The organism is Spirulina sp. CS-785/01 (assembly GCF_028330525.1).
Lineage (GTDB): Bacteria > Cyanobacteriota > Cyanobacteriia > Cyanobacteriales > Spirulinaceae > JAQMSD01.
Genome location: NZ_JAQMSD010000089.1, coordinates 1 through 57,671 on the forward strand (window position 1 = coordinate 1; position 57,671 = coordinate 57,671).

The 57,671-nt window shown below is 46.0% G+C and carries 55 protein-coding genes and 1 tRNA gene (1 of these 56 running past the window's edge); 25 read left to right on the forward strand and 31 right to left on the reverse strand.

The window, feature by feature from the left end; genetic code table 11:
* Window positions 1-359 precede the first annotated feature (359 nt).
* From dnaG to PN462_RS04820, 4 genes are all read right to left on the reverse strand, one after another.
* The gene (gene dnaG / locus PN462_RS04805) at window positions 360-2,246 is read right to left on the reverse strand and encodes a DNA primase (protein ID WP_272126876.1); all 1,887 of its coding nucleotides are present in this window, start codon (window positions 2,244-2,246) and stop codon (window positions 360-362) included.
* Between the two features lie 142 nt (window positions 2,247-2,388).
* Complete coding sequence (locus PN462_RS04810) at window positions 2,389-3,330, reverse strand: putative 2-dehydropantoate 2-reductase (protein ID WP_272126877.1); 942 nt, start codon at window positions 3,328-3,330, stop codon at window positions 2,389-2,391.
* Window positions 3,330-3,506 carry a hypothetical protein gene (locus PN462_RS04815; RefSeq protein WP_272126878.1) on the reverse strand — a complete coding sequence of 59 codons (177 nt, stop codon included), beginning with the start codon at window positions 3,504-3,506 and terminating at the stop codon, window positions 3,330-3,332. The genes PN462_RS04810 and PN462_RS04815 overlap by 1 nt, the downstream gene beginning before the upstream one ends.
* Window positions 3,507-3,593: 87 nt before the next feature.
* A complete protein-coding gene (locus PN462_RS04820) occupies window positions 3,594-3,764 on the reverse strand; it encodes a metallothionein (protein ID WP_272126879.1) in 171 nt (56 codons plus the stop codon).
* A 289-nt stretch (window positions 3,765-4,053) separates the two neighbouring features.
* On the opposite strand from PN462_RS04820, the gene PN462_RS04825 reads away from it, so the two are divergent.
* On the forward strand, window positions 4,054-4,320 hold the full coding sequence (locus tag PN462_RS04825) for an ArsR/SmtB family transcription factor (RefSeq protein WP_443029063.1): 267 nt from the start codon (window positions 4,054-4,056) through the stop codon (window positions 4,318-4,320).
* A 77-nt stretch (window positions 4,321-4,397) separates the two neighbouring features.
* Here the strand turns inward: PN462_RS04825 and petJ are convergent, their stop codons facing one another.
* On the reverse strand, window positions 4,398-4,736 hold the full coding sequence (gene petJ, locus PN462_RS04830) for a cytochrome c6 PetJ (protein WP_272126881.1): 339 nt from the start codon (window positions 4,734-4,736) through the stop codon (window positions 4,398-4,400).
* Between the two features lie 145 nt (window positions 4,737-4,881).
* On the opposite strand from petJ, the gene PN462_RS04835 reads away from it, so the two are divergent.
* From PN462_RS04835 to PN462_RS04850, 4 genes are all read left to right on the forward strand, one after another.
* On the forward strand, window positions 4,882-5,874 hold the full coding sequence (locus PN462_RS04835; RefSeq protein WP_443029064.1) for an ABC transporter ATP-binding protein: 993 nt from the start codon (window positions 4,882-4,884) through the stop codon (window positions 5,872-5,874).
* Window positions 5,861-6,484 (forward strand): ribosome maturation factor RimM, encoded by a 624-nt coding sequence (gene rimM, locus PN462_RS04840; RefSeq protein ID WP_272126883.1) that lies wholly within the window; start codon window positions 5,861-5,863, stop codon window positions 6,482-6,484. The genes PN462_RS04835 and rimM overlap by 14 nt, the downstream gene beginning before the upstream one ends.
* A gap of 118 nt (window positions 6,485-6,602) precedes the next feature.
* On the forward strand, window positions 6,603-6,833 hold the full coding sequence (locus PN462_RS04845; RefSeq protein ID WP_272126884.1) for a hypothetical protein: 231 nt from the start codon (window positions 6,603-6,605) through the stop codon (window positions 6,831-6,833).
* Between the two features lie 562 nt (window positions 6,834-7,395).
* A complete protein-coding gene (locus PN462_RS04850) occupies window positions 7,396-7,920 on the forward strand; it encodes a helix-turn-helix transcriptional regulator (protein ID WP_272126885.1) in 525 nt (174 codons plus the stop codon).
* Between the two features lie 20 nt (window positions 7,921-7,940).
* On the opposite strand, the gene PN462_RS04855 is transcribed toward PN462_RS04850, so the two are convergent.
* Window positions 7,941-8,552: a Uma2 family endonuclease gene (locus tag PN462_RS04855; protein WP_272126886.1), complete on the reverse strand. Its 612-nt coding sequence runs from the start codon at window positions 8,550-8,552 to the stop codon at window positions 7,941-7,943.
* Between the two features lie 307 nt (window positions 8,553-8,859).
* The gene (locus PN462_RS04860) at window positions 8,860-9,852 is read right to left on the reverse strand and encodes a GntR family transcriptional regulator (RefSeq protein ID WP_272126887.1); all 993 of its coding nucleotides are present in this window, start codon (window positions 9,850-9,852) and stop codon (window positions 8,860-8,862) included.
* A gap of 118 nt (window positions 9,853-9,970) precedes the next feature.
* Here PN462_RS04860 and PN462_RS04865 point away from each other — a divergent pair, with 118 nt between their 5' ends.
* Together PN462_RS04865 and PN462_RS04870 are read left to right on the forward strand one after the other, a co-directional pair.
* Window positions 9,971-10,711, forward strand: a complete 741-nt coding sequence (locus PN462_RS04865; protein WP_272126888.1) for a dienelactone hydrolase family protein — start codon at window positions 9,971-9,973, stop codon at window positions 10,709-10,711.
* Window positions 10,712-10,838: 127 nt separating this feature from the next.
* Window positions 10,839-11,822, forward strand: coding sequence for a S1 RNA-binding domain-containing protein (locus PN462_RS04870; protein WP_272126889.1), 984 nt, complete (start codon window positions 10,839-10,841; stop codon window positions 11,820-11,822).
* A 158-nt stretch (window positions 11,823-11,980) separates the two neighbouring features.
* On the opposite strand, the gene PN462_RS04875 is transcribed toward PN462_RS04870, so the two are convergent.
* From PN462_RS04875 to tyrS, 3 genes are all read right to left on the reverse strand, one after another.
* Window positions 11,981-12,535: a hypothetical protein gene (locus PN462_RS04875; protein WP_272126890.1), complete on the reverse strand. Its 555-nt coding sequence runs from the start codon at window positions 12,533-12,535 to the stop codon at window positions 11,981-11,983.
* Window positions 12,536-12,596: 61 nt separating this feature from the next.
* Window positions 12,597-13,298 carry an orotidine-5'-phosphate decarboxylase gene (gene pyrF, locus PN462_RS04880; protein WP_272126891.1) on the reverse strand — a complete coding sequence of 234 codons (702 nt, stop codon included), beginning with the start codon at window positions 13,296-13,298 and terminating at the stop codon, window positions 12,597-12,599.
* A 184-nt stretch (window positions 13,299-13,482) separates the two neighbouring features.
* Window positions 13,483-14,706, reverse strand: coding sequence for a tyrosine--tRNA ligase (tyrS, locus tag PN462_RS04885; RefSeq protein ID WP_272126892.1), 1,224 nt, complete (start codon window positions 14,704-14,706; stop codon window positions 13,483-13,485).
* A 275-nt stretch (window positions 14,707-14,981) separates the two neighbouring features.
* Between tyrS and PN462_RS04890 the strand changes: the two genes are divergently transcribed.
* The gene (locus PN462_RS04890; protein WP_272126893.1) at window positions 14,982-16,913 is read left to right on the forward strand and encodes a transglycosylase domain-containing protein; all 1,932 of its coding nucleotides are present in this window, start codon (window positions 14,982-14,984) and stop codon (window positions 16,911-16,913) included.
* Window positions 16,914-17,003: 90 nt separating this feature from the next.
* Here PN462_RS04890 and PN462_RS04895 read toward each other — a convergent pair whose 3' ends face one another.
* Window positions 17,004-17,321, reverse strand: a complete 318-nt coding sequence (locus PN462_RS04895; RefSeq protein WP_272126894.1) for a DUF1825 family protein — start codon at window positions 17,319-17,321, stop codon at window positions 17,004-17,006.
* Window positions 17,322-17,542: 221 nt separating this feature from the next.
* Here PN462_RS04895 and PN462_RS04900 point away from each other — a divergent pair, with 221 nt between their 5' ends.
* The 4 genes from PN462_RS04900 to PN462_RS04915 all read left to right on the forward strand — a co-directional run bounded on the left by PN462_RS04900 (window position 17,543) and on the right by PN462_RS04915 (window position 22,062).
* Window positions 17,543-17,938, forward strand: a complete 396-nt coding sequence (locus tag PN462_RS04900) for an NINE protein (protein WP_272126895.1) — start codon at window positions 17,543-17,545, stop codon at window positions 17,936-17,938.
* 409 nt (window positions 17,939-18,347) lie between these two features.
* Window positions 18,348-18,827, forward strand: coding sequence for a ComEA family DNA-binding protein (locus PN462_RS04905; RefSeq protein ID WP_272126896.1), 480 nt, complete (start codon window positions 18,348-18,350; stop codon window positions 18,825-18,827).
* Window positions 18,828-19,070: 243 nt separating this feature from the next.
* Window positions 19,071-21,461, forward strand: a complete 2,391-nt coding sequence (locus tag PN462_RS04910) for a heavy metal translocating P-type ATPase (RefSeq protein WP_272126897.1) — start codon at window positions 19,071-19,073, stop codon at window positions 21,459-21,461.
* A gap of 124 nt (window positions 21,462-21,585) precedes the next feature.
* Window positions 21,586-22,062 carry an FHA domain-containing protein gene (locus tag PN462_RS04915; protein WP_272126898.1) on the forward strand — a complete coding sequence of 159 codons (477 nt, stop codon included), beginning with the start codon at window positions 21,586-21,588 and terminating at the stop codon, window positions 22,060-22,062.
* Between the two features lie 127 nt (window positions 22,063-22,189).
* Here PN462_RS04915 and PN462_RS04920 read toward each other — a convergent pair whose 3' ends face one another.
* On the reverse strand, window positions 22,190-22,468 hold the full coding sequence (locus tag PN462_RS04920; protein WP_272126899.1) for a hypothetical protein: 279 nt from the start codon (window positions 22,466-22,468) through the stop codon (window positions 22,190-22,192).
* Window positions 22,469-22,754: 286 nt separating this feature from the next.
* Between PN462_RS04920 and tmk the strand changes: the two genes are divergently transcribed.
* The 4 genes from tmk to PN462_RS04940 all read left to right on the forward strand — a co-directional run bounded on the left by tmk (window position 22,755) and on the right by PN462_RS04940 (window position 26,612).
* The gene (gene tmk / locus PN462_RS04925) at window positions 22,755-23,381 is read left to right on the forward strand and encodes a dTMP kinase (protein ID WP_272126900.1); all 627 of its coding nucleotides are present in this window, start codon (window positions 22,755-22,757) and stop codon (window positions 23,379-23,381) included.
* A 25-nt stretch (window positions 23,382-23,406) separates the two neighbouring features.
* Complete coding sequence (gene holB / locus PN462_RS04930) at window positions 23,407-24,381, forward strand: DNA polymerase III subunit delta' (RefSeq protein WP_272126901.1); 975 nt, start codon at window positions 23,407-23,409, stop codon at window positions 24,379-24,381.
* Window positions 24,382-24,429: 48 nt separating this feature from the next.
* Window positions 24,430-25,308 (forward strand): metallophosphoesterase, encoded by an 879-nt coding sequence (locus PN462_RS04935; RefSeq protein WP_272126902.1) that lies wholly within the window; start codon window positions 24,430-24,432, stop codon window positions 25,306-25,308.
* 194 nt (window positions 25,309-25,502) lie between these two features.
* Window positions 25,503-26,612 (forward strand): histidinol-phosphate transaminase, encoded by a 1,110-nt coding sequence (locus tag PN462_RS04940; RefSeq protein WP_272126903.1) that lies wholly within the window; start codon window positions 25,503-25,505, stop codon window positions 26,610-26,612.
* 183 nt (window positions 26,613-26,795) lie between these two features.
* On the opposite strand, the gene PN462_RS04945 is transcribed toward PN462_RS04940, so the two are convergent.
* Both PN462_RS04945 and PN462_RS04950 read right to left on the reverse strand, forming a co-directional pair.
* Window positions 26,796-27,251: a hypothetical protein gene (locus PN462_RS04945; protein ID WP_272126904.1), complete on the reverse strand. Its 456-nt coding sequence runs from the start codon at window positions 27,249-27,251 to the stop codon at window positions 26,796-26,798.
* Window positions 27,252-27,293: 42 nt separating this feature from the next.
* Window positions 27,294-27,941 carry a GNAT family N-acetyltransferase gene (locus tag PN462_RS04950; RefSeq protein WP_272126905.1) on the reverse strand — a complete coding sequence of 216 codons (648 nt, stop codon included), beginning with the start codon at window positions 27,939-27,941 and terminating at the stop codon, window positions 27,294-27,296.
* A gap of 407 nt (window positions 27,942-28,348) precedes the next feature.
* Between PN462_RS04950 and PN462_RS04955 the strand changes: the two genes are divergently transcribed.
* Entirely contained in the window at window positions 28,349-31,888 is a 3,540-nt protein-coding gene (locus PN462_RS04955; RefSeq protein WP_443029061.1) for a response regulator, read from the forward strand.
* Between the two features lie 161 nt (window positions 31,889-32,049).
* On the opposite strand, the gene PN462_RS04960 is transcribed toward PN462_RS04955, so the two are convergent.
* The 4 genes from PN462_RS04960 to PN462_RS04975 all read right to left on the reverse strand — a co-directional run bounded on the left by PN462_RS04960 (window position 32,050) and on the right by PN462_RS04975 (window position 33,886).
* Window positions 32,050-32,712, reverse strand: a complete 663-nt coding sequence (locus PN462_RS04960; RefSeq protein ID WP_272126907.1) for a Na(+)/H(+) antiporter subunit B — start codon at window positions 32,710-32,712, stop codon at window positions 32,050-32,052.
* Window positions 32,712-33,278: a DUF4040 domain-containing protein gene (locus PN462_RS04965; RefSeq protein ID WP_272126908.1), complete on the reverse strand. Its 567-nt coding sequence runs from the start codon at window positions 33,276-33,278 to the stop codon at window positions 32,712-32,714. The genes PN462_RS04960 and PN462_RS04965 overlap by 1 nt, the downstream gene beginning before the upstream one ends.
* Window positions 33,271-33,555: a monovalent cation/H(+) antiporter subunit G gene (locus PN462_RS04970; RefSeq protein WP_272126909.1), complete on the reverse strand. Its 285-nt coding sequence runs from the start codon at window positions 33,553-33,555 to the stop codon at window positions 33,271-33,273. The genes PN462_RS04965 and PN462_RS04970 overlap by 8 nt, the downstream gene beginning before the upstream one ends.
* Window positions 33,556-33,634: 79 nt before the next feature.
* Window positions 33,635-33,886: a hypothetical protein gene (locus tag PN462_RS04975; protein WP_272126910.1), complete on the reverse strand. Its 252-nt coding sequence runs from the start codon at window positions 33,884-33,886 to the stop codon at window positions 33,635-33,637.
* Between the two features lie 84 nt (window positions 33,887-33,970).
* Between PN462_RS04975 and PN462_RS04980 the strand changes: the two genes are divergently transcribed.
* Window positions 33,971-34,129 carry a hypothetical protein gene (locus tag PN462_RS04980; protein ID WP_272126911.1) on the forward strand — a complete coding sequence of 53 codons (159 nt, stop codon included), beginning with the start codon at window positions 33,971-33,973 and terminating at the stop codon, window positions 34,127-34,129.
* Window positions 34,130-34,323: 194 nt separating this feature from the next.
* Here PN462_RS04980 and PN462_RS04985 read toward each other — a convergent pair whose 3' ends face one another.
* The 6 genes from PN462_RS04985 to PN462_RS05010 form a co-directional block, all read right to left on the reverse strand.
* Entirely contained in the window at window positions 34,324-34,713 is a 390-nt protein-coding gene (locus PN462_RS04985) for a cation:proton antiporter (RefSeq protein WP_443029062.1), read from the reverse strand.
* The gene (locus tag PN462_RS04990; RefSeq protein WP_272126913.1) at window positions 34,680-36,149 is read right to left on the reverse strand and encodes a cation:proton antiporter; all 1,470 of its coding nucleotides are present in this window, start codon (window positions 36,147-36,149) and stop codon (window positions 34,680-34,682) included. Before PN462_RS04990 ends, PN462_RS04985 begins: the two co-directional genes overlap by 34 nt.
* The gene (locus PN462_RS04995; protein WP_272126914.1) at window positions 36,146-36,481 is read right to left on the reverse strand and encodes a cation:proton antiporter subunit C; all 336 of its coding nucleotides are present in this window, start codon (window positions 36,479-36,481) and stop codon (window positions 36,146-36,148) included. The genes PN462_RS04990 and PN462_RS04995 overlap by 4 nt, the downstream gene beginning before the upstream one ends.
* A 597-nt stretch (window positions 36,482-37,078) precedes the next feature.
* The gene (locus PN462_RS05000; protein WP_272126915.1) at window positions 37,079-38,614 is read right to left on the reverse strand and encodes a helicase C-terminal domain-containing protein; all 1,536 of its coding nucleotides are present in this window, start codon (window positions 38,612-38,614) and stop codon (window positions 37,079-37,081) included.
* Window positions 38,615-38,872: 258 nt separating this feature from the next.
* On the reverse strand, window positions 38,873-39,709 hold the full coding sequence (locus PN462_RS05005) for a Uma2 family endonuclease (RefSeq protein ID WP_272126916.1): 837 nt from the start codon (window positions 39,707-39,709) through the stop codon (window positions 38,873-38,875).
* 131 nt (window positions 39,710-39,840) lie between these two features.
* Window positions 39,841-43,092, reverse strand: a complete 3,252-nt coding sequence (locus PN462_RS05010) for a PAS domain-containing sensor histidine kinase (protein WP_272126917.1) — start codon at window positions 43,090-43,092, stop codon at window positions 39,841-39,843.
* Window positions 43,093-43,505: 413 nt separating this feature from the next.
* On the opposite strand from PN462_RS05010, the gene PN462_RS05015 reads away from it, so the two are divergent.
* On the forward strand, window positions 43,506-43,952 hold the full coding sequence (locus PN462_RS05015) for a universal stress protein (protein WP_272126918.1): 447 nt from the start codon (window positions 43,506-43,508) through the stop codon (window positions 43,950-43,952).
* A 147-nt stretch (window positions 43,953-44,099) separates the two neighbouring features.
* On the opposite strand, the gene PN462_RS05020 is transcribed toward PN462_RS05015, so the two are convergent.
* Window positions 44,100-44,669, reverse strand: a complete 570-nt coding sequence (locus tag PN462_RS05020) for a DUF4126 domain-containing protein (protein WP_272126919.1) — start codon at window positions 44,667-44,669, stop codon at window positions 44,100-44,102.
* A 250-nt stretch (window positions 44,670-44,919) separates the two neighbouring features.
* Here PN462_RS05020 and PN462_RS05025 point away from each other — a divergent pair, with 250 nt between their 5' ends.
* Window positions 44,920-46,239, forward strand: coding sequence for a Glu/Leu/Phe/Val family dehydrogenase (locus PN462_RS05025; RefSeq protein ID WP_272126920.1), 1,320 nt, complete (start codon window positions 44,920-44,922; stop codon window positions 46,237-46,239).
* 138 nt (window positions 46,240-46,377) lie between these two features.
* On the opposite strand, the gene PN462_RS05030 is transcribed toward PN462_RS05025, so the two are convergent.
* On the reverse strand, window positions 46,378-47,490 hold the full coding sequence (locus PN462_RS05030; protein ID WP_272126921.1) for a mechanosensitive ion channel family protein: 1,113 nt from the start codon (window positions 47,488-47,490) through the stop codon (window positions 46,378-46,380).
* Between the two features lie 4 nt (window positions 47,491-47,494).
* Window positions 47,495-48,661, reverse strand: coding sequence for a mechanosensitive ion channel family protein (locus PN462_RS05035; protein ID WP_272126922.1), 1,167 nt, complete (start codon window positions 48,659-48,661; stop codon window positions 47,495-47,497).
* Between the two features lie 466 nt (window positions 48,662-49,127).
* Here PN462_RS05035 and PN462_RS05040 point away from each other — a divergent pair, with 466 nt between their 5' ends.
* The 3 genes from PN462_RS05040 to PN462_RS05050 all read left to right on the forward strand — a co-directional run bounded on the left by PN462_RS05040 (window position 49,128) and on the right by PN462_RS05050 (window position 50,945).
* Window positions 49,128-49,784, forward strand: coding sequence for a glutathione S-transferase family protein (locus PN462_RS05040; RefSeq protein ID WP_272126923.1), 657 nt, complete (start codon window positions 49,128-49,130; stop codon window positions 49,782-49,784).
* 116 nt (window positions 49,785-49,900) lie between these two features.
* Window positions 49,901-50,701: a hydroxyethylthiazole kinase gene (thiM, locus tag PN462_RS05045; RefSeq protein WP_272126924.1), complete on the forward strand. Its 801-nt coding sequence runs from the start codon at window positions 49,901-49,903 to the stop codon at window positions 50,699-50,701.
* A gap of 171 nt (window positions 50,702-50,872) precedes the next feature.
* Window positions 50,873-50,945, forward strand: a tRNA-Thr gene (locus PN462_RS05050).
* Window positions 50,946-51,299: 354 nt separating this feature from the next.
* Here PN462_RS05050 and PN462_RS05055 read toward each other — a convergent pair.
* The 4 genes from PN462_RS05055 to PN462_RS05070 form a co-directional block, all read right to left on the reverse strand.
* Window positions 51,300-51,710 (reverse strand): type II toxin-antitoxin system VapC family toxin, encoded by a 411-nt coding sequence (locus PN462_RS05055; RefSeq protein WP_272126925.1) that lies wholly within the window; start codon window positions 51,708-51,710, stop codon window positions 51,300-51,302.
* An 11-nt stretch (window positions 51,711-51,721) separates the two neighbouring features.
* The gene (locus tag PN462_RS05060) at window positions 51,722-51,967 is read right to left on the reverse strand and encodes a hypothetical protein (protein ID WP_272126926.1); all 246 of its coding nucleotides are present in this window, start codon (window positions 51,965-51,967) and stop codon (window positions 51,722-51,724) included.
* A gap of 14 nt (window positions 51,968-51,981) precedes the next feature.
* Complete coding sequence (locus PN462_RS05065) at window positions 51,982-54,663, reverse strand: DEAD/DEAH box helicase (RefSeq protein WP_272126927.1); 2,682 nt, start codon at window positions 54,661-54,663, stop codon at window positions 51,982-51,984.
* 300 nt (window positions 54,664-54,963) lie between these two features.
* Complete coding sequence (locus tag PN462_RS05070; RefSeq protein ID WP_272126928.1) at window positions 54,964-56,052, reverse strand: transposase; 1,089 nt, start codon at window positions 56,050-56,052, stop codon at window positions 54,964-54,966.
* Between the two features lie 277 nt (window positions 56,053-56,329).
* On the opposite strand from PN462_RS05070, the gene PN462_RS05075 reads away from it, so the two are divergent.
* Window positions 56,330-57,109: a photosystem II S4 domain protein gene (locus tag PN462_RS05075; protein ID WP_272126929.1), complete on the forward strand. Its 780-nt coding sequence runs from the start codon at window positions 56,330-56,332 to the stop codon at window positions 57,107-57,109.
* A gap of 116 nt (window positions 57,110-57,225) precedes the next feature.
* A protein-coding gene (locus PN462_RS05080) for a pentapeptide repeat-containing protein (RefSeq protein WP_272126930.1) crosses the window boundary here: on the forward strand, window positions 57,226-57,671 show its 5' portion. The gene runs 328 nt beyond the window's last position; only the first 446 of its 774 coding nucleotides appear in the window; its start codon is at window positions 57,226-57,228; the stop codon falls past the right edge of the window.

A 57,671-nucleotide genomic window follows, 5' to 3' on the forward strand; every position in this document is an offset into this window, starting at 1 on the left:
ATCATTGTAGGGTGGGCAATGCCAGCCCTGTCAAGGTGAGAAATTGTAGAACGAGACACCGTTGTTTCAGACACTTGTGAGAGACATTTTCTCCCCCTCTCCCAAGGTTGGGAGAGGGGGTTGGGGGGTGAGGGCGACTCCAAACCGCCATATCTCGTTACCCACCTTGACAGGGCTGGGTGGGCATTGCCCACCTACCCCTGTCAAGCTAACTAACCCAATATTTCTCTGTAGGTTGGGTGTAATGAAATGAAACCCAACATTTTCCACCTAACATTTTCTACCTAGGGTGTTGGGTTACGCTACACTTCACCCAACCTACAGAAACACCTGAACGCTGAATGCTTCCATAAAGATAATTAATAATCAATGATATCAACTAAGGTAAATTGCCGTTCTTGATCCAATAATTGGATTTTTTGGGCGGCATTTTGGAACTCTTGAAAATAATATTTTCGTTTCTCGCTTTCTGTTGCTGAATCGAGAACTTTCCATTTTTCTAAGCAGTAACTTAAATGTTTCTCGTAGGTAACTCTTTCGATTGCTGCGATCGCAGCTTTAATAGACTGTACAGGCCGCGCAATATCTTCCTCTTTCTTCTCAGTTAAATAAAACAGGTGTCGCACCTTCTCAGCATGATCAGAATTCGGCCAATCAATCTCCTGTAACCCGGCAATTAAATCCCGTTTTCCTGCCTGTTCCAATTGTAACACTTGTTGCCACAAAAAGCGATGATGGGGCAAAACAAACAGTAAATCTCGCTCCTCCAATGCCTCAATAATATGCTCTCGATATTCAGGACAATGGAGATAAATTAATAACAATAATTCTTCCGCATTTTGTAATAAATTACGGTCTTTACGTTGTTTTAAATGGGTTGCCTTGCGCTTCGGTTTTTTAAGCTGAACAAATAAATCTTTACTATAAACAGGCGTTAATTTGCCATCCCCTTGGCTTAAAATCTCCGCACATTTCTTTACATAAAAGTCCCGTCGTTGCGGATTCTCAATATGATTCAATAACTTAATCATCTCTTGAGAAACACGCTGAAAACTATCTGCTTTCCTTAAATCCTGATCCTTAACTAACTGTTGTAATTGCCAATCAATCCACAGGGGAGCATCCTGTAAATGTTGATAATAAATCGCCACCGCATCGGGACTAGACAGTAAAAACTCATCCGCATCTTTCCCCCCCGGCAAATTCAAAATTCGTAACTGGACTTGTCCCGAATAAACTAAAGATTCCACCTCCCCAATCGCTCGCTGTGTAGCTTTAATCCCTGCATTATCCGCATCAAAATTAAAAATAACTTGTTTGGATTCTGTATAACGAGACAGTTGCTTTAATTGCTCTTGACTAAACGCTGTTCCCAGTGCAGCCACCGCATTAGAAATCCCTGCTGCATGAAGCGCGATCGCATCAAAATATCCCTCCACCACCACCGCACAATCCTGTCTGCTAATCTCCGTTTTAGCACGATCTAACCCAAACAGCGTCTTCCCCTTACTAAACACCTCCGTTTCCGGAGAATTTAAATATTTTGGCTCATCATCCCCCAACGTGCGACTCCCAAACCCAATCACCCGGCCTTGAGTGTCACAAATGGGAATCATCAAACGATCCCGAAAATAATCATAAACCCCCTCTCCCTTCTTCCGTTGACGCACTAACCCCGCTTTCTCCACCATTAACACCGAATACCGCTTCGTCTCCACCAAATAACGGTACAACGTCTCCCACCCCCCAGGAGCATATCCCAACCCAAACTGCTGTATCGTCTCCTCACTCAACCGACGAGTTTCCCGCACATACCGTAATGCCTTTTCCCCCTCCGGTTGACGGAGCATATGTTGATAAAAACTCGCCGCCACCGCTAAAATCTCGTATAACTGCTCCCGCAGCGACAATTGACGCTGAAACTCCTGATGCTCCTCTGGAGTAGAAGTTTTAACAGGAATTTGATACTTATGCGCTAACTCTAGTATCACCTCCCCAAACGACTGCTTCCCAATCTCCATCAAGAAACTAATTCCGCTTCCCCCCGCACCACACCCAAAGCAGTAGTACATCTGCTTACTCGGACTTACCGTAAAACTGGGGGTTTTCTCATCATGAAACGGACATAACCCCACCAAGTCCTTTCCCCGTTTCCGCAACACCACATGATCCGACACAATATCAGTAATATCGAGTCGGTCTTTAACTTCTGCAATGGTATCTTGGTGTATGCGAGGAACGTCCATTTACGGCTTACTGATAACTAATGACTAATAATATAATATGACATCCGGTTAATCATTATAAGTTCGTAGTACGCCCTTTAGGGCTTACAATAAATTGAATTAATACAAATCAAGCGGATTTCATATAACTAATGACTGATTACTAATGACTGATTACTGCATTGTGATAGTCTAAATATTTCAACTGTTGATAAAGCATTTCAATCCTCGGTAACTCCACCCCCAACCCATGAGCAAACCGTAACGGGTTGCCCACAATACCTTCCACTTCTAACGGTCGTTTCCCATTATAATCTAACTTCATACTGGTAAAATAGGGAGTCATTTTATCCGTATGGTCTAACATCGTTTGAATCAACGAATCATCCAGCAAACGGCCACTACTTTTCGCCCCTAAAACCACTTCCTCCATCAATGCTTCCACTAATTGCCGACTCCATGGATTAGCCATAATTTCATTAGTTTTTGCATCTAACACCACTGATAGCCCATTATAGGGGATATTCCAGACCAACTTTTCCCAACGAGTAAGTAATAAATCCGCACCCAATTCTATTTCTATCTGCGCGGTTTTAAAATCCTCTCCAACTTGCTTTAATGTCTCTGTAACACCCGTAGCAGCGTACTGATAGGCGTATTCTGCAAACTTTATTTTCTGATAATCTAAATGGCGAATCTGTCCTGCACCTACCTTATTTGCACAAATAAACGCCAATCCACCTAAGATTTTATGCTTAGGAAAACTCTGAGCCAATTCCGCTTCAAACCCTAAGCCATTTTGCAATAAAATAATCACGCTATTCTCATGAAGCAAAGGCGGTAATAGTTCAGATAATTGATAATTTTGTGTCGTTTTAAGCGTGACTAACACCACATCACAAGGCGGCATTTGAGAGGTGGCATTATATGCCTTAACTTGGGGTAAAGTAAAATCTCCATACACCGACTCAATGGTTAATCCCTGCTGTTTAACTTGTTCATAATCACTTCTGAGTAAAAAATGAACCGGAAACCCTGCACGCTGTAAACACGCACCGTAATAACCGCCGACTGCACCTGTGCCGATAATCGCGTAACTTCCCATTATTTCTTAATCACAAACTGGACAATAGTTGTAGAATGAACGGGAAGCATTTGCACCACAGGTGCGGGTTTCATTTCTCCCCGAAAATCCAAAACTTGTACTAAAACTAAATAAAAAACAGCCAACAATATAGAAATTGCTCCTGTGATGATAGCTAAAATCTTTCCTCTAGTCATCGTATCTCACTAAAAAGGGAAGTCAGATCACCATTATAAGAGATCGACTTCCCTTTTGTTCAAATTGGGGGTTGATCATGAATTTCTCTAACTGTGACAGTCACACCCCGTATGACCACACCCTGAACCATCAGGGTGGCCATTAGCACAAGTCTCACTACAGTAGTATTTGCCGTTTTTCTGAATCGCGGTTTCGGGTTTAACAATGCAAACGCAGGACTCACAAGCACATTTCATTTGATCAACTGCAACAGTCATAAGAGTCTCCTTTGATTAACTGACTTCAATAAGCCTGAACATCTGTTCAGCTATCTACTAGAGTAACGCATTTAACTGAATTTGTGTTCAGATATTGTAAAAATTTTGTTAAGTGTCCCCTAAAATAGAGAAAAGCCCTGGTTAACAGGGATAGTGAGTTTAAAATTGATTTATGTCCACTCCGATCTCATCTTCCAATACTCCTCCAGGTGAAGTGACGCATCCTCTGCAACTGGCAAAATACACCCAAGACATTGAACAACTCCTCCCCCTAGACAAAGCGCAACGAATGGGGGAATTTTTCAGCTTCTTGGGTGATCCCAACCGCTTGCGAATTTTATCCCTACTGGCCCAAAAAGAACTTTGTGTGTCTGACTTAGCCGAGAGTTTAGGGATGAGTGAGTCTGCGGTTTCCCACCAACTGCGGAATCTGCGAGTTATGCGTCTAGTGGGCTACCAAAAACGAGGCCGTAAAGTGTTCTATCATTTAGCCGACCATCATATCCTAGAGTTATATCAGGCCGTTGCTGACCACTTAGACGAAAAATGTAGTTAAGATAAGCAAAAAAAAATCTCCCAACCTGGGAGAAAATGAGGTTCAAACTGGACAAAAATAGGTTTTTATGTTAGGGTTCACCAGCCTTTTTCAGCTTGTGCTAAAACATAAGTGGCCACATCTTCGATATCCTGCTCATCGAGTTTCCCTAAGAAGGCAGGCATGGCACTTTTTCCGTTTTTCACTTGGGTGGTGATGGCCTCTAGGGAATCCATATTATATTTTTCTAAGTCTGCTTTACTCAGGGTTTTAGTGGGGATCACCACATTTTTGCCTCCCATGTGGCATTGAGCGCAGTTGGCCGCAAAAATCTGTTTCCCTCGGCTAATATCCCCTTCAGCTTTCGCGGGAGAACTGAATAACAGTGTTGTCACCGTTAGAATACACACAAATACCAGTGCGAGTCGCTTTAACATATCTCCTCTCAAATTAAGAATTTAACCAGCAAGCAATATTTAAATCTTCAAGGACAGGCAGAGAGAATGTCAAACGACAGGTTGTAAAATGTTGGATTGGGGAGGGAAACCGGGCAAAATACAGGATGAGGATACAGGGTACGTTATGACGGAAGCGACAGCAACACAAACCACTTCAACCCCCGTACAACCGATTCCCATTGTACAAACTTGGGAGTTAGGGAAGGTGTATCGCAGTGGGTTTTGGTTAAATCAGAAGGTGGAGTCTCTCCAGTCGGTGACGTTGACGGTCCATCAGGGGGAGACATTTGGGTTGTTGGGGCCCAATGGGGCCGGGAAAACCACTTTACTCAAGATTTTACTGGGGATTGTACGGCGGAGTCGTGGCCGAGCTACGTTACTCGGAAAACCTCTGGGAGATCAAAGTGTGAAACACAATATTGGCTATCTCCCTGAAAATCCCTATTTTTACGATTATCTCACGGCTTGGGAGTTTCTAGGGTTTACGGCCAGTTTGTTCGGTATTTCTAAAGGGGAACAACAAAAACGTATCCCGCAACTGTTGGACTGGGTAGAATTAGCTCAAGAAACGGCGACTCAACAACCTCTCCGCAAGTATTCTAAAGGAATGCTGCAACGGGTGGGGATTGCTCAAGCCTTGATTAATAATCCGGCGGTGGTGTTTCTGGATGAACCCATGTCTGGCCTTGATCCCACGGGCCGTTATCGCATTCGGGAAATTATTCAAACTTTGAAGCGGGAAGGGAAGACGATTTTTTTCAATTCTCATATTTTGGCGGATGTGGAGGAAATTTGCGATCGCATCGCCATTTTAGCCAAAGGCCAACTCCTCTGTCAGGGAACAATCGCAGAATTAGTGGGAACAGCAGATCATTACCAAGCAACAGGAATAGGAGGCAGTCCAGAAATGCTACAACGGTGGTTACATCCCCTCGAATTTTCCCCCCAAGGATGGCACGGCCAACTTACCGCCAAACCCCAAGACTTCCTAGACGCATTACAATCAATGGATGCTAAACTAACAAGTCTCACCCAAGCGAGACTCTCTTTAGAAGACTTCTTCCTCCAACAACTCCGCACAACCGAACAACCGTCAGACTCCGATGACCACCAATGATCTACAACCCACAACCCAAGACAAACTCGTAATTGGTAAAATTGTCTCCGCACAAGGATTAAAAGGAGAATTGCGAGTCTATCCCGACAGCGACTTTCCCGAACGGTTTACCACTCCCGGCCCACGGTGGTTACAACTCCCCAACACCTCCCAATTGCAAGAAGTGGAATTGATCAAAGGTCGTTGGATACCGGGGAAGAAACTCTACGTTATTCAACTGGCCGGCATTACAGACCGTGATCAAGCCGACACGCTACGCAATGCTAAATTATTGGTGAATCGTCATGAACGCCCCTCTTTAGCCGATAATGAATACCACAGTAGCGATCTTTTAAACCTAGAGGTGTTCAACCAACACACCGGGGAGTCCGTTGGCCATGTCACCGAGATTTTTAGTGCAGGGAATGACCTCCTCGAAGTCCAACTTCACCCCACCCCTCCGGAAACTCCCTCTATTGACCTGAAGAATCAGAAAAAGACCCGAAAGCGTGCTAAAAAAAATACAGTGTTGATTCCTTTTGTGGCTGCGATCGTTCCTGTCGTCGATCTGTCCCAAGGCCGCATCGAAATTGATCCTCCTCCCGGTCTATTCGACGTGAATCAATCCTAAATCCAGTGGTATGATGAAGGCGGCAGGAGGTTAGACCTTGTTGTGCATCTCGTCCAACTCTTTCCACAAACAAGCTCTTTCCACAAACAAGCTCTTTCCACAAATAAGGAGAATTAGTATGGAAACGCTCGGCTATACTGAAATGGCAGTCACTTACGAGGAAGTGGTGGGACCGTTAGAACTTCGTCCCCTCTCGATTCGTCAACTCAATTTAAGTAAACTTAATTTAAAACGTATCACAACAGCAGCCGCGATTATTGGCTTTATCTTTTTTGGGGGATTTACGGCGGTTGTTGCGTCTTCCCTCTCCCGTGATGTCACTCCCAGCCAACCCGAAGCCAATTTCTAAGTGACAATAATGCAAACAGCGTTAAGATGGTAGGGTGCGTTAACCCTGTGTGGCGCACCAAGTGTGATAACTCACGCTTGATTATGGGTGCATTGTGCGCGTATTGATTGCGATACGCCAACCAATTAAACAAAAACGACAAACCCGACAAAACCCCGTTTTCCCAAGGAAAGTGGGGTTTTGCAATCTGCGAGTCATTCTTCAACCCCCTTCTCCTTGACAGATGAAGAGAATTGATAGTTAGTTGTTAATTGACAACCAACGACAAAGACTATTATAATAAAAATGTCAGACGAACACCCGAATAAAGAAATTCGTGCGGCCATAAAGTATGCTGTTGAGCGAGGATGGAGAGTAAAAAAAGCCAATTCTCGTTCTCATCCATGGGGAAGAATTTATTGTCCTAATCCCAGTTCGGATTGCAGATGCGGTGATTTTTGCATAACCAGTATTTGGAGTACCCCAAAAAATCCCTCCAATCATGCTAAACAAATTCGACGAGTTGTAGATAACTGTATTTATCCTAATTCAGAAAATACGCAAGATTTAGGAGACAATTAACATGAAAGAGTATGATTTTGCTTTAATTTTTAAATTAAACTCGCCTCATCTCAATCCTGAAGAATATTGTGATCAATTATATGAAGCAGGGTGTGATGATGCTTTAATTGGAGTGGGTAAAACGGGATATATTGCTCTAGATTTTATTCGGGAAGCAGATTCAGGACTCGATGCAATTCAAAGTGCTATTAACAATGTAAAATCTGTCTTACCTGATGCTGAATTAGTTCATATTTCCCCTGATTTAGTGGGAGTTAAAGAGTTAGCTAATATTTTTCAATGCTCTCGTCAAAATATTCAAAAACTTGTTAAAAAAACTACCTTTCCAAATCCAGCTTATCAGGGATATCAAGTCATTTGGCATTTAGCGGACGTTTTAAATTGGTATGCTGATCAAGATTATCCAGTCAATCGTGAATTATTAGAAGTCGCTCAATTAACAATTTCTATTAATTCAAAAATTGCTTGTAAGAATTATCAGTCGCAAGTGTCAGAAGATACAGTAAATCGTTTAGTAGTTGCTTAAATCTTCGTCAAGACAAAAAGTTAAATATTAAATGCAAATAATTGATTGGTATTCAAATGAAGCTCAGGAAAGAGGGGAGATTGAATTTGCTCTCCACCCCGAAGGATTGTTTTTTGGTACGCTCCATCGATTAATTGACATAGCGTAATAGTGGGTTGTTTGGGAGAACCAATATAATATTTTCCACCAATTCCCAAATAGTCAATAATCCAATATTCAGGAATGGCTAAGGTTTCATAGTCTTCATATTTGCGAGCATAATCATTTTGCCAGTTGGTACTGACGACTTCGACTACTAATTTTACAGTTTCTCCTCTCGTGATAATAGGTTCTCTCGTCCAAAGGGGTTCTTGACGGAGTTGTTCTTCATCTAAGACGATAACATCGGGTCTAAATGCACTGACTGTTCCTAGGGGACGAATTAAACAGCGATGGGGAATAAAATAAGGGACATTTAAACGATCAATTTGGACATTGAGTTTCCGACTAATAAAAGCACCCACTTGTTCATGGACTCCGGTAGGTTCTATGTCGATTAATTCTCCATCAATTAATTCGTATTGCTCATTATCTCCATAGTGAGAGATAAAGTCTTCAAACGTAATGCTTGTTGTTGGAGTTGTAGAAGTCATGATTTTATCTCATTCATCACGTTTCAATTAGTAAGTCATTTCCAATACACCTTGGGTTAAAACCCAAGACTAATAGCTTAAACCCGTTAAAAACGGGTTGATCGACTCGAAACAAGTCTCTCAAGATCAAGTCCTCCTTCTGAGCGTTAGTTTTAGGCTGATGGCTGACGGCTGATAGCTGAATGCTTACCTCAATTAAAATAAAAAAGGAAAATTTATTGAAATAGTCTTGGTATTAAATGGTGGATTTATTGGTTGATTAACGCGATTTTAGAGAGAAAAGAGTTATTGAGTAAAAAAACGCCTCTTAACCCAATCCTAATTCTCGCTTCAATAAATTAATTGATTTATCCCCAATATAATTTTCACTACAAATTAACTGCGGGTGACGAATTAAATCATCTCTAGCTTCAAGAATCGCCTCTTTGACTGTATCATAACTCGCCCGATCGCAGATAATCGTTTGTGCGCTTCGTACCAAGGCATTTAACTTAAACGTATCCTTTAATTGTGCCGCAACCACTAATAACTCATCCCCTCGTAAACTATGCACTAAAATCTCAGCAATGCCTAGGATACCGGGGCTTAAACTCACTAACCCTAAACAATTATTTTTAGGGATTTTCTGAATAATCTCAATTTCTTGGGCATAATCATTAATATCTACCGGAATCACCCGCACCGACTTAGGAGCGGCAATTTCTTCCGCAATGCCGATAAAATAACGACTGGTGACAACTGTTCCCGAATGAGTTTGTTCTAAAACTTGGGATAATTCCTCCAACGGGACTAACTGCACCGGAATTTTTAACGCTCCTTCTAACTCCTGTACCATCAATTCCCCGGCCCCCAAATCTCGTGCCGGGACAGTCACTAAAACCCGCGCACTACAGCGCAACCGCCAATCAATTTCTGATAAAAATAACTCCCGCGCTTCCGAGAGAGTACACCCTTGGCCCAATAACTCATCTAGGCTTTTCTGTACTAACTTATAGGCTTCGGGATATTGGTCTAAAATGGGCGAACTTAACCGCGTTCCCCCCTCATGGCCTTGGGCTTTCACATAAATGCCTGAACCGGCCTGAGACTCTACTAACCCCGTATCCTCTAACTGTCGATAGACCTTACTCACAGTATTGCGATGTAACCCAGTAAACTGGGCCAACTGTCGGGTACTGGGTAAACGGTGGCCAGGAGGATATTGCCGGGATGCGATCGCAAATTGAATTTGGTCGAATAACTGCTTCGAGGCAGGAATATCGCTATCGGTTTGAATATGAAACGTTACCTTATTAGCCATAGGAGAAATAAATCAATTCCAGCAATGGATAAAGCGAGGAATCTACCGGGAGTCACTCAAAATCTTGTTAAGTCTAGTGTAGGCTGATCAGTGGAAGATTTGGGAAACATTACAAACTATGACAACTTTAGCCCTCGACACTCAAACCGTCCAAGTCCGCAACGGTGATCTACAAATTGAAGCCTATCTGGCCCAACCCCGAAGCAACGACACCCACCCTGCCGTTATTGTTATTCAAGAAATCTTCGGCGTAAACGACCATATCAAAGAAGTTACCGAACGCATCGCCCAACAAGGTTATACTGCGATCGCACCCGCCATTTATCAACGCACCGCCCCCGGCTTCCAAGTCGGCTACGACGAGGAAGGCTTTAAACTGGGCAGAGAACACAAAAACCAAACCACCGCCGACCAACTCCTCAGCGACATCCAAAGCACCATTAACTACCTCAAAACCCTCCCTAACGTCAAAAAAGACGGCTTTGGGACCATCGGTTTTTGCTTCGGCGGCCACGTCGTCTATTTAGCCGCCACCCTCCCCGAAATCAAAGCCACCGCCTCCTTTTACGGCGCAGGAATTGCCACCTTAACCCCAGGAGGTGGCGAACCCACCCTCACCCGGACCAAAGACATCAACGGCACAATTTACTGTTTCTTCGGCAAAGAAGACTCCCTCATCCCCCTCGAACAAACCGATCAAATTGAAGCCGAACTGCAAAAACAGAACATTTCCCACCAAATTTTCCGGTATGATGGCGCAGGCCATGGCTTTTTCTGTGACCATCGAGAAGCCTATCGACAAGACGCGGCTCAAGATGCGTGGGAGAAAGTGTTACAGTTATTTAGCTCGCACCTCTAATTCCCCTTAAAAAAAGTTACCCTAAAAGGGGGGGTTTTCGGTGTTTCGGGGGGTGCGTTGTCAACGTGAACCGTCCATCACACAAGACCCACATCGAAAACCCCAAACGTATTGATCATCAAGCATTATGACCTCAGAATCCTCCCATTCTTCTAACTCCAACATCTCTTTCTCCATGGATGATTTTATGAACGCCCTTGAACAGGGAGAGTACGACGACCAACTCCGTCGGGGGCAAGTTGTTCGCGGGAAAGTCTATGAACACACTGCTAATGGGGCGTTAATTGATCTCAGTGGACAAACTAAGGCTTCTGGGTTTGTTCCCATTGATGAAGCAGCCTTGAGTAAGAGAGGAACATTAGACGAAGTTTTACCCCTGAACGAAGAATGCGAGTTTTTGGTTCTGAGGAAAGTGGATAGCGAAGGGCAAATTTTACTCTCTCGTCGCCAACTGGCGATTAAAAAAGCCTGGGATGAAATGGCCGAAATGAAGTCGGACGGCCAAGTGGTGGAAATGCGCGTCACGGGAGTGAACCGCGGGGGAGTCATTGGCCAAGTGAAAGGGTTACGGGCCTTTATTCCGCGATCGCATCTTACCCAGAAAGAAAACCTCGACAGTCTCGTCGGTCAACTCTTACTGGTGACTTGTTTAGAAGTAGACCCAGACCGTCGTAAACTGGTATTATCCCAACGAGAAGCCGCGCGATCGCAAGCCATCCAAGACATCGAACCCGGAACCCTAGTCGAAGGCCGCGTCGTCAGCTTACAACCCTACGGCGCATTCGTGGACATCGGCGGAGTCACCGGACTCCTCCACGTCAAACAGATCAGCGAACTCCCCGTCCAAGCCCCCAACACCGTCGTCCAAATCGGCCAACCCATCAAAGTCGTCATCGCCGACGTAGATGAATATAAAAACCGTCTCTCCTTCGCCACCAAACCCCTAGAAAGCTATCCCGGCGAAATCCTCGAAAAATTCGAGGTCGTCATGGCCAACGCCGAAGAACGCCTAGAAGCCGCCCAACAAAAAGCCGCCGAACAAGAAAAAGCCGAAACCCAACCCCCTCAACCAGAGGAAACCCAAGCAGAGACTAAAACCGAGGAAGAATAAGTTTGTTCTTTTTTGTTTGTTGTTTGTTCTTTGTTCTTTGTCGGTAACAAGTTAACGTAGATCAGAAACCGGGTTTCTATCCAAACTGATAATAACTTTCTACCATGTGAAACAGAAACCCGGTTTCTTCGCCCCAATTCCCAATTCCCAATTCCCAATTATCCAAAACGACAATCCCGCAACCACAAACGAATAGCCTGGCCAATCACCCCCTGACCACTTTCCTCCGGAGGAGAAGGAACACCTCGATCTTCCCCATTCCCATAGCGAGTATAAAGCGTCACCAATCGCCAACCCCCTTCAGACTTCACCAAAAATAACCAATGGTAATGCTGCCGAGAAATCGCCTCAGTTGCCGTTAAACGCTGCTCTAACGTCGTAAAAAAGACCTGTTGGGGTGAATTATCCTCCGTCGGTGTTGTCTCGCCTCTAACCCCCCTATCAATGGGTTCAAAATTCGCCTTACCCGCCATCATCACATAAGTATAAGCATCCTCCTCCAGTCGCCGAGACCGCAACGCCACCCGATTCGCATAACCCGGCAAATCCACCAACAACGCCTCAACCAACGGCTGAAACTCCCTCGGACACCCCCTCGAAGACTGCGCCCAAGCCACATCCCCCCCAAACCCCAACATCACCGCCAAAATCCAGAAAATTATCTGTAATTTGGGTAATAGGTAATGGGTAATTGGTAATTTAAAATTGAGCATTGCTTCCCCTATCTCCCCTATCTCCCCTATCTCCCCTATCTCCCCCATCTCCCAAAACTTCCTACTGAACCTCCGCCACCACTCGTTCCCACGCCTCAACCGGATTTTCCGCTTGCGTAATAGGCCGGCCAATCACCAAATAATTCGCCCCTGCCTCCAATGCCTCCCTCGGAGTCATCACCCGACGTTGATCTTTCGCCTGGGCCCAACTAGGACGCACCCCTGGACAAACTAACAGAAAATCCTCCCCACAAACCCGCCGTAACTCACTGGCCTCTTGGGGGGAACAAACCGCCCCAGGGACTCCCGCATCTTTCGCTAATACCGCCATCTGTAACACATATTCCGGCAACTCCAACGGCACACGCAACTCAAAAGCCAATTGTCGGTTACTAATACTCGTCAATAACGTCACCGCCAATAATTGCAGTTGAGAAGACGGGCCAACCGCCTCCACCGCCGCTTTTAACGCCCCTTGGCCAGCACTCGCATGAACCGTTAAAAAGTCCACCTCATACAGTTTAGCCGCCCCCGTTGCCCCGGCCATAGTGTTGGGAATATCGTGTAACTTCAGATCAAGAAAAATCCGTTTTTCCCGTTCTTGGAGAATTTTGAGAATTTCCCCCCCAGAACTAATAAACAGTTCTAAGCCCACTTTCCAGAAATTCACTTGGGGCAGTTGGTCTAACAAGGCCAACGCTTGTAATGGGGTGGGGACATCGAGGGGGACAATAATGGAGTCAGTTGGGGAAGGGTAAGTCATAATTCGGCTGTATTGCAATAGGTTAGGTTGAATTTGGTAATGGGTAATGGGTAATGGGTAATGGGTAATGGGTTCTCCTCCATCTCCCCTATCTTCCCCAACTCCCAACTCCCAACTCCCAACTCCCCTTTGTGTCCTTTGTGTCTTTGTGGTTCAATTCCCCAACTCTCAACTCTCAACCCCCCTAAGCCACCAAACGGACAAATTTCTTCTTGCCCACTTGTAACACCTTATCAAGCAATTCCTCCGCCCCCTGAAACTCTAAATTCTCATCGGTCATTTTCTCCCCTTCTAACCGAACCGCCCCGCCTTTCACCTGACGACGGCCTTCACCACTACTCTTACACAGGCCACTCACATTGAGGAGATAAAATAACTTCACCGGAAACTCAATGTCCGCCAAAGAATATTCCGGGACGGCCTCAGTCTTAATTTGTTGCCCCTGGACTAAGGCTTGAGCGGCTTTTTGGGCTTCTTTCGCGGCCTCCTCCCCATGATAGTGAGAAGCCACGGTTCGGGCGAGTAATTTCTGTTGTTCTCTGGGGTTTTCTGGGAGTTGGTCAAGGGGTAAGTTGGTTAACAGTTCACAATACTGATGTAAGAGTGCGTCGGGGGTTTTCTCTAACTTGGAATACATGGTTAGTGCGTCCTCGGTTAACCCCACATAATTATTCAAGGACTTGGACATTTTATGCACTCCATCAAACCCTAAAAGTAAGGGTAAGAGTAAGCAAAATTGGCGTTTTTTGCCGAAATAACGCTGTAAGTCTCGTCCCACCAGTAAATTAAATTTTTGGTCTGTTCCTCCTAACTCCACATCGGCCTCCACGGCCACCGAGTCATACCCCTGCATGAGGGGGTAGAGAAACTCATGGAGATAAATGGGATTTTCTTTTTCAAAGCGTTCTGAAAACCCCTCTTTGGCCAACATTTGCCCAACTGTCATGGTGGAAAGCAGATGCAAAATTTCCTTTAAATCTAAATGGTTTAACCATTCGGAGTTGTAGCGAATTTCTAAGCGGCCTGGGGTGTCAAAGTCTAACACCGGACGGAGTTGATCTAAGTAGGTTTTGGCATTCTCTTTCACCTGTTCTGGGGTTAATTGACGACGGACTTCAGATTTTCCGGTGGGGTCGCCAATTTGGGCGGTAAAATCTCCAATAATTAAAACGGCAGTGTGTCCGGCATCTTGAAACGCCCGCAATTTCCGAAAGGGAATACTGTGGCCAAGATGGAGATCAGTCCCTGTGGGATCAATGCCTAACTTGACTCTCAGGGGGCGATCCAATTGCGTGAGGAATTGGCTAAAATTTTCTTCAGGTTCGTTAGAATCGAGATCATTGGGGAAAATTTCGCTGATTCCCCGAAACAACCCCGCTAGATTTTCGGTCAATTGAGCATTAGACATTTTGCGATCGCGCCTATGAATCCTCTAAATTAAAAATTTCACGTTAAAATCGTCAGATAACCGTGACGGCAATGGCATCTGCGCTAAGTATTATATATTGTTTCCGTAAGGAACGACTTTTGCGCTGCCCCCCTGCCCTCAATCATGTAAAGTATTGAGAATCATGTAAAGTATTGAGAATCATGTAAAGTATGGAGAGTGATTCTGGAGTCCGGCCAAAACTGCCAGCTTTCCTTTGAGGGATGTATTTTTTTGAGTGAGGAAGTGTAATAACCGTGGCGACTACAAGCACCGTTCGACAAAAAAAAGGTGAGCCAGAACAGGCTCAACGCCCCCTGCTTCAGTTTATGCTAGGAACGGCAAAATATGCAGGTGGCACGATCCTCGGCGTGACCATGTTAACCAGTTCCGTGGTGGCCGGGGGGTTAGTTGGACTGGCAATTAGTTTCCGTAACCTCCCGGATGTGCGGGTTTTACGGAACTATGTCCCCACTGAAACCAGCTACATCTACGATATTGAAGGAAAACTCCTCGACAGTTTGCACGGGGAACACAATCGAGAGGTGATCAAACTCGATGAAATTTCGCCGGAGTTAAAACGGGCGGTGTTAGCCATTGAAGATAGTCATTTTTACCTACACGAAGGCATTAACCCCAATAGTGTTGGTCGGGCTTTAATGGTCAACATCCAATCCGGAAATGTGGTTGAAGGGGGGTCAACCATTACCATGCAGTTGGTGAAAAACCTCTTTTTATCTAGGGAACGAACAGTGAGTCGGAAACTGGCTGAAGCGGTTCTGGCCATTCGCGTTGAGCAAATTTTCACCAAAGACCAGATTCTAGAAATGTACCTCAATACCATCTATTGGGGGCATAACAGTTACGGGGTAGAAACCGCCGCCCAAAGTTATTTTAATAAGTCCGCCAGTGAATTAAGCCTAGCAGAAGCCACCATGATGGCCGGGTTAATTCAAGCCCCCGAAGATTACAGTCCCTTCATTAACTATAAAGAAACCAAACGGCGACAGTCCCTCGTTCTGCAACGGATGGAAGAAGTGGGCTGGATCACCGCCCAGGAAGCCGAAGAAGCCAAAACTACCCCCCTTCTCTTGGGACAACCCACCGCTTGGAAAAGTAGTGAACTGCCCTATATTACCGAAGCAGTAGTGGGTGAATTACAACGACGGTTTGGGGAAGATGCCCTGCTGAAAGGAGGAATGCGGGTGCAAACCACCGTGGACTATGACTTCCAGAAGATGGCCGAAGAAAACGTGGCGGACGCGCATCAAAAATTGCGATCGCGCGGCCTCTACGCCGACCAAGTAGCCCTCGTCGCCGTGGACCCCCGTACCCACTTCGTTAAAGCCCTCGTCGGCGGCGTAAACTACAAAGAAAGCCAATTTAACCGCGCCATCCAATCCCTCCGACAACCCGGTTCAGCCTTTAAACCCTTCGTCTATTACACCGCCTTCGCCAGTGGAGAATACACCCCCGGCAGCACCGTAGAAGACACCCCCGTTCGCTATCGAGACGGGTCCGCCTACTACGAGCCCCAAAACTACGGCGGCAGCTTCGCCGGGCCCATGAGTATCCGGGCCGCCCTCATTCAATCCCGCAACGTCCCCGCCGTCAAACTCGGACAGTCCGTCGGCCTCGACAACGTTATCGAAGTCTGTCGCACCCTCGGCATCAAAAGCCCCCTAGACCCCGTAATCTCCCTCCCCCTAGGGGCCATCGGCATCACCCCCCTAGAACTCGCCGGGGCCTATGCCACCTTTGCCAGCAACGGTTGGCATTCCGACCCCACCATCATCGTCCGGGCCACCGACAGTAGCGGCAACGTCATCCTCGACAACACCCCCAAACCCCGACAAGTCCTAGACCCCTGGGCCACCGCCTCCCTAACCGCCGTCCTCAAAGGAGTCATCAACGAAGGGACCGCCACCAAAGCCCAAATTGGCCGCCCCGCAGCCGGAAAAACCGGAACAACCACCTCCGAACGGGACGTTTGGTTTGTCGGCTACGTCCCCCAACTCTCCGTCGCCGTCTGGATAGGCAACGACAACTATCGCCCCTTGGGGGCAGGAGTTACCGGAGGAGGTTACGCCGCCCCCATCTGGCGAGACTTCATGGGCGAAGCCCTCAAAGACGAACCCGTCCAATACTTCCCTGCCGCCTCCAAATTCCCCAGACCGTCTAAACCCTAACCCCATCCCCCCTGTGTACTAAACTCCCACAACCCAAATCCCACCCTCAAAACAGGTGGGACAAGAAAAACCCATCAAACTCAGCCTTCCTTACTCAGGAAGCTCAGACTTCATCCGTTCTAGAGTCATGTGCATTTGGTCAAACATCTGTTGCGGCGTAATCCCAAATTGATTTAACTGGGTTTTTAACTGTTGAACCGTCATCTGAGCCATAAAATCATCCGATAACTCAAAACGCTTCATAAAAATGCGATAACGCTCCATCAACGCTTCCATGCGTTCGATATAGAGTTTTTTCCCTTCTCGGTCAAATTTTCCGTATTCGCCCCCAAGCTGCATCAAGGACTGATAATCCTCAAAGAGTTGCTTTGCCTCTTGCTGGACGACTTCCGAATCAAAAAAAGCCATGATTCCTCAGCGATAAATGAAAAGTCTTGTCAATCAATTATATTAAAAACTGTCCAATGAGTAGAACAGCTTATTATCATTGTAAAGTAGGCAAAAGCAAGGGGACAATTCGGTTTCCCGTATCTGGGGGTAGCGGTCAAACCCCTCCCATCTCCTCCCCCCCCGAACGTCCCATCATTCCCAAACAGTGTAGGTTGGCAAAACAAGGATAGACCCCCCAAGTGTTTGAGCAATTGTGGCAACAACCGAAAAATCAAAAAATCGCTATTCTCTTAGCCGTCGTAGGAGTCATCACCCCCATCGCTGGCTTACAAAAATTTTATTTAAGACAACCCCGTTGGGGCATACTGTATTTGCTCCTCTTTGCAACCCCCATCCCCCATATTGCCAGCGTTATTGATGTCTTTTGGTATTTCTTCCTTGATCAAGAAAAATTCCAACGTCGCTTCAACCCCGAACTCGCCGAAGCAGACCCCCCTCCCACCCCCACTACCAACCCAGAAAACATCGACCTCGTAGCCCAAGGCTTACGACAACTCGAACAACTCCGTCAAGAGGGCTTATTAACCGAATACGAATTTGAACAGAAGCGTCGTCAGTTGTTGAATCAGATTTAGGTTGTTGGTTCTTTGTTATAGATTTTTTTACCTTCAATACTTGACAAAATACAAAAACTATGCAGTAAACTTCAGACTCTTTCAGCCAGACAACAAAACTTAAATTTTTGTATCCTATCCCTTGACAAAACGCAAAATCTGTACAACGAACCTCCCCCCCTCTCAAAAACAAGCAAAAATCCCAACAACTCCTCAAAATTCTCCTTAACCCTCAACCTCCTCCCTCTCACAGTCAACCCCCTTCGTGTCCTTTGTGTCTTTGTGGTTCAAACAACACCCCTAGAACTCCAGGTTATAATTGCCAAGACCTCTGTGGTTCGACCCCTAACCCATCGTGCAAAACTGGTTCACAACAGCCAAAAAACTTTCCCAAACCCTCAACCCCAAAAGGGCAAAAATTCGAGGGAAAATGCAGCGTGACCCGTATTATCGCTTGCAATCTTGGGACGAAATCGAGATTGCTGCCGAATTAGGACTGAAAATCGACGTAAATCGGGCAACCGTCGATGATTGGTTGCGTTTACCCGGTCTTTCCATTCACCAAGCCAGAACCTTAGTAGAACTAAGCGGCACAGGTGTACAATTCCTCTGCCTCGAAGACTTGGCCGCAGCCGGAAATATTCCCCTCAGCCACCTGCAACGCTTAGACCCCTTACTTCAATTTATCTACTACGACCCCGATAGTGTACTCTTTCCCCAAAAAATTAACCTCAATACCGCTACTGTCCAACAATTAGCGAAAATTCCCCAAATTACAGACCAATTTGCCCAAAGCATTGTCAAACAACGACAACAACAGGGAAAATATCGCAATCTCGCTGAGTTCCAACAACGCTTTACCCTCGACAGTGACTTCCTCCGGCAACTGATGCACTATCTACACTGTTGATTTTTGTAGTCAGACACTACGTTTCGGTATCGGTGAGCATTAAGATAGATAGCGAGGGGATTGTGGAGGGGGGAGATGGGGGAGATGGGGGAGATGGGGGAGATGGGGAAGATGGGGGAGATGGGGAAGATGGGGGAGATAGAGAAAACTAACAATATTTTATTCCCTATTCCCTGTTCCCTGTTCCCCTTTTCACAAACAACAAATAACCAACAACAAAGAACAAATAACCAATAACCAAAAATGCAAGTTGTAGCGAAACCCCAAGACACCCAAACCCTAACCCCTCATTTAACCACCACAACCCTTGATGTGGGGGGGATGAAATGTGCAGGATGTGTGAATGCTGTAGAACGACAACTCAAGCGGAATGCGGGGGTGGACAGCGCACAAGTGAACTTGATAACCCAAGTGGCCGTTGTTCAATACGACGATAACACCGTTCAACCAGACGAACTGGCAGACCTTCTCACCTCACGGGGGTTTCCCTCCCAAGTGCGGCCTCCCCAGAGTCAAACGAAAGAGGCCGATAATTTAGCTCAACGTCGGCAAAAGGAAGAACGGGAACAATTGTGGCGACTGCTCACTGCGGCTATTCTGTTATTGGTTTCGGGTCTGGGCCATATTGAACATTGGGGCGGCCCAGAAATTCCGGTTTTAAGTAATATTTGGGTTCACTGGGGACTTGCGACTCTCGCGTTACTGATCCCTGGACGGGAAATTTTAGTGGATGGGGCTATTGGCATTAGATATGGCAACCCTAATATGAATACTTTAGTTGGATTGGGGACGTTAAGTGCTTATTTAGCGAGTTGTGTGGCTTTACTTTTTCCTCAGTTGGGGTGGGAGTGCTTTTTTGATGAACCTGTGATGCTGTTTGGGTTTATTTTCCTAGGACGGACGTTAGAAGGCCGGGCAAGAGGCCGTGCGTCTGCGGCTTTGGAAAAGTTATTGGCGTTACGGCCTCAAGTTGCGCGGTTGGTGGGAGACACAGAGAGTGAGGAGGAAACGGGGATTGAAATTCCGGTGGAGTTGGTGCGGGTTGGGGAGAGAGTGCGGGTTTTGCCGGGGGAAAAAATTCCGGTTGATGGAGAAATTATTGCTGGGACGACAACTGTAAATGAGTCTATGGTGACGGGGGAAGCAACTCCAGTACGAAAAGAGGGGGGGGAGTCGGTGGTTGCTGGAACAATGAACCAGTCCGGTGCAGTGACGGTTCAAGTGACCCATACGGGACAGGATACTGCTCTCGCCCAAATTATCCAAGCGGTGGAAGAAGCCCAAACTCGCAAAGCTCCGATTCAACAATTTGCGGATAAGGTGGCGGGATATTTTGCTTATGGGGTGATGGGGATAGCTTTATTGACGTTTGGTTTTTGGTATGTGCTGGGGACGAATATCTGGCCGGAGACGGTGGTGCAACAAGGGACCCATTCTCCCCTTTTACTGAGTTTAAAACTTGCGATCGCAGTTTTAGTCATCGCCTGTCCCTGTGCGTTAGGACTGGCCACCCCCACCGCCATTTTAGTGGGAACAAGCATCGGCGCAGAACGAGGTATTTTAATTAAAGGGGGAGATGTCCTCGAACGCATTGGCCACCTGAAAACCGTGGTCTTCGATAAAACCGGAACATTAACCCAAGGCCGGCCCCAAGTCACCGACTGTTTTACCACCCACCCCCAATGCAGCGAAGAATATTTAATTCAATGGGCTGCTACCGTGGAAAGTGGGGCCAACCATCCCCTGGCCACCGCACTGCTAGAAAAAGCCCAACAGTTAGAACTTCCCCTCCTGAAAGCCCAAGAGTTTCAAACCGAAGCCGGGTTAGGGGTATCTGCCCATGTGGACTGGGAGGGCGATTTTCAGCCCATACAGGTGGGAAACGAGGACTGGATGACCCAACAGGGCGTAACGCTCCCCAACGCCTTAAATGAGCAAATAACCCCCTATTTAAACCAAGGCAAAACCGTGATTTATGTGGCGGTTAACGGCGCGTTACAGGGCGTAATTGCCCTCCAAGACCCCCTACGTCCAGAAGCTCGTCAAACGGTCGCTAAATTGCAAAATTGGGGCTATACCGTCCTATTATTGACGGGAGACCGAGAGGACGCGGCCCAAGCCATTGCGGCCCAACTGAAGATCAGCCACATTAAAGCCAAAATTCGCCCCACGGAAAAAGCCCAAATTATCCAACAATTACAAGCCAACACCCCCCACCCCATCGCTATGGTAGGAGACGGCATCAACGACGCACCTGCCTTGGCTCAAGCGGATGTAGGCATTGCCCTCCGCAGTGGCACAGAAATTGCCCTAGAAGCGGCAGGAATTATCCTCATGACTCCCCAAGGTCAAGGCCAATATCCCCTCGACAACCTCACCCAGGCCATTCAACTCGGCCTCGCCACCCTGCGTAAAATTCGTCAAAATCTCTTTTGGGCTTTGGGCTATAATGCTTTTGCTATCCCTATTGCTGCCGGACTGTTATTGCCGACTTGGGGCATTGTCCTCAACCCGGCCACCGCAGGAGGACTGATGGCCTTGAGTTCTGTCCTTGTGGTCACGAATTCCTTATTATTGAGACAGAGGGAGGAAGTCACTTTCTCTCATGGATTCTCAAGGAATATGACAAAATAGGAATGAAGGAAGTGACTGAGTTGACTCCCCAACTCCGCCAAGTTTTCATCTACCTAATGGGCTACCCCTTCGCCTTCAATGGTGGAGTCTGTCCCTGGACCGACTGTTCACCATTGTCCAGAATATGAGCAACGAGCAACATCATCAATCGCTAATGGCTGCCAAAAAGCAACAAGAGCATTTACTGATTATAGAAGACGAGCAGGGAAGACGCTCCATTCCGCTTGGAGACGCAACTTACTCCCTAGGGAGAGATCAGAGTTGTGATATTCCCCTTTCCTCCCAATTTGTCTCTCGTCGTCACGCTATTCTGAACCGACGCATCCGCGACGATGGTACGTCCTATTATCAGATTGTGGATGGAGACGAAAAAGGCAACAAGAGTGTGAATGGCCTGTTAATTAATGGCCGCAAAATGCCGAATCATAACTTAAAGCATGGAGATGAGGTGGTGTTTGGGCCGCAAGTGTTTGCCATTTATCAAATGCGTCAAAAGGAAGTTTCGGCCTCGGGTTCTTCGGATGATCCCTTTGACATCACGTTAATTGACCCAGCAATGATGCTTGGTGAAAATGAGGAGACGGGCCCCGATGAGTCTTAATGGGAAGAAGTTAAGAGAGAAACGGGGAATTAATGCAGGAGGGGAAGGGTTGACTGAGAGGCATTTGAGTTGAGTTCTGGCCTTGGAGTCAATCGTCTCCTGAACTCCGTTTCCTTAATTCCCCGGTTTAATGGACTTGTAATTCGGCTTTTTCTGCGATCGCTTGTTTTACCGTGTCAAACATTCGCCGACAGTGATTATTGACTTTGAGAGGGAGTTCCTCGTTTTTAATCACGCAATTCATGCGAACCTCTTGTTGATTGGTGTGAGACTTGTCCACTAAGGCTTCTACCGTAACGAGTTGGGTGAAAGACACCCGACCGGGAATTTCTCGCCCCATCATATAGTCATCGGTATCGTAAACAATTTCAAAATTGCACGATCGCAGCACTTCACTGATCAGCATCAGGAAGTTTTCTTGGGAAGCTGGAAATTGGAAAGAACAGACATAGCGAGCCATATCAAACAACCTGACCCTAGAACATCACATCTTTGTCCGACTCTCCCATGATATCGAATCCTTGGGAAGAGCCGTCCTGAATCATGAAAAAATGACTCATAGACCCCATGACTCTGTTGACTCATTCAAGGGATGACACCGTTGATCCGGATTAACCCCCCTAGAGTCAAGCCTGGAGAGTCAAGCCTGGAGACTCAATCATGACCTGACCGTTAGCACAAGGATAACAAGAATGACTGGAAAATTCATTGTTTTTGAAGGGGGAGAAGGGGCCGGAAAAACCACACAAATTCAGTACACCGAACAATGGCTGAAACAGCAGTGCGGTGAGGATTTTCCCGTACTTGTCACCCGTGAACCCGGTGGGACGGACTTAGGACAACATCTCCGTCATCTCCTGTTAGAACAGGGGTCTCCCCAAAGTCGCACTGAACTTCTATTATATGCGGCGGATCGGGCCCAGCACGTGGAAGAAATTCTCAAACCTGCTTTAAGCCAAGGGACGGTGATTTTGTGCGATCGCTATACCGACTCCACCATTGCCTATCAGGGCTATGGCCGCGGCTTAGACCTAGATTTAATCCAAACCCTCAATTTCATAGCCACAGGAGGCTTAGAGAGCCATCTGACGCTCTGGTTAGATGTCCCGGTCCCAGTGGGATTAGATCGGGCCCAGCAACGGGGAAAGCGCGATCGCATCGAACAAACCCACCTAAACTTCCATCATCGCGTCCATCAAGGCTTCCTCACCCTCAGTCAACAACACCCCCACCGCATCACCCGCATTAATGCCAATCCCCCCCCCCAACTCGTCCATCAGCAAATTAAGGAAAAATTAAGATTTGTTGTTGGTTGTTAGTTGTTGGTTATTTGTGAAAAAAACAATGTCCCCCTTTGAAACCCTCATTGGTCATCAAACCAGCATCGAACTCCTGAAACAAGCCGTCGCCAAAGACCGGATTGCCCCTGCTTACCTGTTTGTGGGGTCTCCGGGGATTGGACGACGACTGGCCGCCCTAGGATTTAGTGAACTCCTCTTACGGCATAATATCCCCCCCGACAAACATCCCCTCATCCATCAAAAACTCACCGCCCAAAACCACCCCGACTTCCTCTGGGTGCAACCCACCTATCAACACCAAAATCAACTTCTCACCGCCCAAGAAGCCGCAGAATCAGGATTAAAACGGAAAGCCCCCCCGAAAATTCGCATTGAACAAATTCGGGACATTGGCCAATTTTTATCACGGCCTCCCCTCGAAGCAACCCGCGCTGTTGTTGTCATCGAAGATGCCCACACCATGGCCGAAGGGGCAGCCAATGCCCTGCTGAAAACCTTAGAAGAACCTGGCAGAGCAACTATTATCTTAATTTCCCCCAGTGCAGATGCTTTATTACCCACCCTCGTCTCTCGTTGTCAACGTATCCCTTTCTATCGACTTGCAGAGGCAGAATTGCAACAAGTATTAGATAATTTGGGCAGAGAGGAGATCAAGCAGGATGAAACCTTATTGGCCATAGCCCAAGGGAGTCCAGGGGCGGCCATTTTAGCCCAAGAACACCTGCAAACTATTCCCCAAGACTTACTTAACCAACTGTTGACTCCCCCGAAAACGGCCTTAGCTGCCTTGCAACTGGCCAAAGAACTCGATAAAACCCTAGATACAGAAGTCCAACTCTGGCTTATTGATTATCTGCAATATCGCTATTGGCATAATCAACAAAGGGGACAACTTGAGGGGGGTTTTGTCCGTCAACTGGAACAAGCGAAGAAAAATTTACTCGCTTATGCCCAACCTCGATTAGTCTGGGAATGTACTCTGTTAAGTCTGATACCGCGATCGCGCGATCGCGTCTAACCTATTCACACCTTTCATCGACTGATTTATTTTTAATTTCAAAATCTTATGGCAAGGGGGAAACTATCACCGCACGCGACAAAACCAAATCCGTTAACTCCGATTTGGTTAGAACCACTCACCATCGAACGGTTAACCATTGAAATTCCCAACTTACCTTCCTCGTTGGAGGGGAAGAAAATCGTGCAACTCACTGATTTGCACTACGATGGCAAACGGTTATCCAATGAACTCCTCGAAGAAACCATCACCGCAAGTAACCGAGAAAACCCCGATTTAGTGGTTCTCACCGGTGATTATGTCACGGATGATCCCTCCCCAGTCCACCAACTGGCCACCTATCTCAAGGAATTAAACAGTCATCATGGCACTGTGGCCGTTTTAGGCAACCACGATAATTATTTTCTCGATTCACGGGAAATGATTACCAAAGCCTTACAACGGGTGGATATTGAGATATTGTGGAATACTATTACCTATCCCTTCGGACCCAAATTACCCATTGTGGGATTAGCGGATTTATGGTCCGGCGAATTTTCCCCCCGTCCCCTCTTGGAACAACTTGATCCCGATCTCCCCCGCATTGTCTTATCCCACAATCCCGACACCGCGGCCTTGCTGAAACCCTGGCGAGTTGATTTACAATTATCAGGGCATACCCACGGGGGACAAGTGGTATTACCCAAGTTGGGGTCATTTCCGGTCCTGTTAGAACCGTTACGCAAAAACACCCCCAAATTGTTACATCCCTATATTCCCCTCCTCCGAGATTGTGCCAGAGTGGTGAAACATTGGGAATGGGGTAAGGGATATCACCACGTCGGGGAAAATCAATTATATGTGAATCGTGGGTTAGGAACTTATTTCCCAGGCCGCTTAAATTGTCCTCCTGAATTAACAGTCATTACATTAGTTCAAGATAATTAATTGGGATAATGGGTATTGGGTAATTGGTCATGGGTCATTGGTGATGGATGCTGCGAAGAAACCGGGTTTCTATTCAAATTTATCATCTGTTTTTACAGATTTGAGGAGAAACCTGGTTTCTGGCCGACTAACTTATCTGGTCAACCAACAACAAAGAACCAACAACAAAGAACCAACAACCAAGAAGAAAAGAAATGAAATTTATTCGCTCTGACTTAGCACAACTAAAAGCCTATACCCCACATCCGGGAGGAGAATCTACTAGACAAGTAGATCAATTAGATACTAATGAAAGTCCCTATGATTTACCGCCAGAATTTAAAGAAAAATTGGCTTGGTTATATCAAAATCAAGTCAAAAATAACCGTTATCCAGACGGAGGACATCAGGTATTAAAAAGCGCGATCGCAGAATATGTTACAGAAACAGCTAGTCTTAAAACTCCCCTAACTGCCCTCAAAATCTCCGTAGGCAATGGGTCAGATGAGTTAATTCGTTCTCTATTAATTGCCACCTGTGTCGGGGGAGAAGGAGCAATTTTAGTGGCGAATCCCACTTTTTCCATGTATGGCATTATTGCCCAAACTTTGGGTGTTCCCGTCCTGTCAGTCGAACGAAATCCAGATGATTTTTCTATTAACTTAGACCAAGCCAAAACCGCCTTAGAAAACACCCAAAATCCCCCCATTCGTGCCGTCTTTGTCGTCCACCCCAATTCCCCCACATCCAACGCTTTAACCCCCGCAGAAATTGATTGGTTGCGCCGTCTCTCGGAGGATATTTTAGTTGTTATTGATGAAGCCTATTTTGAATTTAGCCAAACCTCTTTAGTGGAGGAATTAGATGACCATTCCAATTGGGTCATTTTGCGGACATTTTCCAAAGCCTTTCGGTTGGCAGCCCTACGGGTAGGATATGCCATCGGCCATCCTTTGGTGATTACGGCCTTAGAAAAAGTCCGTCTCCCCTACAATTTACCCAGTTTTTCCCAACTGGCCGCCCAATTGGCCTTAGAACAACGTCAGGTCCTCTTACCCTCCATTAAAACCATCCTACAAGAGCGAGACAAGCTCTATGAGAAACTTTCCCAACTCTCTCCCCTAGAAGTGTGGCCCAGTGATGCCAATTTCTTCTATGTGCGGTTACGAGGGACTGATCTGGACTCTCCCAAATACAGTAAAATTCAACAAACCCTAAAAGCCAACGGTACATTAATCCGTCATACCGGAGGAGGGTTTCGCATCACTGTAGGTACACCCGATGAAAACCAACGCACAATTGCCCGACTCAAGCAGGTTTTGTGATTTTGTTGTTTGTTGTTTGTCGTGTAGAAACCGGGTTTCTATCTAAATTTATCTTGTTTGCCCACAATGTTGAGCAGAAACCCGGTTTCTTGATCCCAATTCCCAATTCCCAATTCCCAATTCCTAATTCCCAATTCCTAATCCCCAATTCCTAATCCCCAATTCCTAATCCCCAATTCCTAATTACCATTCCCCTTTCCTACGGACTTCTCGGACTGTCATGGGGAGTACACCAACGAGATGCGCGATCGCGCGATCGGGTAACAAATTCACCGTATCCGCATCAAACCAATTTTCAAACTGATTGAGAATGGTTTGCACTCGTTGGAGGGGATCAACCTTCTCCGTCACCTGTTTAAATAACTTGAGCCATTGTCGGCGCATCAAATAAGCCCGTTGTTGCTCGGCAGCATTTTGCGGCGGGACAATCGACCAATTCCCCACAGGTAAAATGGCCGTGACATCCGTATCAAACACACTACCCACCACCGCACCCGGCCCCGCAAACTCCGCGTGATGGGTTTTATAGATAATCAAGCCGTTTTTGCGACGACTATTCACCACAAAAACCTCATTCCCTCGTAATTTGACGAGAATGTCTTGAGGATGAGCCGTCCCATTGAAAAGTTCCTCAGCCATGCTTGATCTGTTTGATTAACTATCAACTCTCAACTGCTTACTTTAACCTAGTCGCTTACGGAGTAACAGGCGGCGGGGTTGCTTAAAGAGGAAATTAGCACAAGTATTCTCAACCTTCTCCGTTTCGTAGCCTAAAGAGCGATACAGTTGTTTCGCCTTCTCATTATTTTCTAAAACGTGCAGATAAATTTCCTGAAAGCCCCATTCTTGGGCAACGGGTTCACAACTTAATAATAACTGTCGCCCAATGCCTTGTCGTCGGTGAGTTGGACTCACCGCCAGATTAGAAATATAGGGCGATTGAACCGTCTCCATTTCCGGGAGAGTCGGCGATCGCAGGGCTAATTCCACAATTCCCGCAATTTCCTCCCCAGTCGAAGACAGGGGAGAAACCGGAGGCGCGATCGCAGTTAAACAAACATGATGGGGCGAATTGGCCAAAAACCGAGTTCGCAAATCCTCGTAGATCCCCAACCGCAAAAACGGATAAGCCAACATCATCAACCCCACCGGAGGGTGAAAACTATTGGCCAAAAGCTCCGCTAAACTGTGCAAATCCCCAAAACAAGCCATGCGAATCCTCATCGCCTTCCGTGCCGAAGACGTGAGAGGATGCCCAGAAAACCCAGTGGCAGGAACAGCAGCAGAAGCAGATAAATTTACATTCCCAGAACCATAGCAGGAGTCCACAATCACTCCAACGCAATATCTAACAGTGCAAAAAGAAACGCCCCAGAATATCAAGAGCGCGTTCATTAACGCCCATTGTAACGGCAAATCCGGACGAACTGCGACTCAGAATTCGATATTTTTGAATAATTTAATCCCTTTTTTACCGTCCGCCCCAAGCCTCACCCCCTAATACAGATGATCAGTTCATAGGTTAAAATAGGTTCAATTTGCTTTCTGTTAAGTTTTCGGATGCTTGGTGAGCAGGATAGTATTGTAAAAAGTACAAACCCACCCACTCAACCCAAAATTGGGGTGCATAACCGACGAGCATCATTGCCATGGGGAGAATATTTGCTAAAAAAGATGTGATGCAGTTTTCAGGTCTTGCCATGCCCTGGGATGCGCCAAAGCTAGGAGATCGGTGAATGGAGTCCCAAGTGAGTAAAAAGCCTAAAATTCTGGTAGTGGATGATGAACCAGATAACCTAGCCCTGCTTTACCGCACCTTTCGCCGAGACTACAAAGTTCTCACCGCAGAAAGTGGCCCAGCAGCCTTGGACATCTTGGCGCAAGACCCCGATGTGGCTGTAATTATCTCTGACCAGAGAATGCCCATTATGACGGGGACTGAGTTTCTCAGTCTCACGGCGGTACAATATCCCGATATTATTCGCATCATTCTCACCGGTTATACCGATGTAGAAGACCTCGTAGAAGCCATCAACAGTGGAAAAGTCTTTAAATATGTCACCAAACCCTGGGAAGCCGATGAACTGCGAGAAGTCGTCCGTCAAGCCCTCGATACCCATAATGTCTTAAAAATTCGCACCGAAGAACTCAGTCGTTCCCTCAAACGGGAATCCCTCCTCAACACCGTCACCAACACCATTCGTAATGCCCAATACGGACGCTTAGGCGACTCTCCCTTACAAGAAGTCCTACAAACCATTGTCAACACCGTCGGACACCTCCTCAACGTCGATATTTGCCTCTTACGGACTTTTGATGGAGATGATCTCGAGACCGATTTATTCAGCTATCAGAAAAAAACCAAAACCCCCGACCCAGAAAACCCCCAACCCCCCCTAGACCAAGACACCCTACAATTTACCGTCTGGGAAACCGAAGACGTAGAAGTCATTGCCGACTCCTCCACCCATCCCCGTTTACAAGACGACACCCCCCCCTGTGAACAGCGTCGGGCTGCCTTTGAAAAAGCAGGCATTCAACATAGCTTAGTTGTCCCCCTCATGTCCCAATTTGAACTCACAGCCGTTTTAGCCTTACATCGCTGTGACGAAGAACAAGCCTGGCAAGATGACGAAATTCAATTATCAGTGATGGTGGCGGATCAAGCGGCCTTAGCCATTTCCCAAGCCCGTTCCTATGAACAAGTGCAAGCCCTCGCCAAACGGGAAGCCCTTGTTAATACCATTACTAGCACCATTCGCTCCTCCCTCGATCCCCAAGAAATTTTTATGGCCATTACCAAGCAACTGGGGACCAGTTTAGATGTGGAGGGTTGTGCCTTATCCCTTTGGACCGAAGAAGACGAATATGTTCAATGTGTGGGCTTATATGACCGTAACACCGCCTCTGTGGATGCCACCAGTGATCCCGTTCTGGACCCCCCCCCCAGCGAGTCGGCGGCCTCACCCACCCAACTCCCCCAGTCTGTTGTCCCCATTGCCGGAAACCCCGTGTTACAGGAATTACTACGGACCCAGAAACCCGTGGTGGTGAGTGATATGGTTTCCCAAACCACCGAAGATTTCCGGGGAATTGATTTACCTTTACGCAACCCGGCCCGGGCCCTATTAGTTGTTCCTTTACTCGTGGATGGCAAAATTATCGGCAGCATTAGCTTACGCCAAACCCAACGGCCCCGTCGCTGGTCGAATGCGGATATTGACCTAGCCGAAGCAGTGGCCTCCCAAGCCGCGATCGCCGTACAACAGTCCCGACTCTACCAAAAAACCCGACAACAAGCCGAACGACTCATCGAACTGGACCGACAAAAAACAGAATTCTTCCAAAACATCTCCCACGAATTCCGCACCCCCCTCACCCTGATGTTAGGCCCCCTCGAAGCCTCCATTAACCGGAATCAGGGACTCCCCCCTGATCAAACCCAGATCGCCCTACGGAATGCCCGTCGTCTCTTGCGTCTGGTGAACCAACTGCTGGACTTACAACGCCTTGATGCGGGACGAATGCAGCCTAGTTTCCGGCCTTGTAATTTAGTGGAATTTGTCGAACAAATTGCCGAAACCTTCCGCCCCTACTGTCAGCGTAAAGGGTTAAATTTGGTCACGCAATTAGAGAATTGCGAGTCGGTTTATCTGGATATCGAGAAATTTGACAAAGTTCTCTATAATTTGTTGTCCAATGCCATGAAATTCACCGACACAGGGGGGACTATTTCCATCACCCTACAACCTGCCGGAGATCATGTCTGTTTACAAGTGAGTGATAGTGGCATTGGAATTTCTTCCTCCCAAATTCCCCATTTATTCGACCGTTTCCGCCAAGCAGAGGGGTCGGTGAATCGTTCCTATGAGGGGACAGGGTTAGGATTGGCGTTAGTGAAGGAAATTGTGCAGTTACACGGCGGCCAAGTGTCGGTGAAGTCGGTGAAACGGGGGGAAGAAAATGGTGAGAGTTCCTCTGGGACTACTTTTACTATCTGGTTACAAACGGGGACGGGTCATTTGCCAGGGGATCAGGTGTTAACTGTTCCCACTGAGATACAGTCCTCTCGGTCTGCGGTGGAATTAGCCGATTTAGAGGCAGAATTGCAGGAAGGGGAGGAAAGCCGGGCGATTGAAGAAATTGCCCCTCTCCCGGACGCAGAACCGCCGCCAGAGGACGTTTTAGAGGCTAGTACCAATAATCAATTAATTTTGGTGGTGGATGATAATGCTGATCTGCGGAGTTATGTGTCTTATATTCTTCGTACTTCCGGTTATCAGGTTTGTACTGCCCGTAATGGGGCTGAAGGTTATCGTTTGGCGGAAGAACGACATCCGAAATTAATTGTCAGTGATGTGATGATGCCGAAAGTGTCTGGACTGGACTTAGTGCGACGGATACGCGGTAATGAGGAATTACGGGGTGTTCCGATTATTTTATTAACGGCGAAAGCAGACGACACCAGTCGGGTAGAAGGAACCGAACAGGGGGCGGATGCTTATTTGTCTAAGCCGTTTAATGACCGGGAATTGTTGGCCAGTGTGCGGAATTTATTGGCCCTCAAGGAAAATGAGGAACGGGTGAAGGAGTTAAATACTTATCTCACCGAAGCGGTGTTACAGCGATTTTTACCACCGACTATTGTCCAACGGGCCGCGAAGGGGGAAATGCAGTTAACGTTAGACCCTGAACCCCGTGTGATTACGATTTTGTTTAGTGATATTGTGGGTTTTACGCAATTGTCGAATACTCTCCAATCTCAGGGTATTGCTCAATTGTTGAATGAATATTTGGAACGGATGACTGAGGTGGTTTTTGCTAATGGGGGAACGGTGGATAAGTTTATGGGGGATGCGATTATTGCCTTTTTTGGTGCGCCAGAGGAACTTTCGTTAGAAGAACAAGTGCAACGGGCCGTGAGGACTGCGAGGGGGATGTATCAGGTGTTAGATGAATTGAATGCTCGATGGCAGACCCAAGGGGTTATTGATGGGGAAATTGCCCCTCCGGTTCAGTTTCGCTGCGGTATCCATCAGGGGAGTGCTGTGGTGGGGTTGTTTGGTAGTGAACATCGGTCGGATTATACCGCGATCGGGCCGTCGGTGAATATTGCGGCCCGGTTACAAGAGGTGGCCAACGCCAATAGTATTTTAGTGTCTAAGACGGTGGCAGGGTATTTGAGTGGTGGGGAGATGGAGGCGTTTGGGGCGTTGAATTTAAAGGGAATTGAGGAACGGGTTGAGGCGTATTTGGTTCATAAAAATAATGGGTAATGGGTAATGGGTAATTGATAATGGGTAATGGCTAATTAATAGGACATTTTACAGGGTGACAACAGCTACCTTTATATACCTTGGGTTAAAACCCAAGGCTAATAGCTGAAACCCGTTTTAACGGGTTGATAGACCAATCAGAAATCTAAAAATTTAGTGGGCTACAATAAACCCCGATAGCGAATAAATAGCAAAATAACCGCCCAAGACCCCAAGGCCACCTTCAGTGCGACCAAAATATTTAAAATAGGAATCAACCCCCCACTCAGTAACGTTCCTACATTTCCTTGGGGTAACTCCCATCCGACTAACGTAATTCCGGCCAAAATGATAAAAATTAACACAGAGACCTTTTCCCAAGTGGCCGCATTCCATTTTTTGTAAATGCTTTCCATCCACTCAGAATTAGAGGTAATGGCAATTAACCCAATGGCCGTCCCTCCTGCAACCCCCGCAGCAAACCCTCCCCCAGGACTTAGGTGGCCGCGGATGGCCAACTCAATACTCACTAAGGACGCAATAGTAGCACCTAACCGGGCCAGAACAATTGAGGGGCCATCGGTAAATTGATAAACAGTCTCGGTGGGTTGTTCATCGGACAAGAGAAACTTTACCCCTAAAATGGCAATGGTAAACACAATTACCTCAAAAATCGTGTCGTAGAGTCGATTGCGAAAAATAATCCCTGATACTGCATTAGGAACTCCACTATCTTCTACAATGGCCTCTACAATAGAAAATTCTTCCCATTCTGCTGCGGGGTTAGGCATAATTAACATTTTGAGAAACAAGGCAATTCCTGCGGCCAAATAAACCCATTTCATTAATGTTTGTCCTCCTGATGGGATAAATTAATATAATTCAAAGTGGTGGTGGGTAAGGTGAGTTCATTTTGCATAATCTCAAATAAATGATGAACTCGGATAGCGGTTTGATAAATGAATTGGTGTTCTGATTCAGAATCTTGGGGGCTAATTTTAGTACAAGTTGCGTGAATTTCTTTATTTTTTAAGGCATTGTCTAAGGCTTCGGAATTGGGATAAGAGACTAACTCTAAGCGCAGATGATGTTCATTAACGACTTGGCGTAAATTAGCGATTAATTCAGTGAAATATTGTTCTTTTTCAGTGGCGACTTCTTCTAATATCCCTAACCGCATCACCAAGGAGGAACGCACCGCTACTACATACAGGGTAATGGCTAACATTGTACCAACAAGTGCTTCTGTTAAAGCCACATCTGCTGCCCCCAAAACTGCGTAAACTAGGGAGGCTACTGCCCCTAAAATAGCCCGAATGACTAGGGCATGATAGGGGTTGACTTGAAAGACTAAAATTAAGGCTGCTAAGGGTAATAAAGCAATAATAACATAAGTATAGATATCAATCATTTTGTGTTGTTTCTCCACTACTAGAACAGTAGGCCAAAACATAGCCTAATACCGTATTCCATATTGCTAGGGTAATGAGGGCTAATAGTAAGAGTGACCATTCACGAGGAATTTGGAGTAAAAGACCCATGACAATACTCATTGATCCTAATGTGTCGGCTACGGAAAGACTATGCAGTTTAAATAAAACAGAACGGTTGCCAACGAGGGGAAATGTTCCCCAAAACCAGAAGATAATGCCAATGATAATTAAGCTATAACTGAAAATGTTAGTCATAATTAAGCTGTGTTTCTCAAAAAGAAATAGGGAATAGTTCTACAAAAGTTAAGGTTGGGTTGAAATCTTTACTTTTCATTTAAATTTCATTCATTCGCCTAATTAAATGAGCTAATAACATTAATCCGGCATTGCCAACGCTTAAAATAATAACAGCAACGACACCAATTGGCCAGTCATCGCGTAATACAGAGACTACAAGCATCATAATTGAGGTTTTGGTGGCAATGCTGGCAAAGGCTAACATTTTCTGCCAAATATCATTATCTTGCCATGCTTCGTAAATGGGAATCAGCAAGGCTAAGATCATGGCAATTAAAATAAAGTCCATTAATGAGAAGTTGGGAGAATTAGGAATTATTGGGAAAATGTATCATAACCTTCTCTTAAACACAATGTAACTATATGCTGATTCATGTTTGGTCGGGGTTTGGAAACCACAGTCCTACTGATGTGCGGTAGGATTGAAGGCAGAGTGGGGGACTGGGAAATGACCGATGCTGTCTTGAAGCGCAAGTTTACGGTGACGGTGACAGAATACCAGAAAATGGCAGAGGTGGGTATTTTATCTTAGCGTCCCAAGAAGACCTTCGCTTTCAGCGACGGGATGAATGGCGACAGTGGGGTTAACGGGTTGACAGGAATAATATATCCTGTCAACTATTTCGACACTGACTTACATTTTTAAAATTCAACAAAATCCAGTACAATTGGGAGAGTTATCCCAACTGCAACCGGATATTACTAATTACTGGTAACAGTTACTAATTACTGATTCCGAGTGACTCGGTGAACTTCATACCAGCCTTTTTCTTGGTATTTTACCACAATGGTTTTAGGGGTAAAAGTAATGACAAAAATATCGACAAAAATCAGGCTAGGAGTCCTTCTGGGTTTCACTTGTTCACAAACAATTGTCTCCTCATTATGAGGAAAAAGCATGATTTCGATGGCCTCGATATAGGCTTGGGGAATGGCCACAATGATTTCCCATAAAACCCGTAACCAGTCCTTTAATGCACCTAAAGAAGTGCGATCGCGCGGTAATAACAACGCAATAGCAATCCCAATCATAATATTGGCTGGACTGAGGTCTGCCGTGAGTAAAAACCAGATAGCCAATCTTAGAATAATATTGAAAAGTGCGATCGCGTCCATACTATCCAAAAGAGTAAAAGTAACGTTAAGCTCATCACCCCCATGAGATGATCGATTTTTTCAACCGTCCGAGGTAACTTAATATTCAGTTTCCTAAAAATGAACCAATAGGACAACCACCCCAAGGCTATAGTTATTAAAGGTTTGACAATATTTTTCAGGGTATAAGCCTGATAATACACCCCATTGGCCGCGATCAGTCCCCCCAATAACAAGGCCATTGCCACCCAAAACCCCCATTGCACTTTTTTAGAGTGACTCTCTGTCGTGTCTTTGCTGTGAGGGAGAAAAATAAACTTCGCAAAGGAAATGGCTGTCCCCAAAGCCGCAATATTCATACCCACCACTTGCCAAGGTAAAAAGTTTTTACTGGTTAACACTTTAGCCCCAAACCCAGACAGGAGGGGAAACCCAGAGATCGAAAAACTGGCGACAATTAAGGCAACCCAAATCGAGGTCGGAATCGGTTTATAATGTAACTCCTTAAAACTGCGACTGGGTAAAATGCCCGCAATTAAAAACAAGGCCGACTTCACTAAACCATGGGTTAGGGCGTAAAATCCCCCCACTGCGGGGGCTGCTAAAACAAACCCTAACTGGGAAATGGTATGAAACGCCAGCATCCGCTTAGTATCCTTTTCAAAAACGGCGTAGGCAACCCCTAAAACGGCTGTTCCCACTCCAAAAAAGCGCACGATGGGGTCTAACTCCTCCAACAGCAGCGCACAGCGCACAAGGGGAAATACCCCCGCTTTCACCACCACCCCCGATAACAGCGCAGACACCGGACTGTCGGACTCGGAGTGGGTGAGAGGTAACCATAACCCAGAGACAAATATCCCCCCTTTGGCCAAGAGTCCGAGAAAAATAAATGCGATCGCTTCCGGTGGAGACCCTTCCAACCCCGCAAAATTAAACGAATGATGGGCCTTATATACTAAAACTGCCCCCACCAGATAAAACAACATGGCCACATTACTAACAAAAAGATAGCGCAACCCCACCCAAATAGAGCGGTCGGTGCGAGGGTAAGTCATGAGGAGAAAAGAGGCAATGCTAATGACTTCTAACGCCACATACAAACTGATAAAATCAGCACAAATAAACGTAGCATTTACACTTCCGTGTAAAAAGACCGCATTCATATAAAAAAATGCACTTTTTCCCGTTGGCCAACAGTAGAAAATCACCGCAGCCGTCACAATAGCATTGGTAATAATAAAAAAGCCACTGAGTTGATCAACGGCTAAACTCACCCCAAAACTATCCAATAATTGGATTTCCACTGGGGAGGCAGTAAAAAACACTTGTAAGGCATACCCCGTCGAAAGTAGAGCAACCCCTAAAGCCAGAAAACGCGCTGTTTGAGGAATTAAGTAGATGATAAACCCTAAAACAAAGGGAATGGCCATCCAAGCAACAGTAAGATTGGTCATGGTGTATTGTTTTCTTCAATAACTTGGGTTTCTAAAGTAGGGTTATCTTTGGATAATTTCATTACCCCGACTAACATTAAGGCTTGAATGGAAAAACCAATTACAATAGCAGTTAAAATGACAGCTTGGGGGACAGGATCAGCATAACTGACATCATTTTTTAGAGACAAAATAGGGGTAAAAACGCCATCTCTAGAGGAAACCAGTACATAATAGGCAATAACCCCTGTACTCATAATGTCCATGGAGATAATTTTCATGACCAAATTCTTTTTAAAAATAGTTCCTAAAAAGCCACATAAAACAGTGGCAAAAATAGAGGCTTCTAACATTTTTTATGGACTGTTCTTTATTATTACTTATGGGTTGTGGGTTAACTGTTGGCTGACAAGCAGCATACCACGATGCCCACCCTACAGGTACATCTAATGTACATCTAATGGACTGCCTAGCTTTAACCTTCCCTACTCCCGATTGTCTATGATCACGGGGATTATCCCTGTTGGGTGTTACCTTCCCTTGAAAATCAGAGGTTTCCCCGTTGGTATTGGCGTAGGGGAGGGGGGTTGCGGTGTGCCTAGATGGATTCGCGCTACTTTGCTAGCCCATCCCCGGCGACATTGCCCTCGGCGAGCGTTTTTCCGCCCTGCCCGGACGGTACTTTCCATGCAATTAAAGCACATTTTTGACGGCGGCTCAAACCGCACGGGTCGCTTTTCATCCCTGCCCGTGAAAAGTCAGGGCTTTCAAGCTCCCGATTAATGCGGTAAGTATTTATGACCATTAAGCTCTAAAGAGCTTACTACCAACGGATCAGTATGAATTGAATTGTTATTTGTTGATGGTTAAACGATAACCGGATGTACTATGACCATTAAGCTCTAAAGAGCTTACTACCAACGGATAAGTATGAATTGAATTGTTAATTGTTAGGGGCCTTCAAAGCTCATAAAATCAATATAGTTGATTCGCGCCATCGGTTCGAGGGCGGCCAGAATTTTACTCCCATAACTGCGATGATTGACTCGATTATCAAATACCGCCACTACCCCCTGCTGTTGTCGTAAGGGTAACACAGCCCGTTGTAACTCCCGTAACGCACTGGGCAACAAATAACGGTGAAACCAGTCCTGATGCTGCTGTTTATGATATGTTACCCGACCCGCCACTAGGGGATTTTCCATAGAGGGGAGGGGTAAAGTGGCGATAATGAGTAACTGGGGAGTGGGGAGGAGGTCTTGATAGGTCTGCCAAAATTCCCAACCACAGACTAAAATACGATTCTCATCAATATTAGTGCTTTCCACCTGCACCACCGACCCAAATTCTGCTGCTAGGGTTGCGCCAACTTGCGATCGCAAGGGAACATCCTCCACTAACACTACCACTGGCCGTTTTAAGGGACTAATCCATTCGGGATGTTTGCGGTGTCGATACCGTTGGCCCACCATTCCCCCCCGACATAACCGTAACACCTGCTGAAGTAACACAGGCTGAAACTCTCGCGTATTGGGTAACGGCAACCGATCCGGTAAGTATAATTGAATATGCTCCGTTTGACGATTGGGGGAAAACTGCACAAAAGTTAACTCCCCTAACCCCAACTGTTGCCGATAATTCGGTGCGTCGTCTTCCCAGTCCAAAAACCCCCCAATTAACACGACAGGTTGTGCGTCCCAAATGGGACTCAGGACTGGCGACACCTCAATGGGAGCAATATTCAGGGTAAATTCTTGATATTGATAAGCCACCGCCGTCCAGAATAAATTGCCCCCCTGTTGCCACTGTTGCCAAAAGCCTTGCCAAGGGGGAGGGAGATGGGAGGCCGTGGTGAAAATCTCCTCTAGAATGGCTTGTTCGTCTTGGTCAATGAGATGACAATGATAGGGGTTAGGGGGATGTTGAAAAATGAGACGGGCTAACTGGGCTTGTTTTTGGGCCAGATCAGGAGCATGATTATTGTGGGCGAATAAGTCTTGCCAATCACTGTGTTGTAAACTCTGAGTGAGGGCAATGCGCGTCCATTCCTCCCAATGATCGGCGGGATCAATAATGGTGGGGAGATGGGGGGGGAAACGGTTTTCTTGATAAATGCGATCGCGCAACCAACTCACCGGAGACGTTAACCACAACCCCTGAAACTCCTCCGGTAAACTGTCCCCCGACTGCACCGCACAATCAATCTCTAACCCCTCTAAAAGTTGCGGAATCGCTTCCTGGAGTAACCGTTGTTGGATTGAGGGAGGAGTCACCAAAATCACCGCCTTCTCCCACAATAAAGCCGGGGTTAAATAACTGAGACAATAGGTTTCAGTCCCATTGGCCGTTTGCATCAAGGCAGACCGACCCAAACGCAACGCCCGGGCCACCAACCGCGCCATCGTCAGATGATGATGCCAGTGGGGTTGCTCTTGGTTGCGTAAAAACGCCAACAGGGAAGAATGGACTTGTGCCTCGATAATCACGCTGATCAGAGAGAATACTTGTCTTTCTAACCTAGCACACCTGATTCTCGACCCAGAGTTATAGCAGCAAACAGTAAACAGTCATCAGTCATCAGTGAGATAAGTCTTGAATCGTGAGGTTTTCCAGCATTGGCTAGTCAAATGTATCCCCGTGCTGATAGCTGATAGCTGAATGCTTATTTAATTTTCGGATTGGTCTATCAACCCGTTAAACACGGGTTTCAGCCATTAGCCTTGGGTTTTAACCCAAGGCATATTCTATTCCTCCACCTCCACCCCCAACGCTCGCAACTGGGCCGCCAGACGGTTCGCCCGTTGTTCTGCGGTTTCCGCCCGTTGTTCTGCGGCTTCCGCCCGTTGTGCGGCGGCCTCGGCTTGCTGGGTTGCAGCCTCCGCTTGCTGTGTTGCGGCCTCCGCTTGCTGTGTTGCGGCCTCCGCTTGTTGTGCGGCGGCTTCTTCAGGCATTAACACCACATTCCCATCTGGATGGTAAAATCGCAACCAAGGCGCAGTAACTCGCAGAATCTCGCCCTGTCCAACTCCCACCCAGAATCCTAAAACGTCGCACCACAACCAGCCTTGCTCATTGGCAACTAAGGGTTGATACTGGAAATTCCCATCTAGCTGCCAACCTTGTAAGGAACTTTCATCAAAGGGATCATAGACAAAATAATTACGGGTTCTAAAAACTCGTTCATAGAGGTCTTTTTTCGCTCCAGTGTCCACCTGACGAGTGGAGGGAGACATTAATTCAATAATCACATCTGGATAGCGTCCATTTTCATCCCAAACCACCCAACCTTCTCGCGGATACGTGCCATCAATATCTAGGACGGCGAAAAAATCTGGGCCCCGAAAATCCCGGTTTCTTGCTTGCTGGCGACTGTAGTAAATAAACATATTACCGCCTGTAAAATAGTCGTCTCGGTCTTCCCAGGCTTGTTGTAATGACCGAATCAAGACGTTCATGGCAATACGGTGGCGATTACTTTCCAAGGGTTCTCCATCGTCGAAAATCAGGTCTTCGGGAGGCATTTGGGGTTCCCAAGCGGCTTCTGTGCTAGGTTCGTATTGGGTGCTAGTTTCTATGGCCATAATTTCCCCCTTATGCAGTGGTTGTTCTCGACTTTAAGTGTAATTTGAGTTAATCCGTTACACCCAACCTAAATAGAACTATTGGGCCAGTTACCTTCTTAGGTTGATTCACCGAGTCTAACTGATTTTCACTACACGGTTGGGGGATGGATGGGTAACGTAATGACAAAGGTTGTCCCTTCCTCTGGAGATGAGGAACAGGTAATCTGGCCATTATGCTTCTCGGTGATAATTTGATAACTAATGGACAATCCTAACCCGGTTCCCTTGCCGACGGGTTTAGTGGTGAAAAAGGGATCAAATAAACGGTCTTGAATTTCTGGGGGGATACCTGTGCCGTTGTCTGCAATATTAATTTGTACTTGTTCATTGTCGGTGACACGGGTGGTGATGCGAATTTGACTGGGATGGGCTTCGATTTCGGCAAAAGTGCGATCGCAGTCTCTTTCCTCTAAGGCATCAATGGCATTACTGAGAATATTCATAAACACCTGATTCAATTGTCCCGCATAACATTCAATTTCTGGCACATCCCCATAGTCGGTTTGAATGTCAATGCCGGGGGAAGTTGATTTAGCTTTGGTGCGATTTTGTAAAATCATCAAGGTGCTATCTAACCCCTCATGGACACTGACGGGTTTTTTCTCTGCTTCATCCATGCGGGAGAAGTTGCGCAATGAGGCGACAATTTCTTTGATACGGTCCGCCCCCACTTGCATGGAGGTGAGTAATTTAGGCAAGTCTTCCACTAAAAACTCTAAATCAATATCCTCGATTTCCTGCACAATAGTCTCCGCAGGTTCGGGATAATGGTCTTGGTACAGTTCAATTAAACCCAATAAATCACTAATATAATCCTCGGCGTGATTGAGATTCCCGTAAATAAAGTTCACCGGATTATTAATTTCGTGGGCCACTCCGGCCACTAATTGTCCTAAACTGGACATTTTTTCGGTTTGGACTAACTGGGCCTGGGCCTGTTGTAATTCTTGTATGGTGGTTTCTAAGTCTTCGGCCTGTTGGCGCAGTTGCGACTCGACTTGTTTAAGATCAGTAATATCTCGTGCGGTATAGGAGAAAAATTCAATTTCTCCGGTGGGAGATTTGTGGGTAATGGCCACCACAGACACGGGGATCATTGTGCCGTCTCGGTGTTGAAAATGCCCTTCTTTTTGTAAGATACCCTCCCGAATGAGTTGGGGGAGTCCTTCTTTTTGAATATAGTCCAATTCTTCGGGGGTGAGGAGGTCAAAAATTTCGACGTTTTTAATGGGTTCATCAGCAGGAATACCTAACATTTTTCGCCCTGCTTTGTTTAAATAGGTCATTTGTCCCGCACTATTGGCTGTTCCTACAAAGTCGGTGGTTGCGTCGAGAATGGCTAGGAGTCGCATCTGTTCCCGTTCGATGCGTTTGCGGTGGGTGATATCCACAATCATAGACCCAATGCCCATGGTTTGCCCGTTTTCATCGGGGAGGGGAAAGTAAGAACAGAGCCAAGCGTGTTCTCCTTCGCTATCATGGACTAATCTCCCGGTTACTTCTTGATTGAGAATGGGTTTCCCGGTGTCGAGAATTTGCTGATAGATGGGGGTGAGGGTGTTGGCGAGGTGGGGTTCGATGTCGGCGATGGTTTTCCCGATATGGTCTTCTGGGGTATGGTTGCCCATGGCTGCTAGACTATGATTGACTTGCACAAAGCGTTTGTCGGGGTTGACAATGGCTAACCCGACGGGGGCATGGGTGAAGAAGGCATCAAATTGGGCTTGGCGGAGGGAGAGTTCGGCTTCGAGGGATTTGCGATCGCTGATATCCTTTAAAGCACCGACAAAGTATTTGGGATTCCCCTGGGGATCGCGGATAATGGATTTAGTCAGACTAATCCAAACAATAGACCCATCTTTGCGAAAACAACGTTTTTCGAGGTTAAAGTTCTGAATTTCTCCAGCGACTAATTTTTGCTGACAAATTAAGTCTTGGGGGAGGTCATCGGGGTGGGTTAAGTCTTGGAAGCTCAATTGCAACATTTCCGCTTCGGTGTAGCCGAAGATTTCGCAACAGCGTTGGTTGACGCGCACTAATTGACCCTGACTATTGAGATAGTCGAGGCCAATTCCCGCGTGTTCAAAAATGGCTCGATATTCGGCTTCGCTTTCTTGTAACTGTCGGGTGCGTTCGGCGATGCGCTGTTCTAGGTCTTGGTTGGCCGCTTGTAGCTGCATTTCCACTTGTTTGCGGTCGGTGATATCTAAGGCAGTGCCAAAGAGGTGGGTAATGCGGCCTTGGGGTGAGCGAATGGGTTGGCCACGGGTGAGGACATAACGGATGGTCCCGTCGGGGCGAATGGCGCGGAGTTCGGTTTGATAGGATTGTCCGGTATGACGGGCTTTTTTGATGGCCTGTTGGACTTTCAGGAGGTCGTCGGGATGAATTAATCGTTCGTAGTCTTCTAGGGTGAGCGTTCCCTGATGGGGGTCGAGGCCGTGAATTTGAAAGATTTCTTCGGACCAGGTGATGCTATCGTTGAGAATATCCCATTCCCAACTACCGAGATGGGCGATTTTTTGGGCTTGGGTGAGTCGGGCTTCACTTTTGCGGAGGTTGGCTTCGATTTCCCGGCGATCGCTAATATCCCGACCTTCAACGACTAGATATTCTACCTCGCCTTGGTCATTGGGAACGGGGGTGACAGAAAAGTCAATGGCTCGGATTTCGTCGTCGGTGGGGATTAGGATTAATTCTTCGCGGACAAATTGCCCTTGGGCCGCTTGTTGAATGGCCTGTCGGACTTTTTGATCTACTTCGGGGGTAATGCCTCGCCAGGGGACTTCCCAGAAGGGTTGACCGATGATTTGTTCTCGTGTGAGTTGACTGCGCTCTAGGACGGTTTGGTTGGTGTCGAGGATCATGCCGTGGCGGTCGAGTAAGTTGGTAAACTCGAAGGTATGATCGAGAAAGGTGCGTAATTGTTGGATTTGTTGGTGTTGTTGCTGTTCTTGGTGTTTCTCTGCGGTGCGAATTTCACTGGACCAGAATACGCCTAGTATATCTCCCGTTTCATCTTGCCAGGGCTGCATTTGCCACGCGATCCAGTCCTGTTGTCCGTCGGCCCGCGTGACCCATTCTCCGTCACAGGTTTGCGGGTGGCCTTGGAGGGTTTTAGTTAAGGCGGTTTCCCAGTGGGGAGGGTGTTGGGGAAGAAGTTGGGCTAAGGGTTGCCCGTTGGGGGAGGGTTGGGAGAGGGGATACTGTTCACACCAACGATGACTGGCCACGAGACAGCACAGTTGGGGATCGAATACTGCGATCGCAGTCGGTAATTGTTCGATTAAGGAAAAACTCAGTGCGTTCAATTGATCCAATGAGGGAGGAGGAGTTTTCATAAAGAAACAGACAACTTTCTAATCAACGGTTATTATGTGATTCACCCTTGACTGAATTTACAAAAATTAATCACTTAGATAGAATAGCGAGAAGTGATTACCGTTCAAGAACCTTTGGATTAATGAGAGTGATTAATGAGAGTGATTAATGAGAGTATCGCTAGAGGATATGCCTGAAAACCAGTCCTGTTAGTCACACAAAGCCCTGTTTTGGCAATAAAACCAATTCATTCATGGCTGATGAAGTCCTAGAGCATGGTGGATGCTTTTCTCGCTTTACGACAATTTAGGGTTTTTTGTAGTTTAACGCAAACCGATCCCTCTCCGGGATCGACCGAGGGAGGAGATAGTTTTCTGCAAAAAATAGGGGACAATAGAAGTAAGAGATCATAGCCGTTTTACCGTATCCCATCATGAGTTTATTACAGTGCGATCGCTTACTGGTCCCCATCGACTTTTCCGAAGCCTCCTTCCAAGCCCAACAGGAAGCCCTCCAGTTGATGGAAGAGTCCTCTGAGTTGCACGTCCTCCACATTCTCCCCCCCCTCAACCCCGGAGAACCCGGTGTCAAATGGCACACTATTGATAAACAAAAACGCATTGAAAATGTCAAAAAAAACTTCTGGCAACGCTTCGGCACACCAGAATATCAAACCATTAAGTTTCATGTGGAAATCGGCAATCCAGGAGCAAAAATTCTCGATTACACCAAAAAAAATAATATTGACCTCATTGTCATCCCCTCCCATGGCCGCACCGGACTCCGACGCTTTTTATTAGGCTCAGTAGCAGAGCGTGTGGTGCGCTATGCTCCTTGTCCTGTGTTGGTCTTACGGCGAAAGGATGTTAATAATAACTAATGGTTTTTTGTTCTTTAGTCTTCGTTCTTCGTTCTTGGTTCTTTGTTTTTCGTTCTTGGTTTAAAGCCTTAATCACCAATCACCAATTACCAATTACCAATTACCAATCCCCAGTCCCCAATCACCAATTACCAACTACCAATTACTTTAATTCAGAACCGTGGAACGTTTGCCCTGTTTGTACCAGTGATACCATTCACTGGAACTGCGAACGGCTAACCAAAGGAGAAAAAGAGCAATCAACCCCCCGTGTTCTGGGGCATTTAGCGCAAAAAAGACCAAAAAGATACAGAGAGCATCCTCTACACAAATCAACCACATGGGAAGTCCTTGTAACCGGAAAAACCAGCCGACTTGGACTAACTTCAACACAAACGCCAACAAACCCCCAATTCCGGCAATTAACCATAAGGGTTGAAAGTCGATGGGGGTAAGCTGAATGGCCGTGATAGCCATTAATGCCCCCACAAGAGGACTCAGCCACAATTGTAAGAGTTGATTCACTCGTTGTCCGAGAAGTTTTTTCGAGCCAAACAATTCAAACAAAGACCAACTGGTGAGAATACCTAGTAACACTTGGGGATGAATGGTCGAAAGGAATGGTACGTTATTCCACAAATGATCACTCTGGAGTAACCCCAAAAGTAATAACGGAACAGCAATACGCATTCCGGCGGCGGCTGAAGCTGACAGGGCGGCAAGCAGTGCGATGAACATGAGAGCGTGAGTTTGGTGTGAGCAGATAAGAACTTAACCCGGATGCACCCCTAGCATTCCGGAAGTTATCTTCCAACTAGGTTAAATGTTTCTTTCTTCTATTGTCCCCATTTTTAACCTAAAAGTTTCCTTTGGGATGTAATGTTTATTCATATTAATTTTGATTAAAATGTAACCAATTATACTGTTTAACAGTGTTTTAATGTTGTTATAGCCTAAGACTTCCCAACCCCCGTGAGGTGACTATACTATGACCATTGAATCTCCCCTCGAAAAGTCCCCTGTTTCTCTGTTTACGGATGCCAGCAGTCGTTTAGAAATGGCACTCAAGTATGTTAACATCTCTGAGGATGCCTTAAAACGCCTGAAATACCCGAAGGCCAGTTTAAGCGTTTCTATCCCGGTGCGGATGGATAATGGGTCTTTGCAAGTATTCCAGGGATATCGGGTGCGCTACGATGATACCCGTGGCCCGGGCAAAGGAGGGGTGCGCTTTCATCCCAATGTGAGTTTGGATGAGGTACAGTCTCTGGCCTTTTGGATGACCTTTAAATGTGCGTTGTTAAATTTGCCCTTTGGGGGGGCGAAAGGGGGGATCACTTTGAACCCGAAAGCCTTGTCTCGACAGGAGTTAGAACGGTTGAGTCGGGGATATATTGATGCGATCGCAGATTTTATTGGCCCCGACATCGACATTTTAGCCCCTGATGTCTATACCAACTCCATGATCATGGGTTGGATGATGGATCAATATTCCATTATTCAACGGCAAGTCAGCCCCGCCGTTGTCACCGGAAAGCCCCTCATGATGGGCGGTTCACAGGGACGAAATACCGCCACGGCCACCGGGGCCTATTATGTCATTAACACCATTTTGCCCAAATTCGACCAACTCCCCGAACGGACCACAGTAGCCATACAAGGATTTGGAAAAGTAGGGGCAGTCCTAGCGGAGTTACTTTGTAAAGCTGGCTATAAAGTAGTTGCTGTCAGCGACTCCCAAGGGGGAATTTATGCCGAAACCGGGTTAGATATCCCCAACATTCGCCGCTACAAACAACAAAGTCAAAGCATTCAAGAACTCTATTGCAATGATACCGTGTGCGATATTGTCGAACATGAAATTATCAGCAATGAAGACCTCTTAAAACTAGATGTTGATGTCTTAATTCCTGCTGCCTTAGAAAATCAAATCACGGCGGCCAATGCCGAACAAATTCAAGCCCAGTATATCTTTGAAGTTGCCAATGGTCCCACCACCTCGGCAGCAGACCCCATTTTAGAAGATAAAGGCATCTATGTTTTCCCCGATATTCTGGTGAATGCGGGAGGGGTGACAGTGAGTTATTTTGAGTGGGTACAAAACCGCAGTGGGTTGTACTGGACTTTAGAAGAAGTCCACCAACGGTTAAAAGAACGTATGGTGGAAGAAACAGAACAAACGTGGAATGTTGCCCAAGAGTTCAGTATTCCCATGCGGACTGCGGCCTATGTCCACGGGTTACACCGTCTTGGGGAAGCGTTAGATGCGAAGGGAACACGGGACTATTATCAAAATGGAAACCATTAAGCAATTAACAATTAACAATTGAGAGAAAGTGTGAAGTTAATTGTAGGTGGGGTGTAACGGAGTGCCACCCCACCTACATAACTATATAACAATATTGGGTTAATCCCCTTGACAGGAGGTGTTACAGTACATTATGTCCTACAACGTCATAGGAGACTCAACATAAATTGTCGGGTCTTGAGTATAAAACTCGATCCCGTGGGCAGCTAATTCTTTAGAAATATTATCATTGGCAATTTCTAGTAAACGTTTCCGCAGTTGAATGGAATTTTCCATGGAGCCTAAAATAAAGAAGGTAACTCGCGCACGAGTTTGCTTCTTATTTTCTAAGGGATTTAGTGTAATTTTAGTGCTACCTGGATCAATCCCATTAATAGCATTAGTGCTATCTTTGACCACTTGTTCCACTAAGGCTTCCTCTTGGGGTTCTAAAAGGCGTTGAAAGTCTAGATATAACAAGACCATAACCTTTTTACCCCGTGTAATATTCTCAATTTCCACATCCCCCATTTTTGAGTTCGGAATAATCATGAGGGTGCTTTTTGCTGCTGTGCGGACTTTAGTGGAACGTAACCCGATGGACTCAATACGACCATAAATTCCGTTGGGAAGACGAATATAATCTCCTTTAATATACGGACGGTCTAAATAAATAACAATTGTACCAATAAGCTGAGAGATGGCACTTTGGGCAGCTAAACCAATGGCGGTTGCTAAAATACCTAAACTGGCGATAAATCCAACTAAGTTAATATCTTGACTGTTGGCAAATGCTAAGGCTGCAAATAAGCCGATTAAAACATTGACCACAGCTTCAAAGGGTAAGATGATTTCATCGACTTCTAAGCCGATTTTCTGCACTAAACTAATTCCATACCCTCGCACCAGTTGCCGGAATACCTGAGAGATTAGCCAAGCAACACTGATGGTAATGGCTAACGCCATGACGGGACGAAAAAAATCATAAATTGGACTATAAGGTTCTAACCAATTTAAAGACCATCGCAATAAAATCAGGGTAGATGAAATCTTAATGGTGTCTTGGCTTGTCTGGGTTAAGGTATTATAAATAGCTTGACCTTGCTTCGGGAGGAGGCGATAAAAAACGAAGCGCAAAAGGCCAGGAGAAAGATTTCCAATTAAAATGGACAGTAATGCAAATCCCAAAAAAATCAAATAGTTGGGAACTGCTGATTTAGCAACCTGTTGATCTAAGGTGGTAAAAAATTTCCAAAAATCAGAAAAATTCATGTCTTTAAATCGTAATCGGAGAATCTACGTTAATGGTACGTTCTGCAATATCAAATTCAATGCCGTAATCTTTGAGTTGTTGCGAAATGTTTTGGGTGGCAACATCTAAAAGTTGACGACGTAAGTCCATGGCAACTTCTCCTGACCCCAGAATGAAGAAGTTAATTTGTACTTGAGTTTTTGCCTGTTGGCCATCTTGGGTTAGGTCTTTAAATACAACTCCGGTACTCCGCGTATCAATTCCAAAGATGTCTTGGGTACTATCTAGAATGATTTGACGCACAAAGGCTTTTTCTTCGTCGGGAACAATTTGTTCAAAGGTGATGTACAAGAGGGAAATGACTTTTTTCGCTCCGGTATAGTTTTCGATTTTTTCTTGGGTTAAAGAGTTATTGGGGACAACGACTAATGTTCCCTTCCCGGAGGTGCGAATTTTAGTAGAGCGTAAACCAATAGATTCAACGCGGCCAAATGTTCCATCGGTGAGGCCAATATAGTCATCAACGACAAAAGGACGATCTACATACAGAACGACTCCTCCTAATAATTGTTCTAAAACTTTTTGTGCTGCAAAAGCAACGGCTAATCCCCCAACTCCTAAACTGGCAATTAAACCAATAATGTTGAGATAATGAGTTTGGGCAAAGATAATAATAATTGCAATAATTACCACCGCATTGGCGATCAGCTTGCCCACAATCAAGACTTCACTATTGATCTTGCGCTTTTTTTGCAGTGCTTTATCAATGAGGTATCTATCAAATAAACGGTCAAAAATACGAGAAATTAACCAAGCTAAGGAAATAGAAGCGAATAAACCTAGGGCAATTTCTCCATAGTAAAGCCAAAAGTTCTTGTAGGGAAATATGAGTAAAAATAGGTCGGCAATGGTGAGCAAAATCGCCCCAATTAGACGATTTTGTTCCGGGGCAATGATCCGGTTATAAGCATCGGCAACATCTGGAGTAAAGAGTCGCTTGGATTGAACAATAATTAGGCGAATTAAATAAATAAATGCCATTAGGGCAATAATGCTTAATGTGACGACAACTGCATAGATTATTGTCTGAATATCAATGGCAATATCGGGAACATCATCAATTTCTGGAATTCCTTCTAAATCAAAAAAATCAATATTGGTAAAGTTGTCAGTAGAAGTATTGTCGGCCATAAGTTATCACTGATTTTGGTGTGCATTCCCATATAGTCTAAGGCTGTATAGTATGGTTTTTAGTCACCTTAATATGCCTTGGGTTAAAACCCAAGGCTCATAGCTGAAACCCGTTAAAACGGGTTGATAGACGTAAGCATTTTAATCGGAGCAAATCATTTTTGTGTACAGTCTCTGACTTCTGAGAAGATACTCTCCTGAATTAGTACCTTTGTTTTGAACAAACTTATTATTCTTATAAGTTTTAGTTGATTGTCATTCTACCCCAATTTTGTGCAAAACTGGATGAGAGGGGGGGATGACGCGATTGCTTCGCACAGCCGGAAGGCTATCGCGCTTTCCCAAAACCCCTCCTCTCCCATGACGGCCATACCCCGTCCACGATACACTACAGAAAGAACAAGCCCGATAATCTGAATTCGGCTATCTTGCTGATTCCTCAAATTGCTTTCTCCTTCCCTAGCCCATGTCTCAACTTACCCTTGTGATTGGCAACAAAAATTACTCATCTTGGTCACTTCGCTCTTGGTTAGCGATGAAACAGGCGAGACTAGACTTCCAAGAAGTGCGAATTCTACTGGATACCCACAAAACCCATCAGGAAATCCGGCAATATTCTCCTTCAGGCCGTGTCCCCGTCCTCTTACACGATAAAATGCGTATTTGGGAATCCTTGGCCATTTGCGAGTATGTCGCCGAAACCCTTGCCCCTCAGTTATGGCCCAGTGATCCCAACGCCAAAGCGGTAGCCCGTTCCGTCAGTGCAGAGATGCACGCCGGATTTGCGGATTTGCGGCGGAGTATGCCCATGGACTGCCGTAGTCGGTTTCCAGGCATGGGCATGAACCCCAGTGTTCAAGCCGATATTAACCGTATTATCGAAATCTGGCGACATTGCCGCCAAACCTTTGGCCAAGGCGGAGATTTTCTCTTTGGCGACTTTTCCATTGCTGATGCCATGTTTGCCCCGGTGATTTCCCGTTTTGTCACCTACGATGTTCCCCTAGACCCCATTTCCGGCGCGTATGCCCGGGCGGTGTGGGAATTACCCGCAATGCAAGATTGGCTCTACGAGGCATCTCAGGAGGTTGAGGTGATTCCCTCTTTCTTTTATGCTACTTAGTTTTTTTGTTGGTTCTTTGTGCTTGGTTGTGGGTTGTGGGTTGTTGGTTCTTTGTTTCTCCTCCATCTCCCCTATCCCCTATCCCCAATTACCCATTACCAATTACCCATTACCAAATGACTTTAGATACCAACTCCATCTGGCAAGACTTACAAGGGGTGCGACAAAGCGTTCCCTTGGTGCATAACATTACCAACTATGTCGTCATGAATAGTACCGCCAACGCCTTGCTAGCCATTGGCGCATCCCCCATTATGGCTCATGCGGTGGCAGAAATGGAGGAGATGGTCAGTTTAGCCTCTGCCTTGGTAGTGAATATTGGCACATTGAGCGATCGCTGGATAGAAGCCATGGAAAAAGCCATGCAGCAAGCCAATGCCATCCAAACTCCCATTGTACTTGATCCCGTCGGTGCAGGGGCTACCCGCTACCGCACCGAAACCCTACAACACCTCTTACAACAGGCCACCCCAACCGTCATTCGCGGTAATGCCTCAGAAATTGGCGCAGTGGCCGCGAGTAGTTGCAGCACCAAAGGGGTGGACAGTACCACCTCCTCTGATACCATGATCACAGTCGCTCAAGACCTCTCCACTACCCAAAATTGTACTGTAGTCGTGACCGGAGCAACCGATTATATTATCCAAGGCGACCAAGTATTACAATGCAAAAATGGTCATCCCCTCATGGCCAAAGTGACGGGAATGGGGTGTACTGCGACAGCACTAATTGGGGCATTTTTAGCCGTCAATAATCATCCTACCTTGGCGGCTGCCCACGCGATCGCAGTAATCGGCATTGCAGGAGAAATTGCAGCAGAAACCGCCAAAGGGCCGGGCAGTTTACAAGTTCATTTACTCGACGCGCTCTATAATTTGGATGGTGAACAAATTGCCCGTCGTTTCTGGGAAGATTAGGTGTTAAGATCGCTGAGACGGACGGGAGAATAGTCCACGGTTGGAGTCTTGGTTATATCTGCCTTCCCATCCCATACACAGATATTCCGCTCCCTCTAGCGACTCCGCCGGATCAAAGGAGAAAAGGTTGAAACGTTATCTCCCATTATGCTACGATAGTTCGTGCGCTGTGCTGGTGTAGCTCAGTTGGTAGAGCATCTCACTTGTAATGAGACGGTCGCGGGTTCAAGTCCTGTCACCAGCTTCAAAATAAAACGCTTGTTGTACAAGACCTCCTCCTTGTCCGTCTCATTACCGTTCGCTCTCATTACCGTTCGCTCTCATTACCGTTCGCTCTCATTACCGTTCGCTCTCATTACCGTTCGCTCTCATTACCGTTCGATACTCTGACTCAAAAATCACTCAATTTCACTATAAACGAGTCACAGTCCCTTGCAATCATTCCTCTCACTTTCATCACCATTTTTCATCAACAACCCGATACACAATAACCCGTCCTTATCTCCCTTCTTTATACACTCCTCTCATCTCTAAAGGGAGATCACCTGTTTAGGAAAATAGATTGGCCAACACATATTGGCCAAGCCAATATGTAGCGTTAGGGAAAGAGAATTAAAAATCCTTCTTGCTGAAAATGTTGATCATGGGTTAATACTTCATAAATATTTAGATTTTTCATTCTTTCCATAGAAATACAATCGGTTAAACTATACCCTTTATCTAAACGTTTTTGAAATAATAATAATCCGTTCGTAAATGACTTGTGTTCTTGAACCATAACCTGTATATGAGGATCAGCCATAATTTGTACAACAAAGTTATATACTGTTTGCTTTATTAAAGGAGGATAATTGGAGAAAAAATTAACGGTTTCTGTTAATACTTCTTCTGTAGTTACAATCGTAACTGCTTTGAGGGATGAACTATAGCTTCTCACCTGTTTATGCCATTCATCGGTTTTATTAATTAACGCTATCCAATAAAAAGTATCAGCAAAAATAGTTTTCATTCTGGGTTATGTTAATCGTTGTTTTGAGAATAAAGATAAGTATCATGCTGCACTGCTCCGTCTTTAGGTAATTGCTCCCAAACTTCCTCTGGAACAGCGTTTATTAAGTCATCCGCGACTTCCCAGATTGCTTTTGGAGTTTGCTTTGTTGGTTGCAAATTAGCTTTGTACTCTCGAATGTACTGTAAAATTTGTTCTAAGTTCGCTTCGGGAATATGGTTTAATTCGTCTAAAATTAGTTGTTTGGTGTTTTTCATGGCTAATCTTTGCTTTACTCTACCATTTCTTTCACGGGGAAACGTTCCATTAACTGTAAGGCACGACGGGCATTTTTAACTAAGGTGTCGGAGACATTGGGGACGTGGGGAATTTGGGAGAGTAAGTCAATGGTGCGACGTAACATTCGCACTAAGTCCCCTTCGTCAAAACTGGTATTTTCGCAGAGTTCTTCCCATTCTACCCCTAAAGCCCAGCGTTGAATAATGCCTAATAAGTCGAGGTTTTCTTCTTCTAACCAAACGGGGATGGCGATTTTATAACGGTATTGTCGTTGAATGAGTTGTTTACGAATGGGTTGGAGTTGCGCGATCGCAATTAACGCCCCTTCCGGTGGTAAATAATTCGTCCAACTATCCGGACGCGGAGGATCAGAAATCAGCGCATAAGCTACCGCAGCTAAATCTTGGGGGTCTAAATTATCCAATTCTCCCGATAAAAAGGCCAACCCTAACCATAATTCATTATCCCCGCGAATGGCGGCGGCTCCTTGACCTAATGCCGTTGGGGTATAATCCTCTAGGGCTGCAAATTCCCGCAGCATTTTCACCAAATTCATAAACTCTCGCCAATGGTGGGTTTGGTGTTCCTTGTAGTTTTCTTGGCGATCGCGCAACTCCTGACGCAAGGATAACCGATGTTTGTGTCGTTTGATCAGTTTCCCGGGTTTCCCAAATTCATTCAAGGGATGATTGTCCAGTTGTTCTTCAACCGCTTCTAAACGTTTCTGTTGTTCTAAAACTTCCGGTGCAGCAAACCCCTTCTCTGGAGTCTCTGGGAGGAGTTTAGCCAAATTTGCACTACTTTCATCCCCTTTCCGTTGTTGGCCCAACTGAATGGGTAAATCTTCGGGAGGAAAAATAGAATTAATGAGAGACTGGGGTAAGGTGGTTTGATCCAAGGCAATAACATCACTACTCGACACCACATACCAGCGATTCTCGGCACTTAAACAGACATAATAGGGTAATTGACCACTCCCAGGAGCTTCCGCAAAGAGAACCGCAGGTAAGGGATGAGAGACGCGGACGTGCCTTCCTTTCAAATACAACACTTGGCCAATGGTCATCTCGACTAATGCTTGAGCAATATTTTGCCGTTGGGTGTGTTCTGCTTGCTGTTGTAGGCTTTTCAGCAGACGACGTTCTTCTTTGCGTCGTTCTTTGAGCTTTTCGTAATGGCTAAACTGTTTTTCGTTAATGTGAGCGAGTTCTATATCCAGTTTAGCGAGTTCGGTGGTTAATTCCGCGATCGCCCGTTTCTCCGGTTCAAGTTTCAGAGTAGCCGTATATTGGGCAAAACTGCGCTCTAATAACTCTTTTGCTTGCTGAATGGTATGGGTTTGCAACAGGTTCAACACCATGCCATAAGTCGGGGTAAAGCGACTCACCAAGGGGTCTGCGGGTTTTAACGCCAATTTTGCTGCATCTTTGGCCCCCTCAAAGCGAGTTTGCACAGTGACAACATATCCTTGTTCATCCATTCCCCGACGGCCTGCGCGGCCTGCCATTTGTAGAAATTCCGAGGCCGTGAGTAAACGGTGGCCGATATCGGTACGTTTAGAAATGGCTGAAATAACGGTGGTGCGGGCCGGCATATTAATCCCTGCGGCCAGGGTTTCTGTGGCAAATACCACTTTCACTAATCCCAGTTGGAATAATTCCTCGACCAACCCTTTCCACGCGGGTAAAATGCCCGCATGGTGGGCCGCAATGCCTCTGGCTAAGGGTTCAACTTGTCCCGTTCGTCCAGCGTTGGGATTTGCTGCTAAAAACTCCTCAATGCGTCGTTCTAATTCTGCGGCCTCTGCGGGTGTCACCAGTTCAAAGTTGCCCATCTGCTCAACGGCGCGATCGCACCCCTTACGACTAAAAATAAAATAGATCGCAGGGAGCATTTTTTTCTCACTCAACTGCGTCACCACCTGACCAATTGAGGGACAATCTTCTCGACGCACCCGTTGCCGTCCTCCCCGTTTCCCTCGTCCTTTGGGTTTTAATTGGGGGTTCATGCGCTTTTTCTTCCCATCGAGGAGGGGGAATAAGCCTTTAATGGTGCTAAAGTGAAATTCGAGAGGGACTGGGCGAAAATTGGATTGAATGAGCCGAGTTTCCCCATGGACTTGACCAATCCAATCGGCTAATTCTGCTGCATTGGCCACTGTGGCCGACAGTGCCGCCAATTTTATTTTATGGGGACAATAAATAATTGACTCCTCCCAGACCGTCCCCCGTTGGCTATCGTTCATATAGTGGCATTCATCCAACACCACCGTCTCCACCCCTTCGAGAGACGTTCCCACTTGGCCAATAGGTGTGCCGTAGAGCATATTCCGGAAAATTTCCGTGGTCATCACCAAAATGGGAGCTTGGCGATTAATGGACGCATCTCCGGTTAAAATTCCGACCCGATCTGGGCCAAAGAGGTCTCGAAAGTCCCGAAATTTTTGATTAGAGAGAGCTTTCAGGGGAGTTGTATAGAAAACCCGTTTCCCGTCTTCTAAGGCATGATAAATGGCATATTCTCCCACGAGGGTTTTCCCAGACCCGGTGGGGACACAGACGACGACTGACTTACCTGTATTTAAAGCTGCGATCGCGTCTTCTTGAAACCGATCAAGGGAAAAGGGAAACAGTTCTGTTACATCTAGGGAGTTAGAGGATGACCGTTTATTCACTCAAATTTCACGCGCTAGGGGTGTTCACTTACTTTCCTATTGTAAGACGTTGTGTAGGGTTTAGGAGACAGGACATTGGACAACCAGGCGAGTCAGGGAGAACGATCTCCCCAACTCCTATACCGTAGATGGGGGAGTCGGGAGTCGGGAAATGGGAAGATGGGGGAGAGGGAGGTTTAAACTGTTCTTGTTTCAATACTCCTCTATCTCCTCTATCCCTTCTATCCCCCGACGCTCCTCAACATTTGACAAAAGACAGGTTATCTTAACCAGCAATGCCTCTCCACCCACCCAAAGTCCTTAACCCACATCATTGACTAACTCTTGGAAGTCTTCTAGGGAGTTAATAGTAATCGCTTCTCGATGCAAGCGAGTTAAGGTGGCCTCATCATTGATTTGATTAATCCCCTCTACTAACCCATCAGGAACGGTGTCAAAGCGCACTTGCAGCACGTCTAAGAGATTTTCCCGACTTTTTTGTAACTTTCCTTGTTCGAGTCCTTGTTCGAGTCCTTGTTCGAGTCCTTGTTCGAGTCCTTGTTCAAGTCCTTGTTCGAGTCCTTGTTCGAGTCCTTGTTCAAGTCCTTGTTCGAGTCCTTGTTCGAGTCCTCTTTGAATAGCAAACCGTTCAACACTACTAATATAGGGCATCCGCCTTTCCTCCTCAAACTGGTGAATTTCTTGTGTAAAGTTTCGTTCCATTGGCTCAGGTAACGCAATGAGCCAATCAATCAACCGAAATAACTTAATGATATCTTGTCTTTCATAGCCCCGTTGATATAAACTTTTGGCAATTTGTACCTTTTCTCGATAACGACGTTGGAGATCATTACGAGTATTTTGGTTTTCTCGATGGGCGGCAACAATGACCGCAAAAGGATTTTGACTTTCGTTTAGGGTTTCTTCGGTATAATCTAACAGTTTAACTGTGGGAAACCGGAAGATAACTTGTCCCCCTAATCGTTCATAATTATATTCTGTGGGTCGCCAAGCTGGGTTATCATCGGCTAAAACCGCTAAACTCAAAGCGTGCTGAGAGTAGAGGTCATAAATCCGATAATTATAAATATACATCCGTCTCGGAAAGTCTATCTCAGCTTGACTCTGGACTTCAATGTGAATCAAAAGCCACGTTTCTTGGCCATTTTTTAACCAAACTTTGACTAATTTATCACTGCTGGTTTGTCCGGTTTCTGCATCTTGGGCAATTTTCTGAAATTCGGTGTCTAGAAACTCATAGCCTCGATTCCAGTTAATGGCATCATGAACCGTGGGAAAGAAGAACTCTAGAAAGGGCTGAAAATAAAGCGTAATCGCTTCTTTCCAAGGAGAGTCGTAGTCAGAGCGAGGTGTGTCAGTACGAGATACTTCAGTCAATGTCTTATTCATACTCAACTTTAATTATTATAAAATATATAGTGTTTTTATTTGAGTTATGAAATAAGTTTTTTTGAACAGGGAACAGGGAACAGGGATTAGGGAGCAGAAATCAGAGTATTTTTGCTTACCTAAAGAAACCTATTTAAAAGTATTTTAGTAGGTTGGTAGTAAGCTCTTTAGAGCTTACAATAAAGTAATTTAATAATTTCTAAATCATTAAATTACATATTGCTTTTTACCTCAGAAATATGGTAAAAAACATTAATAATGATTGCTATTTTTTGAAATGCTACCCAGAGAAGAATTATTAAAAGGGGTTGAAAATCGGGAAGAAGTCGCCCGTGTCATTGACCAAGCGGAACAAGCATTGCGGACTTGGGAAATTATCACGACAGATTTTTTGTCCCCTCCGATTTTTGTAGAAGTGGAGGAGAAATTTCGTAATTTAACCGAAGTAGAGTTGTTGGGGTGGGGGGGATATCCCCAAGCGGAACGGAAACGAATTGCGATCGCACGTTCCGAACTCCCTCTCGACTCCGCTATGGTAGAACTGGCCGCCTTAGATATTGCCGGAAATTTCCTATTTGACCCTGCCACCCATCGGGACTTTCTCGGAGCAATTTTAAGCACAGGGATTGTCCGAGAGAAAGTCGGCGATATCATTGTATTAGGCGAACGAGGGGCCCAGGTCATCGTTGTCCCAGAGTTAGTGGACTTCTTGACCACGGCCTTAACCAGTGTGCGGTCTGTCCCCGTTAAAATTCAACCCATTGACTTGAGTGAACTCAAGATACGGCCTCCCAAAAAGAAAGAAATGACTACGGTAGAAGCGTCCATGCGTTTAGATGCCATTGCCTCTGCCGGGTTGGGGATGTCGCGCAGTAAAATGGCCGATGCCATCTCATCGGGGGATGTACGAGTCAACTGGAAAGAAATTAAACAACCCAGTCACACTGTCGAGTCGGGGGATTTAATTTCGGTCACTGGGAAAGGCCGAGTGGAAGTGGGAGAAGTGTCAATTACGAAAAAACAACGGTATCGAGTGCAATTGACACGGTATAAGTAGTTGAGAGTTGAGAGTTGAGAGTTGATGTTTGAACCCCTCTAGGTACAGAGACCCCAGAGAAAGATGAGAGACGATTTTGACAAAAACCAAGAACCAAGCACAAATAACCAATAACCATGAAAAAATCCCTCTTAACCACCAGCTTACTCTTGTTTACCCTTGTTTCTCCTCTCCCCGTCCAAGGGGAAAATTTGCAACAAGTGCGACAACTGATGTCCACAGGTGAATGTCCTCGCTGTGACTTATCCAATGCAGGGTTAGTGATGGCCGACTTACGGGGGGCCGACTTGCGAGGGGCTGATCTTAGTTTTGCTAACCTCAGTCAGGCAAATTTAGCAGGGGCCGACTTGCGGGGGGCGAATTTAACGGCCACTTCCCTCCATAGTGCCAATTTAATGGGGGCTAACCTCATCGGTGCAACCATTTCCGGTACAGATTTAAGGCAAGCGTATCTGGCCAATGCTTATACTTGGGGGACTCGCTTAGATTTAGCTTATTTAGACGGGGCCGTTGGTTTACCGGAATTAGAAACCGCCGAACGGTATTATGCTATGGCCGCAGT

Excerpts from the sequence above, each read along its gene's own strand:
- dnaG (WP_272126876.1), bottom strand. The coding sequence starts at position 2,246 with ATGGACGTTCCTCGCATACACCAAGATACCATTGCAGAAGTTAAAGAC.
- PN462_RS04810 (WP_272126877.1), bottom strand. The coding sequence starts at position 3,330 with ATGGGAAGTTACGCGATTATCGGCACAGGTGCAGTCGGCGGTTATTAC.
- PN462_RS04815 (WP_272126878.1), bottom strand. The coding sequence starts at position 3,506 with ATGACTAGAGGAAAGATTTTAGCTATCATCACAGGAGCAATTTCTATA.
- PN462_RS04820 (WP_272126879.1), bottom strand. The coding sequence starts at position 3,764 with ATGACTGTTGCAGTTGATCAAATGAAATGTGCTTGTGAGTCCTGCGTT.
- PN462_RS04825 (WP_443029063.1), top strand. The coding sequence starts at position 4,054 with ATGGGGGAATTTTTCAGCTTCTTGGGTGATCCCAACCGCTTGCGAATT.
- petJ (WP_272126881.1), bottom strand. The coding sequence starts at position 4,736 with ATGTTAAAGCGACTCGCACTGGTATTTGTGTGTATTCTAACGGTGACA.
- PN462_RS04835 (WP_443029064.1), top strand. The coding sequence starts at position 4,882 with ATGACGGAAGCGACAGCAACACAAACCACTTCAACCCCCGTACAACCG.
- rimM (WP_272126883.1), top strand. The coding sequence starts at position 5,861 with ATGACCACCAATGATCTACAACCCACAACCCAAGACAAACTCGTAATT.
- PN462_RS04845 (WP_272126884.1), top strand. The coding sequence starts at position 6,603 with ATGGAAACGCTCGGCTATACTGAAATGGCAGTCACTTACGAGGAAGTG.
- PN462_RS04850 (WP_272126885.1), top strand. The coding sequence starts at position 7,396 with ATGAAAGAGTATGATTTTGCTTTAATTTTTAAATTAAACTCGCCTCAT.
- PN462_RS04855 (WP_272126886.1), bottom strand. The coding sequence starts at position 8,552 with ATGACTTCTACAACTCCAACAACAAGCATTACGTTTGAAGACTTTATC.
- PN462_RS04860 (WP_272126887.1), bottom strand. The coding sequence starts at position 9,852 with ATGGCTAATAAGGTAACGTTTCATATTCAAACCGATAGCGATATTCCT.
- PN462_RS04865 (WP_272126888.1), top strand. The coding sequence starts at position 9,971 with ATGACAACTTTAGCCCTCGACACTCAAACCGTCCAAGTCCGCAACGGT.
- PN462_RS04870 (WP_272126889.1), top strand. The coding sequence starts at position 10,839 with ATGACCTCAGAATCCTCCCATTCTTCTAACTCCAACATCTCTTTCTCC.
- PN462_RS04875 (WP_272126890.1), bottom strand. The coding sequence starts at position 12,535 with ATGCTCAATTTTAAATTACCAATTACCCATTACCTATTACCCAAATTA.
- pyrF (WP_272126891.1), bottom strand. The coding sequence starts at position 13,298 with ATGACTTACCCTTCCCCAACTGACTCCATTATTGTCCCCCTCGATGTC.
- tyrS (WP_272126892.1), bottom strand. The coding sequence starts at position 14,706 with ATGTCTAATGCTCAATTGACCGAAAATCTAGCGGGGTTGTTTCGGGGA.
- PN462_RS04895 (WP_272126894.1), bottom strand. The coding sequence starts at position 17,321 with ATGGCTTTTTTTGATTCGGAAGTCGTCCAGCAAGAGGCAAAGCAACTC.
- PN462_RS04905 (WP_272126896.1), top strand. The coding sequence starts at position 18,348 with ATGCAGCGTGACCCGTATTATCGCTTGCAATCTTGGGACGAAATCGAG.
- PN462_RS04910 (WP_272126897.1), top strand. The coding sequence starts at position 19,071 with ATGCAAGTTGTAGCGAAACCCCAAGACACCCAAACCCTAACCCCTCAT.
- PN462_RS04915 (WP_272126898.1), top strand. The coding sequence starts at position 21,586 with ATGAGCAACGAGCAACATCATCAATCGCTAATGGCTGCCAAAAAGCAA.
- PN462_RS04920 (WP_272126899.1), bottom strand. The coding sequence starts at position 22,468 with ATGCTGATCAGTGAAGTGCTGCGATCGTGCAATTTTGAAATTGTTTAC.
- tmk (WP_272126900.1), top strand. The coding sequence starts at position 22,755 with ATGACTGGAAAATTCATTGTTTTTGAAGGGGGAGAAGGGGCCGGAAAA.
- holB (WP_272126901.1), top strand. The coding sequence starts at position 23,407 with ATGTCCCCCTTTGAAACCCTCATTGGTCATCAAACCAGCATCGAACTC.
- PN462_RS04935 (WP_272126902.1), top strand. The coding sequence starts at position 24,430 with ATGGCAAGGGGGAAACTATCACCGCACGCGACAAAACCAAATCCGTTA.
- PN462_RS04940 (WP_272126903.1), top strand. The coding sequence starts at position 25,503 with ATGAAATTTATTCGCTCTGACTTAGCACAACTAAAAGCCTATACCCCA.
- PN462_RS04945 (WP_272126904.1), bottom strand. The coding sequence starts at position 27,251 with ATGGCTGAGGAACTTTTCAATGGGACGGCTCATCCTCAAGACATTCTC.
- PN462_RS04955 (WP_443029061.1), top strand. The coding sequence starts at position 28,349 with ATGGAGTCCCAAGTGAGTAAAAAGCCTAAAATTCTGGTAGTGGATGAT.
- PN462_RS04960 (WP_272126907.1), bottom strand. The coding sequence starts at position 32,712 with ATGAAATGGGTTTATTTGGCCGCAGGAATTGCCTTGTTTCTCAAAATG.
- PN462_RS04965 (WP_272126908.1), bottom strand. The coding sequence starts at position 33,278 with ATGATTGATATCTATACTTATGTTATTATTGCTTTATTACCCTTAGCA.
- PN462_RS04970 (WP_272126909.1), bottom strand. The coding sequence starts at position 33,555 with ATGACTAACATTTTCAGTTATAGCTTAATTATCATTGGCATTATCTTC.
- PN462_RS04975 (WP_272126910.1), bottom strand. The coding sequence starts at position 33,886 with ATGGACTTTATTTTAATTGCCATGATCTTAGCCTTGCTGATTCCCATT.
- PN462_RS04980 (WP_272126911.1), top strand. The coding sequence starts at position 33,971 with ATGTTTGGTCGGGGTTTGGAAACCACAGTCCTACTGATGTGCGGTAGG.
- PN462_RS04985 (WP_443029062.1), bottom strand. The coding sequence starts at position 34,713 with ATGGACGCGATCGCACTTTTCAATATTATTCTAAGATTGGCTATCTGG.
- PN462_RS04990 (WP_272126913.1), bottom strand. The coding sequence starts at position 36,149 with ATGACCAATCTTACTGTTGCTTGGATGGCCATTCCCTTTGTTTTAGGG.
- PN462_RS04995 (WP_272126914.1), bottom strand. The coding sequence starts at position 36,481 with ATGTTAGAAGCCTCTATTTTTGCCACTGTTTTATGTGGCTTTTTAGGA.
- PN462_RS05005 (WP_272126916.1), bottom strand. The coding sequence starts at position 39,709 with ATGGCCATAGAAACTAGCACCCAATACGAACCTAGCACAGAAGCCGCT.
- PN462_RS05010 (WP_272126917.1), bottom strand. The coding sequence starts at position 43,092 with ATGAAAACTCCTCCTCCCTCATTGGATCAATTGAACGCACTGAGTTTT.
- PN462_RS05015 (WP_272126918.1), top strand. The coding sequence starts at position 43,506 with ATGAGTTTATTACAGTGCGATCGCTTACTGGTCCCCATCGACTTTTCC.
- PN462_RS05020 (WP_272126919.1), bottom strand. The coding sequence starts at position 44,669 with ATGTTCATCGCACTGCTTGCCGCCCTGTCAGCTTCAGCCGCCGCCGGA.
- PN462_RS05025 (WP_272126920.1), top strand. The coding sequence starts at position 44,920 with ATGACCATTGAATCTCCCCTCGAAAAGTCCCCTGTTTCTCTGTTTACG.
- PN462_RS05030 (WP_272126921.1), bottom strand. The coding sequence starts at position 47,490 with ATGAATTTTTCTGATTTTTGGAAATTTTTTACCACCTTAGATCAACAG.
- PN462_RS05035 (WP_272126922.1), bottom strand. The coding sequence starts at position 48,661 with ATGGCCGACAATACTTCTACTGACAACTTTACCAATATTGATTTTTTT.
- PN462_RS05040 (WP_272126923.1), top strand. The coding sequence starts at position 49,128 with ATGTCTCAACTTACCCTTGTGATTGGCAACAAAAATTACTCATCTTGG.
- thiM (WP_272126924.1), top strand. The coding sequence starts at position 49,901 with ATGACTTTAGATACCAACTCCATCTGGCAAGACTTACAAGGGGTGCGA.
- PN462_RS05055 (WP_272126925.1), bottom strand. The coding sequence starts at position 51,710 with ATGAAAACTATTTTTGCTGATACTTTTTATTGGATAGCGTTAATTAAT.
- PN462_RS05060 (WP_272126926.1), bottom strand. The coding sequence starts at position 51,967 with ATGAAAAACACCAAACAACTAATTTTAGACGAATTAAACCATATTCCC.
- PN462_RS05070 (WP_272126928.1), bottom strand. The coding sequence starts at position 56,052 with ATGAATAAGACATTGACTGAAGTATCTCGTACTGACACACCTCGCTCT.
- PN462_RS05075 (WP_272126929.1), top strand. The coding sequence starts at position 56,330 with ATGCTACCCAGAGAAGAATTATTAAAAGGGGTTGAAAATCGGGAAGAA.